We start from the raw sequence: 55,135 nt of genomic DNA on the forward strand, positions 1-55,135 counted from the left end.
GCCTCGCTCGGGAGGAAATTGACGTACGGCCCTTGTGTCGTCACAGCACTGACGTAGGTGAGGTCGTCCGTGTCAATCGCCTCGGCGATGTCGCCGGCGACGTTCGGCGGCGCAGTACCGACCTCGCCGGCCAGCCGGAAGGCAACGCTCGACGCTAACACGGCGTCGACGTCCTCCGGTGGTTCCTCGATACCGAGGTCCTCGGCCGGCAGGTCGAGGGCTGTGAGTGCGTCGGCGAGGGCGTCCTCGACCTCCGCACGGAGCTGCAGGAACATACGCCGGGCTTTCGCGGCGGGGAGTAAATGGGTAACGAAACCCCAGCCACGTTAGACCGATTCCTGTCTGTCTCAGGTCAGGAGCCGCGGGCCGAACACCATCAACAGGAGGCCGCCGATCATCGACACCGTGATCGCGATGGAGACGGCCGTCGTCACCCGCCGCCCGTCCGAGACGGGGAGCCGCGAGACGAACGACTCGGTCGATGCCCGCAGGATGTGGCCGCCGTCGAGCGGGAACGTCGGGATGAGGTTGAACTGGCCGATGACGAGATTGATCCAGCCAGTCCAGAACAGGACGTTCGCGAGCAGGAACACCGGCGTCGTTCCGAGCGCTCCGAGCGGTCCCTGGACGGTGTAGAAGTTCGTCGCGATGCCGGTGAAGCCGGCGAAGTTGTAGCCGAAGCCGCCGGCGACGCCGATAAAGGGGAGCAAGAGCGTGCTGAAAATCCGCTGGGCGAACGAGAACTCGGAGACTGACGTGGGGGTGTCAGGCGATCCGCCGAGGAATTCCAGGAACGCGGCGGCGGGATAGGCGTCGATGCCGAAGTCACTGACCTGGATGCCGCTGATACCCTGCTGGATGCTGACGCCGATGATACCGTTGTCGACCTGCTCACTCTCGGCCATCGTCACCTCGTAGGTCTCGCGTGCACCGTTGACGTAGCCAGTGATCGATACCCGGTCACCGGGTTCGCCGCCCTCAAGCGCCTGCATCAGCGCCGTCCCGCTGTGCGTTCGCTCCCCGTTGACCTCGGTGATTATCATGCCTTCGCCGCTCGGTGCCCCTTCCCCGGCGAGCGGGCCGTCCTCGGCGACCAGGACGTATGCGCCGAGCGGGGTCGTGACCGTCTCCCCGGACTCGGTTTCGACTGTTGCAACGGGATTGTTTCGAGCCGCCTGTTCGAACTCACTGCTGGTAGCCACGGCAGTCCCGTTGACCGAAACAATCGTCTCACCAGTTCCGAGCGGCGCGCTCTGGAGGGCCGCCGAGACGACGACGGACCGCTCGACGGTGACTGTTTCGGCATCCTTACGGGCCACTTCGACAGTCTGTGCGTCGCTTTCGGCGAGCACCGATTCGAGTTCCTGCTGGCTCTCGACCGACTGGCCGTCGACGGCCGTAATAACGTCGCCTGACTCGATACCCGCGTCGGCGGCGGGGGTTCCGTTGATCGGACTTCCGACCGGCACGCCGTCGACGACGGCGATAGCGCCGGCGACTGGCCCGAACAGCAACAGAAGCGTGATGATCGCGAGCGCGAAGTTGTTGGTCACGCCGGCCGTGTACATCCGGGCCTGCGCACCGCGGTCGGACCGCAGGAGTTCGTCTTCGTCGGGTTCGACGAACGCGCCGATGGGGATGATCGCCAACAAGGCCAGCCCCATCGACTCGATGTCGATGTCCTCGACGCGACAGAAGAGCCCGTGGCCGCCCTCGTGGACGACGAGGCCGAGCAACAACCCGAGCACGATCTCGGGTGCGACCGACAGCGGGAGGAAGTCGTTGACGCCGGGAATCGCCAGCGCGTTCCGCGGCTCGTTCAGTGCGGAGGGCTGTGGGTTGACGAGCGCCTGGTAGGCCCCGAGCGCAACGAGGAGGAAGGAGCCGACCATCACCACGAGTCCGAACCCGACGCCGAGGTTCCCCCAGGCCCGCCAGAACCGCTTTGGCCGTGCAAGCCAGTCGAGGACAGCTTTGCCCTTCTGCGTGTGAATCGTCGTAATCGGGCCGCTAAAACGAATATACTCGGGGACAACGCCGCGGGTCCGCAACGCCATCGCGAGGAGGGTGTAAGCGACAAGGCCCGCAAGGACCCACGTCAGCGTACTCACCATTTACCCGAAACTAGGTTTAGCCAAGCAAGAGGGTTTGGTTTGGGACACACCGCCAGCAGCCAACGGTGAAGTGACCGCGCTGCAAACGACCACACAATGTACGACCACGTTCTCATTCCCGTCGACGGGAGCGACGAATCCACGGCAGCCGCACGGCGCGGCCTCGCACTGGCCAAGGACTTCGACGCGACTGCCGAGGCGGTTCACGTCGTCGACCAGCGAGCACGCAGGCTCACGCGAACGGATCGCGAGAGCGGACGCCTCCACGAACACGGCGAGTCCGTCCTCGCTGACATCGAGTCGCTCGCCGCCGATATCGGCCAGCCCGTCACGACGGAGCTTCTGGAGGGGAAACCGAGCGTGCAGATCGACGAGTACGCCCGCGAAACCGACGCAGGACTCATCGTCCTCGGTCGACAGGGACTGACCGGTCTCGGGAAGCGACTCCTCGGTGGCGTCACCGAACAGCTCCTGCATCGAACTGCGGTGCCCGTGCTCGTCGTTTCGGGGGAGAAACAGGCGGAAAGGCGCGAATTCGACTACTCACGAGTCCTCGTCACAACTGACGGGAGCGAGAACGCAAACACGGCGACGCGACACGGCGCGGCGGTAGCAGACCGGTACGACGCGACAGTACACGTCCTCAACGTCGTCGATATCCAGGCCGCCGGCGGAGCGTTCAACGCTGGCGGACTGAACGAGGCGTTCATCGAACGACTGGAAGCGGACGGGCATGACGCCGTCGCAGCAACCGCCGACGACCTCGAAACGGCGGCTTCGGACGTGTCGGTAGAAACCGCCGTGGAACGGTCGGACTCGCTCGATGGCGTCGCCGCTGGCATCTGCGAGTACGTCTCCGATCGGGACATCGACCTCGTCGTGATGGCGTCACACGGACGCTCGAACCTGAAGCGCCAGCTGCTCGGTAGCGTCACGTCGCAACTGCTCCGAACTGTCGATGTCCCCGTGCTAGTGACGCCCCGTTCGACCTGAGCGGATGGACGAACCACCCGTTCTATGTATCGTGGGAACATATCGCAAGACGGTGCCGGACAATGCCAGAAACCTGCGGTATCTGTGGTGAGACGGTCCCCTTCGATGCTACCGTCCACGCGATGATTCACACGCACAGCGAGACGGGCGTCATCGACGCGTACGTCTGTCAGGACTGCTACGACGAGCGTCTCGGACCGATGTTCGAACGGGTCGACACGCAGGAACAGTCGCCCTGAAGTCGCCGTTTCAATAGCCTGTTACGGGTGGGTAGGACCCGCCTACCCCGGGACTACTCGTTCCGGCGGAACCGTTCCACAACGAACTCCTGGTCCAGTTTCGCGATGAACGTCCCGAGCTGTGGGCCTTCGGTGTCGTCGAACAGGAGCTGGTAGCCGGCCGAGAAGAACTCGCCGATATCGATGTCGTTTCGCTTCGCCGTCTCGTATATCTCCGACTGAATCGCTTCTCCGTCGTGGCCTTCGTCAATGAAATCGGCCAGCTCGTCCAGCGCGGCCGCCGTCTCGTCGTCGAATGACACGTCGGGCATCTCGGCGCGCTTGAGTTCGTAGTTGAATTCGTTGTTCGTCAGGCTGGCCCACTCCTGGGCGCGCTCGACGCGGGCAAGCGCCTGCTCGACGGCCCACTCCGGCGCATCGTCCGGGATGTGACCCTCCTTCCGGGCGATTTGTTCTCGAAGCGCCGGGTCGTCGGTCATCCCGAGGACGGCGGCGAACGTGTAGGGGATTCGAACCCGCTGTTCACGCGGTTCGTCCACGACCATCGGATAGGCTTGCTCCGCAAGTTCGGCGTCGTCCTCGCTGGCCTCGGCCTCTCCGAAGTACCGCCGCTCGAACCGGTCGAACTCGTCGACGAGCTGGTCGACGTTCTCCACGGAGAAATCCCGCTGCTTCCGCGGGTCCTTCACGAAGAAGTATTTAAACACCTCGGGTTCGAGGATATCCAGTACCTCGTCGACGGTGATGACGTTGCCCGAGGACGAGGAGAGCGGTTCGCCGTCGAGCGTGAACCACTCGTACACCATCGGAACCGGTGGCTGGATGTCAAGCACGTTCTCGGCGATGTCTTCGCCGGAGGGCCAGGAGCCCTCGGCGTGGTCCTTGCCGAACGGCTCGAAGTCGACGCCCAGAATCTCCCACTGGGCGGGCCACTCGAACCGCCACGGGAGTTTCCCGTCCCGGAGCGTCGCCGTTCCCTCGTGACCACAGCCCTCGATGGTCTGGTCGCCGGCTTCGACGTCCTCACAGACGTATTCGACTTCGCCGGCGTCGAGGTCGACATCGGTGACGCCCTCGGTGAGCTTGCCGCACTCCTCGCACTGGGGCAGGAACGGGACGTAGTCGTCGCCGACCTTGTTCTGGTATTCGGCGAGCACGTCGCGGGCCCGGTCGGCGCGTTCGAGCACGCGGCGGGTCACGGGTTCGAACTCGCCGTCGGCGTACAGCTCGGTGTTGGATACGAACTCTACGTCGACGCCGACCAACTCGGCGCTTTTTCGCAGGAGTGTCGTGAAGTGCGCGCCGTAGGAGTCACAGCAGCCGAAGGGGTCCGGGATGTCGGTGTACGGTTTCCCGAGGTTCCGCCCGAGCGCGCCGGCGTCGACCTCGCCGAGGCCGACGACGTTCCAGTCGAGGTCGGCGAGCTGGCGGGGCACCGCCCGAAGCCGGTCTTTGTCGTCTGCGGTGAACACCTGTCTGACTTCGTGGCCGCGGTCCCGCAGGGCCTCGGCGACGTAGTAGCCCCGCATAATCTCGTTGAAGTGGCCGATGTGGGGGACGCCCGACGGGGAGACGCCGCCCTTGATGACGATTGGGTCGTCGGGGTCGCGCGCTTCGATAGCGTCGGCGACGGAGTCGGCCCAGAACGCCCGGCCGCCGCCGCGGCCAACCTCGTAGGGGTCTTCCGCCATCTATGCCTCCGGGAGAATCTCGGACCCGTCGAACTCACCATCTTCGACCGCGCGCACGACGTGTTCGGGGTCGGTACCGTCGAGCACTATCGTCCGGATGCCGGACCGCTGGATGATTTTCGCGGCCAGCAGGTCGACGGGTGCGCTGCTGCCAGCGTCCATCTCGATGTCGGCAATCACGTCGACGAGTTCGCTCGCGCCGAGTTCGTCGAACCGCGTCGCGTCGTCGTCTTCGTTCGGGTCGGCGTCGTAGACGCCCGGGACAGACGTCGCGTACACGAGCAGGTCCGCGCCCACGTACTCCGCGAAGGCGGCCGCCACGGCGTCGGTGGTCTGTGCGGCGACGATGCCCCCGAGGACAGGGATGTCCCCGCGACGGATGGCTTCCCGGCCCTCGTCGTAGCTCTCGGCGGGTGTCGGCGCGGCGCGGTCGTCCAGGGCGGCGATCAGTAGCCGGCCGTTCAGCCGCGTGACGGCGATACCGAGCTGGTCGAGCTCGATTTCGTTTGCGCCGAGGTCGCGGGCGGTGCCGATGTAATCGCGTGCGGTCGGTCCGCCGCCGACGACGGTCCCGAGCGTGTGTCCCTGTGCATCGAGCGATTGGATGGCGTCGGCGTAGTCGGCGACCCGTTCCGCGTCGAGGTCCGGGGCCAGTACGCTTCCGCCAATGGAGACGACGACTTTCATTAGCCCGCCGTAACCGCGATGCACTCTTAAGGGTTGTCAAGGCCACTGACTGCTGTCTCTCTAGTCGGCCCTTTCTGGTACCCACTGCGATCGCTGTCGGTCGCGTCCCCGCGAGAATGTCCGTCTGACGCGTGCCCGACGTGCTGACGCGTGTCTGACGCTTCTGGAAAACTAACGGTGAAATGCGCCGCTTGTTGGCGCTACAGATGGTGATATCTCTCTTTCACAGACCGCTCAAAACACCACGAAAATTGCGTCGATTTACGGTCTAAGAAGGCTTTGTGAAATGTCTAAAAGAATCTGAACCGGTTGTAAAAAATGCGTTTTAGCTCGATTTGTCCTGAAAGTGACCGAAGTGACCTGAAGGTTCCTTCCTTTATATACTCCCGGCGGGGTTACGAAGAAGTGAGGTGACAAAGATGAGCGCTACCGCAACGCCCTCCGGCGAGGAAGAGCCCTCCAAAGAAGAGCGACTGAAGTCGTTCCTCGCAGAGAAGGCAAGTGACGGCGAGATGTATTTCAAGAGCAAGTTCATCGCTGATGAAGTCGGTCTCTCCCCGAAAGAGATCGGTGCCCTGATGGTCAAGCTCAAGGACAGCGCGTCCGAGATCAACGTCGAGAAGTGGTCGTACACGAGCGCGACCACCTGGCGTATCGAGCCAGCGTAGACGACCGGTCCCCGCGTACAGTTCTCGGACGATAGTACCTGCTATAGTAACAATTGAAACGATTTATACACTGATCGCACTGCCATCGTGCGATCAGGTGTGCATTGATTTTCAACGGCTACTATAGCTGTGTGATCGTTCGCGGAGTATTTGTGCCCGCATCGTTTACGAGCAGTTGATGAGTGGCTCCGCGGACCCGCCGTCGCCTGACCGACTGGCCGGCGTGTTCTCCGTCTCGTCAATGCGGCGGACGGATGGATCTGTCCAGTATCTCGGCGACCCGATAGTGCCACCAGCCGCCGCTGTCGAGCAACTCAGACCGCTGTTTCGACAGCGGGGCTACGACGTTCGGCTCGAAGAACTCGGCCCGGAATCCGGCGATACAGCAGCCACTACGAGCAACGGTGGCACTACTGTCGTCGGCGGTCCGGCGGTCGATGACTCGATGACCGCCACCGGTGGTGCGTTGAACGCGCGCCCGAACCAGTACGCACTGATCGCGGAGCCCGCCGACACGGACACTGGCGGTATCCCGTGGCTCAACATCGGGCTCCTGTTCGCGACTATCGCGTCGACCCTCTACGTCGGCGCGAGCGCCTGGTACTACATCCCGGTCGCGGAGGACCCGCTTCGGATTTTCGAGGCCTGGCCGTTCGTGGTCGCGATGCTCGGCGTGCTCGGTATCCACGAACTGGGCCACTACGCCGCGGCCCGATACCACGGTGTCGACGTGACGCTCCCGTATTTCATCCCGTTTCCGTCGTTTCTCGGAACGATGGGGGCGGTCATCAACATTCGCGGACGCATCCCCGACCGGACGGCGCTGTTCGATATCGGTGTCGCTGGCCCGCTCGCTGGGCTCGTCGCGACGACCATCGTCACGGTCATCGGCCTCTCGATAGACCCAATTACGGTGCCGGAACGCGTGGCAAACAGCGACACCGGCGTCATCATCACGTTCAATTATCCGCTGCTGTTCCAGGCGCTGGAGGCCCTGGTGAACACGCTGGGACTCGGGACCGAGGTCGGCCCCGGCGAATCGGTCCACCCGATCGTGTTCGCCGGCTGGGCCGGGATGTTCTTTACGTTCCTGAACCTGCTCCCGGTTGGGCAACTCGACGGCGGCCACATCGTTCGGTCAATCGTCGGGCAGCGCCAGGAGACGGTCGCCGCCGCCGTTCCCGGAGCGCTGTTCGCACTCGCCGGCTACCTGTATTTCACCCGCGACCCGCCGCCGGTCGGTTTCGGCGTCTGGGGCCTGTGGGTGTTCTGGGGCCTGTTCGCCACCGGACTCGCGTACGCCGGTCCGGCCCGCCCGACCGTGGATACGACGCTGGACCGACGGCGGGCGCTGCTCGGCCTGTTTACGTTCCTACTGGGGCTGGCCTGTTTCACGCCGGTTCCGTTCGAGATAAGTGCGATTTGACCGTTAGCTCGCGTCGCGGTCTGGCCGTTCTCAGTGTGAGTACCCGCGGTCCGGAAGCGTCTCCCCGTTGAGCGTGACGCCGCGCTCGGTGACTGACCCTATCCGATGGAGCGGGCACGACACGGCCTGTCTGGCCTCGGACACGTCGGACTCGGGCAGCGTACAGACCAGCTCGAAGTCCTCGCCGAAGAACACGCCCAGCTCCCGTCGTTCCTGTGGCGTCTCCGCGAGCGCGTCGACTTGCGCGTCTATCGGGAGCGGCTCTTCGACAGCAAAGCCACAGCCGTTGGCCTCGGCTAACTGGTGCAGCGAGCGGGCCAGCCCGTCGCTCGAATCCATCATCGCCGTCGCGTGCGGTCGGAGCGCGACACCCGCACGTACGCGGGGTTCGAACTGAAACAGCTCGTTCGCCCGGTCGGTGTCGCCCCGGTCGAACAGTTCGAGGGCGGCGGCTGACCGGCCCAGCGTGCCGGTGACACAGACCGCGTCGCCGGGCGACGCGCCCGAGCGCCGGATCGGGTCCGCGGCCGCCCCGATGGCCGTCGTCGCGACGGTGAACTCGTCGTGGCTGTCCAGGTCACCGCCGACGTACTCCGCGCCGACCGCGTGACACACGTCCTGTGCGCCGTCGACGAACGCCGCGAGTTCGTCCGCTTCGAACGACGGCGCGCCGTACGCGGCCACCGCGGCTGTCGCGTCGGCCCCCATCGCGGCCACATCCGACAGCGAGGCGGCGACGGCCCGCCAGCCCGCCGTGTAGCGGGTCGTCCCCGTCGGGAAGTCCGTCCGCTCGTGGAGCATATCCGTCGTGATGACCTGGCCGTCCACGACGGCGCAGTCGTCGCCCGCGTCGGGAAGTCGGTCGGCGAGGTCGGCGAGTGCAGCCCGCTCGTCCATACCCGGTCGTCGGTGTCCCGGGGCAAAACCCTCGGGGTATCGGTCGGCGGGACAGGGTCGGTGGGTTGAAACCGGAGACTGCCAATCCCATCCACATGGATGGGAACCGGATGGCGACGGTCGTCGGGTTCGCGGCAGCACTGGCCGTCCTTGGGGGGCTGGTGTGGTTTGTCGGCATCGACGAGACGCTGGATGCGCTCACCACGGCGGACCCGTGGGCGCTTCTCGCTGTCGCGGGCATCGCCATGCTCTGGCTCGTCTCGTGGGGGCTGGCGCTGTGGACGGTCCTCCGAGCGCTTGACGCACCGGTTGCGCCACACACAGCCGTTCTCGTGTTCGTCGCCGCCGTGTTCTCGAACAACGTCACGCCCTTCGGCCAGGCCGGCGGCGAGCCCGTGAGCGCGCTGTTGATATCGACAGCCGCCGACACCGAGTACGAGACCGGGCTGGCGGCTATTGCTACCGTCGACACGGTCCACTTCCTGCCGTCGGTCGGGTATGCCATCGTCGGCTTCACGTTCGTCGCCGCTGGAGCGGTCCAGTTGACCCGAAACCTGGCGTTTGCCGCCGGTGCTGTCGCGGTGCTCGCGGTCGGCATCCCCATCGCCGCCGTCCTGGGCTGGCGACACCGGGACCGCATTCAGGCGGCGGTCGTTCGCGGTGTCGCACCCGCCCTCGCCGCGGTGTCGAAGGTCGTTCCCCGGTGGTCCCCGCCGTCCGCCGAAAACATCGAGACACGAATCGAGGGGTTCTTTTCGGCCATCGAACGCATCGCGACGGACCGGCGGACAGTCCTCCAGACCTTCGGGCTCTCGGCCTTTGGCTGGCTCTGCCTGTCGGCGTCGCTGTGGACGTCGCTGTACGCCGTTGGGGCACCAGTCCCGGTCGAAGTCGTCCTGCTTGTCGTTCCCGTCGGGAGCATCGCCAGCGTCGTCCCGCTTCCCGGTGGGTCGGGCGCTATCGAGACGGTACTCGTGACGCTGCTGGTCTCGACGGCCCCGATTTCGGCCGCCCTCGCCACCTCTGCGGTGCTGATCCACCGCGTCGGGAGCTACCTGCTGCCGACGGTTATCGGCGGCGGCGTCGCTGCCGCCCTCAGTGTCGACCGGGCCGCGTCCGAGGAGTGACACTCACAGTTCCTGACGGGAGAGAGCATCGCTGCCCTATGGGCGAGTGAACGGTTCACGCCCGCCGACTGCGAACGACGCGTTTAAATGACGGCGACGGAAAGAAATCTGCAATGGCTACACTCTACGACGTTCCCCCCGAGGAACTCATCGAGGCACTTACGGAGACGCTCGCAGACGAAGACGACATCGAAGCGCCGGACTGGGCCGAGTACACCAAGACCGGCGTCGACCGCGAACTCCCACCCGAGCAGGAGGACTTCTGGGCGCGCCGCGCCGCCAGCCTCCTCCGGAAGGTCGCTGTCGACGGTCCCGTCGGCGTCAACGCCCTCCGCTCCGAGTACGGCACCTCGAAGCAGGGGACGACCCGCTACCGCGTCCGGCCCCACCGGAAGACCAAGGGCTCGGGCAACATCATCCGAACGGCGCTCCAGCAGCTCGAAGACGCCGGCTACGTCGAGACCAGTGAGAACGACGGCCGCCGTGTCACCGGCGAAGGCCGCAGTCTCCTCGACGACACCGCAGGCGACCTCCTGACGGAACTCGACCGTCCGGAACTCGAACGCTACGCGTAACTGACGCCTTTCTCGCTGTTTTTCAGTCGGTCCGTAGCCCCTGCTCCGAAATCGTTTTCCGACCGACTCCAGTACTTTCATACAACTATGAGTGGCGACCCCAGCGAGGAGGAACTCGAAGAACTCCGGAAAAAGAAGATGGAGCAGCTCAAGGAACAGCAGGGAGACGAGGGCGAGGCGCAGGAGGCGGCCAAGCAGCAGGCCGACGCCCAGAAGCAGGCAGTCCTCAAGCAGAACCTCACCGACGGCGCACGCAAGCGGCTCAACACGGTCAAGATGTCGAAACCGCAGGTCGGGGAGCAGATCGAACAGCAGGTCGTCGCGCTGGCCCAGAGCGGCCGCGTGCAGGGCCGGATCGACGAGGACCAGATGAAGGAGCTCCTCTCGGAGCTGACGCCCGACTCCAAGAGCTTCGACATTAAGCGCCGGTAGATGCGCTGTGCCCTGTTGTACAGCGGGGGCAAGGACTCGACGCTGGCGGCGCTCTTGCTCGACCCCTTTTACAACGTAACGCTCGTCAGCGGCTCCTTCGGCGTCCGTGACACCGACCCCGCTCGGGAGAGCGCGTCGGCTGTCGGCTTCGACCACGCGACGGTCGATCTAGACCCGGACGTGGCCCACGACGCCGTCGAGCAGATGCACGACGACGGCTACCCGCGTAACGGCATCCAGCAGGTCCACGAACACGCCGTCGAAACCGTCGCCCGGGGCGACTGGGTCGCCGAGGCTGACGACATCGACACACTCGATGCCGTCGCCGACGGCACCCGTCGCGACGACCGGGTACCGACCATCGAGCGCCCGCTCGCCCAGAGCGTCGAGGACCGCTTCGGCGTGGACTACCTCGCGCCGCTTGCGGGTATCGGCCGCGGCGCTATCGACGCGATGGCTGCAAACCGACTCGTGGTCGAGAGCGGCCCCAGCGCCGAGATTCCGAAGGCCGACTACGAGGTCGAACTCCGCGCGCTCCTGCGGGAGCGCTACGGCGAGGGTGCCGTGACCGACGTGTTCCCCGAGCACACGCAGTCCCGCGTGCAGGGCCTACGGTAGCCGTCGGCGGTTCGAGTCCTGCGCGTGCGTTCGTCAGATTAGGCGATGTCCCGGCTGGTGTCCACGTTGATCCGGTCGGTGAGGTCGAGGAATATCGGTTCTGTGAGCGCTCGGCCCCCGCGGAACTTCGGGACGAAGAGCCTGTTTTCGATGGCGTCGTCGTTTCGCTTCGTTTCGAGATCGAACACGATGTCGCTCGTGTACTCTGTCCGGTGGCGCTGTGGCGGCGTGGCGCTGTGTTTGAGCGCGTACAGGACCGCGACGCTGTCAGTCTGTGCGAGTCTGGCCTGCAGTGTTTCGAGGAAGGCCCGAAACTCCCCCGTATCGGCGCGCTCAAGCGGTTCGACCGGGCCGACGACGAGGAGCGACTCTTCGGTGAGCCCCTCGACGTGGGCGAGTACATCGCTGACCGGGGCCTCCCGATCCAGTTGGCTGACTGCGAGATCGTCGTAGGTCCCCCGCTGGGACCGCAGTGCCGACGTGACCGTCGTCGGTGCCTGTTCGCCGGAGAGATACACCGTCTCCTGCCGGGCGACGAACTCGGAGAGAAACAGCTCCGCCTGGCTTGCCGGTTCGGCGAGCAGCGTGACGAGGCTCCCAGTCGGAATGCCGCCGTCGAGCTTCCGGTCGAGTGCTCGAACCCCCGTCTCGAATCGCTGTGTCACTGTCTCACCCCGCGCGGCGTCCACCGATGCCTTGCCCATCCCATAGCGCCACCCTCGATAGACCGCGTCTTTGTTGTCCCCTCTCTAACACGGACCGTTCCCCGTGTAGCCGGCCACTACCCTTTTGACGCCAGCGCGTGCCGGCCACGCCCGTCTGTCACGGACGGACTACTGGCGAAAGCAGCAGCGAGCCCCTGTCGTAGTGAGTCTCTACTGGGCGCGATTTGGTGGTCACGGCCAGCGTGAACGAACAGGTTCAAGCGCGCCCTCGCTGTAGACGCGGACATGTACGACTCCGTCAAGGGCTTTCGTGATTTCTACCCCGAGGAGATGCAGGCTCGGCGGTGGGCCATGGACACGCTGGAAGACGTCGCACAGCGCTACGGCTTCCGGGAGATCGGCACGCCGGCCTTGGAGCCGACCGAGATGTACGTCGACAAGAGCGGCGAGGAGATCGTCGAGGAGCTGTACAGCTTCGAGGACAAGGGCGGGCGCGAGGTCGCGCTCACGCCGGAGCTGACGCCGACCGTCGCACGGATGTTCGTCGCCAAGCAACAGGAACTCTCGAAGCCAATCAAGTGGGTGTCGACGCGGCCGTTCTGGCGCTACGAGGAGCCCCAACAGGGCCGGTTCCGGGAGTTCTACCAGACTAACGTCGACATCTTCGGGTCGGCGGAGCCGACGGCCGACGCCGAGATTCTGGCCGTCGCCGTGGACATGCTCACCGACCTCGGGCTCACCGCCGAGGACTTCGAGATCCGCGTCTCCCACCGGGACATCCTCGCGGGCGTGCTGGAGTCCTTCGGGGCCGACGTGGACGTGCCCGAAGCGATTCGCGCAGTCGACAAGCGGGCGAAAGTCGACCACGACGACTACCTTGACGCGCTCGTCGAGGCGGGGCTCAACTACGGGCAGGCCGACAAATTCGACGAGATGCTGCAGATCGATGCCGAGGAAATCGAAACGCTCGCGGACCTCACCGGCTCCGAGGACGTCCGCGCGGCGACTGACAATCTTCAGGCGGTGCTCGACGCCGCCGAGGACTTCGGCGTCCGCGAGCACCTCACCGTCTCGTTGACGACCGCGCGCGGGCTGGACTACTACACCGGCGTCGTCTTCGAGTGCTTCGATTCGACGGGCGAGGTGTCCCGCTCGGTGTTTGGCGGCGGCCGCTACGACGATCTCATCGAGGGCTTCGGCGGCCAGCCGACGCCGGCCGTCGGCTTCGCGCCCGGCCACGCCACCCTTCAGTTGCTCTGCCAGCGCGCCGGCGTCTGGCCCGCCGAGGAGCTATCGACGGATTACTACGTCCTGCAGGTCGGCGACACGCGCCCGACCGCGGCCCGCATCGCTCGCGACCTGCGCGAGCGCGGCCACGTCGTCGAGAGCGACGTCGCCGACCGCTCCTTCGGCGCGCAGATGGGCTACGCAGACGGCATCAACGCCGAGACGGTCGTCATCGTCGGCGAGCAGGACCTGGAAAACGACGAGGTGACGCTCAAGGAGATGGACGACGGCGAGCAGATCAGCGTCCCGCTCTCGGCGTTCCCGGGCGACCACGACCGGCCGACGTTCGAGGACTTCGCGGAGTAACGCGACCGAGCCATCGGTCCGCGACAGTAGCTTTTTGCGACCACCGTGTCGAGTAGTCGACATGCAGCTCCCCTCCATCGCCCTCCCGAGGTGGAAGCTCGTCGCGACCATCGCGATACTCTCGCTGGGTATCGCCATGCTTGCAGGCGTGGCCGGCTTCGGCGGGCCGATTGCATCGATGTCGATCATCCTCGGCTGGTTCATTCTGGCTCCGCTCGTCGCCCTTCTGGGATCGAAACTACCGATGATTGAATCGCCGGCGGCCGAGCCGGACTCGGATGAAACCGAGATGACCACGACTTCGGAACCGACGGTAGATCCGGTCGACCAGCTCCGGGAGCGGTACGCCCGCGGTGAACTGACAGACAGCGAGTTCGAGCGGCGACTGGACCGATTGCTGGAAACCGAAGCCCTCTCAGCGAACAGCGAGGCAGAGAATACAGCCGGTGAGACCGACAGAGAAGTCAGCCTCGAAACCGAGTGAGTCGCCGGCCATCGTATTCGAGCCGTGCCACAGGCGGATGTGCAGTCAAGGCACTCGCGGCCTCATTCCTTCGCGCTGACGACCTCGATACCGCTGTCAGTTAGGCGAACGTACAGAAGTACATCGTCCGGTCCCGGGTCGACCACGTCGGCGAGTTCGGGCGCACAGCCCGTTTCCGATGTCGTTGAAGCCATAGGCGCCACAGATCACCGCGTCGACCAGCCGGTGATAAGTGCCGTCCCGCTCGGTCGCCAGCAGGTAGCCCACGCCCTCGATTGCCGTGTCACACGCCGTGCAGGTCAGCGTCTCTGGATGCGAGGGGGGTCCATAACTCCGCCTTCGCGTAGCCGCTACTTATCGCTGTGTGCGGCTGTTCGTGAATTTCCCGGTCAGAGCGCCCGTTCCATCTCCATTTCCACGCGCTCTTTGGCGATCGTCTCGAAGCCGACCGACTCGTACAGCGCTCGTGCGACGTGGTTGGTGTTCGAGACGGAGAGCCAGACCCGTTCGAGGCCGTTCTCCTGGCCGTAGCCAAGCAGCACGCGGATGAGTTGTGAGCCGATCCCGGCGTGCTGGTAGTCCGGATGGACGAAAATCGCCAGTTCCGAGGTGTCCTGATAGGGGACGAGGACGGCGTGGCCGACGGATTGCTCCTCGTGCCAAGCGACGACGTTCAGGCCGTCTTCGACGAGATTCGGCAGCCAGTCGCGGATGTCCGCTTCCGTCCGGGGTGGGACGCCCTGTGACCGGGAGTCGGGCCCGAAGTCAACATACATCTCCACCAGCGGGTCGATGGCGCCGTCATAGGCCTCGATTGTCACCGTCCGCCCGTCGTTGTCGGTGAACGTTTCGGGCGGGCGGGGGAAGTCGTGATCCGCCGCGGCGGCGTTGGACATACTCCCACCTTTGTTCTCAGCATGCCTAAGTTCGTCTATCCTTCCCAGCGACTGAGATTCGGGTGAGACAAGTGGCTCGCAGTCGACAAATCGGTATGCGCGCCTATCGCGTGGCCTACGACGGCCGACCGTATCACGGGTTCCAGCGCCAGCCCGACGTCGACACTGTCGAGGGGCGACTGCGCTCGGCGCTCGTCCGCCTCGGCGTCTGCGAGCGCGGCGACGGCTTGCCCGAGTGCTACGCGGCCGCTGGTCGGACTGACGCCGGTGTGTCCGCGCGGGCACAGACAGTCGCCTTCGACGCGCCGGCGTGGCTCTCACCGGCGGCATTCAACGGCGAACTTCCGGACGACATCCGTGTGTGGGCCAGTGTCGATGTCTCCGAGGGCTTCCATGCGACCCACGACGCCACCGAACGCACCTACACCTACTACCTGTACGCGCCGACGGACGCAGACCGACTCGGACGCGAACCGGTCAACGACGAGCGGTGGGGCGAGGCCGTCGACGCACTCGCCGGGAGCCACGACTTCCACAATCTCACGTCCGACGACACCGGCACCGAGCGAACCGTCGACATCGACTGGGCGCGGGAGGGCCGGTTCCTCGTCGTTCGGCTCACGGCCGGCGGGTTCTGCCGCCAGCTGGTTCGTCGGCTCGTCTCGCTCGCGGCGACTGTCGCGGACGGCTCCGCCCAGCTGTCGAAGGTTGACCGTATCCTCTCGCCGGAGTCCGTCAGTGGCCCCGACGGCGTCCCGCCGGCCCCGCCCGAACCGCTGGTGCTGACCGACGTTCGTTACCCGGACGTTGCCTTCAGTCGGGACGAGGACGCCGCTGCGGACGCACGGACGGTCTTCGAGCACCGACGCGCGAACGCCCACACGACAGCGCGGGTTGCCGACCACATAACCGACGGGCTGTAGTTCCCCGTCGCTGAAACGAAGGCTTACTTCGGCCCCGTCCCAAGAGCGGGCTATGAGTTCGGTACCCGCACGGAGCGACATCGACGAGGCGTACAAGTGGGACCTCGATTCTCTCTACGCCAGCGACGAGGACTGGGAAGCCGCCTACGAGGAGGCGGAGGAACTGATCGAGGACCTGTCCGCCTACGAGGGGCGCGCCACCGAGGACGCTGCGACGCTGTTAGAAACTCTGGAGACCTACGAGGAACTGATGCGGACGGTGTCGAACGTCGCCGCCTACGCCCGGATGCGCCGGGACGAGGACACGACCGACGACACGTACCAGGCGCTGACAGCCCGCTCGCAGTCTCTCTCGTCGGAGGCCAGTTCGGCCGCCTCGTTCCTCGACCCGGAACTGCAGGATTTGGAATACGACGACATCGAGGCGATGATCGACGCGGAGCCGGGGCTGGAGCCCTACGAGCACTACTTCGACGACGTGCTCCGGATGAAAGACCACACCCGCTCGGCCGAGGTCGAGAATCTCCTTGCGGAACTCGGTGAGGTCACCGGTGCGCCCGGCGAGGTGTACAACATGCTGGCCAACGCCGACATGGCGTTCCCGACCGTCGAGGACCCCGACGGCGACCAGCAGCCCATCACGCTCAACAACTTCACGACGCTGCAGAAACACCCCGACCGAGAGTTCCGCCAGCGCGTCTACGAGGCGTTCTACGACGAGTGGGACACCGTCCGCAACGCCGTCGGCACGGCCTACAAGAACGCCGTCAAGACGGACGTGAAGATGGCGAACGCACGGGACTACGACACCGCCCGCGAGGCCGCGCTGGACGGTCCGAACGTCCCCGTCGAGGTGTACGACACGCTCGTCGACACCGTCCACGACAACCTCGACACGCTCCACCGCCACGCCGACCTCAAGCGCCAGTCAATCGGGGCCGACGAACTCCGGATGTGGGACCTCTACGTCCCGCTTGTGCAGGAGGAATCGCCCGAAATCGAGTACGAACAGGCCTGCGAATACGTCACCGAAGCCGTCGCACCGCTGGGCGATGACTACCAGTCCCGGCTCGCCGACGGGCTGGACTCGCGGTGGGTCGACGTCTACGAGACCGAGCACAAGCAGTCCGGCGCGTACTCCGGCGGGACCTACGACTCCCAGCCGTTCATCCTGATGAACTACCAGGACGACGTGGAGTCGATGTACACGCTGGCCCACGAACTCGGCCACTCGATGCACTCGGAGTACACCAGCGAGGAGCAGCCCTTCGTCTACTCCGGCTACGAGATATTCGTCGCCGAGGTCGCGAGCACCGTCAACGAGACGCTGCTGACCCACCACCTGCTGGACACCGTCGAGGACGAGCGCCTGCGCCGACACATCCTCAACGAGTACCTCGAACGGTTCCGGTCGACGCTGTATCGGCAGACGATGTTCGCCGAGTTCGAGCACCGCACCCACGAGATGTCCGAGGCCGGCGAGCCGCTGACCCCCGACCGTCTGGACGACCTCTATCGGGACCTCAAGGGCGACTACTACGAGCCGGCGGTACTCGACGACCGCATCGCCCGCGAGTGGATGCGCATCCCGCACTTCTACCGGGCGTTCTACGTCTACCAGTACGCGACCGGCATTTCGGCGGCCGTCGCGCTCGTCGACGGCATCCTCGACGAAGGCGAGCCAGCCGCACAGCGGTACATCGACTTCCTCCGGAGCGGGTCGCGGCAGTACCCGCTGGAGCTGCTTCGCGACGCCGGCGTCGACATGGCCAGTCCGGACCCCGTCGAGTCCGCCCTCTCGACGTACAGCGAGTACCTCGACGAGTTCGCCGAGCTGCTGTAGGGCGGCCAGTAGCTATCCGGTGCCTGTCTGGCTGTTCGAGCCACCGGTCTAACCGAACGCTACAGCCCCGTCTCGACACGGATAACTGTTTCATCCCCTGTGACCCGAAGGCACTTTGTGTCTCAACCGTATAGTACCGACCATCCAAATGTCGCGCAGTCCCTCGCTTCCGGAACGACCACGGTTGGAACTTGATCCCGATATGACGCCTGACGAGCGTCTGGAGGCACTCCGGGAACATTTCAAAGAGATAGTACAGGTCAACGAACAGCTGACTGAGCAACTGGACGCCGCCCGTGACCGGCAGCACGATCTCACGGACGAGGTCGACCAGCTTGAACGGGAAAACGAGACGCTCAAGACGTCCTCGCTGTACATCGCGACCGCCGAGGAGCTGACCGATGACGGCGTGGTCGTCAAACAGCATGGCAACAATCAGGAAGTCCTGACCGAAGTATCGCCGTCCATCCGCGACGGGCTGGAGGCCGGCGACCGCGTCGCCATCAACGACTCCTTCGGCGTCAAGCAGATCCTCGACCCCGAGACCGACGCCCGCGCACAGGCGATGCAGGTCGACGGTTCGCCGGACGTCTCCTACTCGGATATCGGCGGCCTCGAAGAACAGATCCGCGAGGTCCGGGAAGCCGTCGAGGAGCCGCTTGTCAACGCCGAACAGTTCCGCGAGGTCGGTATCGAACCGCCGAGCGGCGTCCTGCTGCACGGCCCGCCCGGCACCGGGAAGACGATGCTGGCGAAGGCCGTCGCCAACGAGACCGACGCGACGTTCATCAAGATGGCCGGCTCCGAACTGGTCCGGAAGTTCATCGGCGAGGGGGCGCGACTGGTCCGTGACCTGTTCGAGCTTGCCGCCGAGCGCGAACCGGCTATCATCTTCATCGACGAGATCGACGCCATCGCGGCCAAGCGAACGGAGTCGAAGACCTCCGGCGACGCCGAGGTCCAGCGGACGATGATGCAACTGCTTTCGGAGATGGACGGCTTCGACGAGCGCGGCGAGATCCGCATCATCGCCGCGACGAACCGCTTCGACATGCTCGACCGGGCCATCCTCCGCCCCGGCCGCTTCGACCGCCTCATCGAAGTCCCGAACCCCGACGTCGAGGGCCGCGAGCGCATCCTCGAGATCCACACCCAGGAAATGAACCTCGATGACGACGTGGACCTTGGCGCGTTTGCCACCGAGACCGACGGCCTCTCCGGCGCGGAACTGGCATCGCTGGCGACCGAGGCCGGGATGTTCGCCATCCGTGACGGCCGGACGACGGTCCAGCAGTCCGACCTCCACGACGCCCTAGAGAAGATCGAAGCCGACGACGACGCCAGCAGTGTCCCCGTCGCGTTCGCCTAACCACCCACCTTTTTTAGCGTCGCCTTTCCTCGCGCGCTCGTAGAGCGCGCTGTGGAAGGCTCCTTGAAAAACGTGGGGAAAAAGCCGGCCGCTCACGCTGCTCGCGGCCGGGGAAACCGCGGCCATTCGGCCGCGGTATGCTAACCGCACCGATTCTCATTGTCTATTCTGCGATAACTGTGTTCGGTCGTTTCCGTTCTTATCGTGACTGCCTCCCGTCCCCACGCGATTTAAGCCACCCCGCCCGGTATCAGCGCCCGTGACAGAGCGCGGACGGACGCGGCGGGCGTTTTTGCGGACGCTCGCGGCAACGACGGTCGGGTCGGTCGCGGGGTGTCAGTCACAGTTCAATCCGCTCGCGTCGACGGCGCTTGACGAACACGCTGCCACGCAGTTCCGGCAGGGGCTCCTGAACCAGGGGTATCAGGACGTATCGGTTCCGGACGCTGTCGAGCGGGCCTGGGAACTCCCGGCCAACCGCGGGGACCACACCGCGGCAAAGGGGAGTCCCGCGCTGGCACCGACTGGCGACCTGATTCTGGCCGACGATACCGGCCGCGTGCGGGCCATCGCACCTGATGGCGAGGTCCAGTGGGCGACGACCATCACGCAGGCGACGCGCGGGAGCCACGGCACGCCGGCCATCGCCAACGACACCGTCTACATCGGGGCCTACGACGGCGCGCTGTCGGCGCTGGACCTCGAAACCGGAAAGCGGCGCTGGCGGACGGAACTCGGTGATGCCATCGGCGCAAGTCCGACCTACTACAACGGGTCGCTGTACGTCGCCGTCGAACACGCCGCACCGAGCGGGAGCGTCGTCGCGGTGAACGCCGCGACCGGCGACGTGCAGTGGCGGGACAGTCGGCCGACCGACCATCCGCACTCGACGGTGGCGCTGGACCGCGAACACGGTCGTCTGCTGTTTGGCTCGAACGACGGCTACTGCTACGCGTGGTCGTTCCCGGGCCTGGAACAGGTGTGGCGGTACGACACCGGCGGCGACGTGAAAGCCCCTCTCGCCGTCGCTGACGGGACAGCCATCGTGCCGTCGTGGGCCGAGACGGTCACCGCCGTCGACGTGACCGACGGCTCGGAGCAGTGGACCTTCGAGGCCGACGCCGACGTGATGTGTGCGCCGGCGGTCCACGACGGCACCGTCTACGTCGGCAGCCACGACGACCGGGTGTACGCGCTCGACCTCGAAAGCGGCGAGGAGCAGTGGCGCTACGACACTGGCGGGTGGATTATCGGGAGCGTTGTCGCCACCCGAGACCACGTCCTCGTCGGGTCCTACGACGGGCGACTGTACGCGCTGGAGCGGGACACCGGTGCAGTGGCCTGGACCACCGACAACCGCGGCCATGTGACGAGTGCTCCGCTGGTGACCGCCGACGCCATCTACTACGCGGAGCGTGCGGCCGAGGGCGACCCGAACCGACCGGGAATGTGCTACAGACTCGTTCCGGCATAACGAAGCGAAACCCCTTACCCCGCGGACCGTCGAGAATCGCCTATGAGTACCATCCGGGTCGTGTGGGGGACTGCGACCGGCCCGACCGCACTGGCCGCGTACGACGCGGCACTCGCCGAGGCGGGCGTCCACAACTACAACCTCATCTCGCTCTCGTCGGTCATTCCTACCGAGCCGGCTATCGAGGTGACAGGGACGGCACCGGATCTGGGGCCGCCCGGCGAAGCGCTAGAGGTCGTCCAGTCCTCGGCGACAGCCGAGCCTGGTGAGAGCGTGGCCGCTGGTATCGGCTGGGCCCGCAGCGAGGACGGGCCGGGCATCTTCTACGAGGTCGACGGGGGCAGCGAGGACGCGGTCCGGATGGAAATCCGCGAAGGACTGGCCGCCGGCCGGGACCTCCGGGACTGGGAGTTCGTCGAGGAGAACGTGTACGTCGAGTCGGCGACTGACGATGCCCAATACGCCAGCGCCGTCGTGCTCGCCACCTACGGCGAGAGCCACCCCGTCGTGTAAGCGGCGTTGCACCGACGGTTCCGGTCAGAACTGTGTTCGACCCTGGGTTTTTAGTCTTCCCCCCCATAGAGACAGAGAACGTTCATGTACGGTAATACGTCGTTTGGTGGGGAGACGGAAGAAGTGACGCTGACCGCGGAACAGCGCGAGGAGCTCCGCCGGGACCTCTCGAGCGTCGCCGCACGGACCCGCGAACTCCTGCCCGGCGAGTTCGTCGTCGGCTCGGAGATCAGCAACAGCACGACTGGACCGCGGGCCACAATCGCGGTCCAGCCGCCCGTCGGATCGGTCGTCAGCGCCGACTACACGCCCGAGGACCCGGAGAGTGCGAGCATCTCCGACGCCGAACGCGACGACCTCGCTCAGGGCATCGCCGCCTCTGCGGCCCTGCAGGTCAAGCAAGTGATGGGCGACGACACCTCGCCGACGGCGCAGTAACAGTCGCTGCTCTCAGTTTTCTGCAGCACAGTCGTGGTGACGCGTAGTCGCTGATATCAAGCCCGACCGCCGCTGGTGACCGGCGGGTCATAAAACAGCGCGTAGCCGATGGAGCCGGTCGCTGGGAGGCTGCCGGCACTCAGCGCCGTGACGAAACTAAGCGAGGTGACGACGGCACCGAGCGACGCCAGTAGCATCGAGAGGGCGATGCTGGCAAGCACGAGGTCAGGCATCGACAGGGACCCAGGCATTCGTGTCTGTATGGAGACACGCCTCCTAATTAAATATTATTACTCGCGCAAACAGCGCACCGAGTACCGCCTATTTGCCCCAGAAGGGGTCGCGATTCCGGTGTTTCTCCAGATACATCGACAGCGCCTCGCGCTCGTCGACGGAGATGTCTTCCTTGAGTTCCTGTTCGAGAATCTTTGCGTGCTTTTCGGGGATTTCGACCCAGAGGTCGTCGCCTTCCTCGACCTGGCGGCCGACGGTCGGCCCCTGAATGGAGACGGCCATGCGCTCGCCGGCGCGGGCCGAGTCGACGTCTTCGCCCTCGTCCTGAATCGTTTTGAGGGTCCCGACGCGGTTTGCCTCGCCGTTCTCCCATCTGACGACGTTGACGTTCCGGCGGAGTTCACCGGAGAGGATTTCGACGCCGACGACGGCGGGGTCTGACTGGCGGAACGTGTGGTCCTGCAGAATCCGGAACTTCGCCGGGCGGGTGATGTTCTCCAGAATCTGCTCCTGCTGGGCCTCCTCGATGGCGGTGACGTGGTCGTCGTAGGACTCGACGAGCTGGTAGATGACGTCGTCCTCGAACAGCTCCACGTCCTCCTGTTCGGCGAGGTCCCGAGCGTCGTCGAGCACTTCGACGCTGAAGGCCAGAATCGCCTGATTGGTCGGCTCGCCGGCCGTTTCGGCGACTCGCACGTCCCGCGGTGCGACCGCGCCGACCTCGGCGCGCATGACGGGGATCTCTTCCTCTTCGAGGGTGCTTGAAAGCGCCTCCAGCGAGCCCAGCGTGTCGGCCTTGATGACGACCCCTTCTTCTTGGGTCGTCACCTCGATCTCGGCGAGTTCCTCCTCCACCTCGGCGATGACCTCGCTGCGGTCGCGGTCGCGGATGACGCGGATCGGCGCACCGGCCATCGCGTCGCCGAGGTCCGGCGCGGCGATCTTGACGCCGTCGGCGGCGGCGACCTGCTCGACCTGTTCGAACTCCTGTTCGGTCCGGATCTCTTCGAGCGGGCGTGGCCGGAGCAGCGCGCGGACGTCAGTGACAATTGGCCCTTGAAGGCCGCCGACCACGATGGTGTCGTCGTTGCGGATGGTCCCGTCGTAGATGATGGCGTCGAGCGTCGTCCCGAAGCCCTGGGTGTCTTTCACTTCGAGGACGGTCCCGACACCGGGACCGCTGGTGTCGATCTCCATCTCCTCTTTCATGTACCGCTGGGACAGCCCCATCATCACCGTCAGCAGGTCGGGGATGCCCTCGCTGGTTTCGGCCGAGACCGGCACGACGCCGATGTTAGCCTGGAAGTTCTGGACCCGCCAGTACATATCCGCGGAGAAGCCGTTGTCCGAGAGTTCGCCGATGATCTCGTACAGCTTCTCGTTGAGGTCGGACTGGACGCGGTCGGACTGGGCGTCCATCGTCTGCTGGACCGGCTGTCCCTCGTTGGGGTTCCAGCCGGGGACGGTGTCAATCTTGTTCGCGGCGACGATAAACGGCGTCTGGGTTCGCTTGAGGATGTCGATGGCCTCCAGCGTCTGTGGCTGGAAGCCGTCGTTGACGTCGACGACGAGGATGGCAATGTCGGCGAGCGCGCCGCCCGGGAGCGAAGCGTCGAGAAGGAGTGGTGGCCCGGTGTGTCGATGAACAGCAGGCCGGGCAGGTCGAAGTCAGTCGGGTCGACCAGGTCACCGGCGATTTCGGAAATCACGTCCAGTGGGACGGCTGTCGCGCCGATGTGCTGCGTAATCGCGCCCGATTCGCCGGCGGTGACGGCCGAACCGCGGATCTTGTCGAGCAGGCTCGTCTTCCCGTGGTCGACGTGGCCCAAAACGGCGACGATGGGCGTCCGCAGGGTGTCGTCGGTGGCTGTGGTGGGGTCCGTGTCAGACATAGATGGCTCCAGAAGTTGTCAGAACCGAGTCGTCGGTGGCAGTTAAGTTCGTCGTCATCAGACGCGCGCGACCGAACGTAGGGCTAAGCGGGCGTCACTCGGTTACAGTGAACGACCCCGTCATGCCGACGCTCTGGTGGGGGACGCAGTGGTACTCGTACTCGCCGGGGACCTCGAACCGATAGGCGTACTCGTAGCCCGAACTGTACGTCGTCCCATCGTCGCCGGGCGTCCCCGACCAGTCGCTGTCTTCCGGCGTCGCGGTCGGTTTGACGTTGTGGCCGCCGGCCTTCCAGACCCACAGAACGGTGCTACCGGCCGGGACCTCGAAGGTTTCCGGATCGAAACTGAAGCTTCCCGGCGCGACGGCGACTTCCTGGTCGGCGTCCACCGGCGTTCCGGTCGGCGTGGGCGTCGCTGTCTCGGTCGGGGCGGCCGTAGCAGTCGGTGTCGGCGACTCAGTCGGAGTCGGTGTCGCCGTTTCAGTTGCCGTCGCAGTTCGAGTCGGCACTTCTGTGGCGGTGGCTGTCGGTGACGGTGTTCCGTCGCCACTACAGCCTGCCACGGTACCGATGACGGCGGCCGCGAGGCCCCCGAGAAACTGCCGCCTGTTACTGTCCATACGTCCCCATCGGCCGCCTCTCGCATAGGGTTGTGGCTCGCTGTAGATGTTCCGGGGCGTGGGACGGTCGAGGACGGCACCATGGCCGCCGATACTGGTATCCATCCGTCCCCATCGCCGCTCACCTGTCGGACATCCCCGTGGCGTTTATGTAACCTCGTTCGGAACAAGGGGGTATGGCTGCAATACTCGCAGAAAACCTGTCGGGGAAAGACGTGATGGGGACTGACGGCGCGGAGATCGGCAGTCTCTACAACATCACGATGGACTTTTCGTCGGGCGCGCTGCACAACCTCGTTATCGACCCTGCGGAGTCGCTCCGCAACACGAACTTCGAGTACAGTGACCAGGGCCGCCTGCTTGTCCCGGTTGAGCGGGTCAAGGCGGTGAAAGACCACATGATCGTCAAACGCTAGATGTACGTTCTTGACTCCTCGGCATTTATCAACGAGTATCACACCGACGAGCAGATCGCAACGATTCCGCTCGTCAGAGAGGAACTGGAAGACGAGGCCGCCTATCGCTTCGACGCCCTCGAAGGCTCGGGCATGCACCTCCACATTCCCGAGGACAACACCGTCGAGCGCATCGAGCGCGCTGCCAGCGAAACCGGTGACCTCGCGGAACTCTCGGAAACCGACATCCGGCTGATCGCGGCCGCGTTCGAACTCGACAGTCGACTCGTCACAGACGACTACGCGATGCAGAACGTCGCGGAGAAACTCGACGTGAGCGTCGAGGTAATCGCCCGCGACGGTATCACCGAACAGCGGGACTGGCTGTTCCAGTGTGCCGGCTGCGGCCGTGAGTTCGACGAGAACCGCGACCGCTGTCCCATCTGTGGCAGCTCACTATCGCGGAAGAACCCGGCTTAGACGGTCTGTTCGTCCCGGGCTTCGAGTCCGAGCTCGACCAACTGTGAAAGCACTTCCTCCTCTGTGATGCCGTAGCGCCGCGCAAGCGTTTCGATGATCCGCGCTTGGTCGTCATCACAGACGATGGTGAACCGCCGAGCCATGCCATCGCCTACAACGGTAGTTCGCATAAATACCCGTCAGACAGCAGTCAGACGGCTCAAACTGCCGGATTTCCTGTAATCTCGATGTACAATGTGAGAAACTGGATGGCGTTGAACGCCCCGTGGATGAAGATCGGGACGAGCAGGTTCTCGGTCTTGAGATAGCTGAGGCCCAGCAGCGTCGACAGGACGAACACCAGTAACAGCGAGAGGGCGGTCTGTGTCGGCGTGCCAGCGGCGTACTGTCCGAAGTGGACGACGCCGAAGACGGCGCTCGTGAGTATAATCGCCTGCAGATCACTGAAATCGTCGTAGAGGTACTTCTGGATGATGTTTCGGTAGATGAACTCCTCGCTCGGCGCGATAGTGAGAAACGCCAGCGGCACCATCACAAGCAGGAACGACGGGTCTCTGTTGGCTAGCTCTTCGACGCTGCTCCGAGCCGCTTCGAGTCCGAGCGCCTGAATGAGGTAACTGAAGCCAAACAGCGCGACCATGAGGACGACGACGCCGCCGACGCCGTAGCCAACGTCGCGGAGACTGGGTCGCCGCAAATCGAGATCAGCCCAGGTCCGGTCTAGCCGGTTGGCGACGGCCGCCCCGAAACCAACGAAACCGACGCCGATACCGATAGTGAGTGTGATGTACACTGGGCCGGTGACGGTTCCGCCGTCGAGCGCCGCGGCGCTGACAAGCCCTGCGGCCGCGGCTCCGAGCACGACGAACTGGGCGAACAGCGTGCCCACGAGGAAGCCGGCCAGCCCGATTCCTGTCGCGACCGAGAGCGCTCTGGCGACCGTGTACAGCCGGTCGTTCGGCACGTCGGACGCCAGCGCCCAACCCAGCGCAATCGTCACGCAGCCGGCCAGCACCGTGAGATACACGGCGATTCCGACGGTCGCTTCGACGCCGGTACGGAACTCCGGTCCGAAGAAGGCGACGAGCGTCGCGAGCGTTGCGACGACGCTTGCGCCCGTCGCGCCCAGGCCCGCCTGTCGGCGGTCGAGTGCGCCGTGACGGACGAGTGAGAAGGCGAGCGCCGCGACGACGAAGCCGGCGACGGCTATCTGTCGGGCGGTGACCGGGCCGACCGTCGTCGCCGGTGTCATCCAGCTAACGACGCCGGTTTCCGTGGCGACGAGTACGACGAGACCGAGGCCAGCGGCGAGAACACCCCAGTTCGCGGCAGTGTCGTCCATTATCGGCAGTCCGTTGCGCCGGCCTAAAGGGACTCCGTTTCGCCGATCCGCAGCCGCTCGCGCTCGTCGATAACCGCCGTCTCGTCCGTCGTTTCGCCGCGGATGAGCGCCCGCGTGGCGTTTTTGCCCCACTCGACGGCCGGCTGGGTGAATGTCTCCACGTCCGCGAGTTCGCCGACGAGGACGCAGGCCGCCTCCATCGCGTACAGCAGTTCGCCGACGCTCTCTGCGTCGAGTCGGTCGATCTCTACTTCCAGCGCCGGCCGGTCAGCCGCCGGCAGGCTCGCCACCGTCGCTTCGTACTCGGCGTCGATGAGGCCGCCGAGGTCGGTTCCGGCGAGATACGAGAGGTCATCGTGGTCCGGGTCGGGAATCGCCACGTCGGCGCGCTCGCGCGGTCGGACGAACGTGACGACCTTGTCGCGGTGGCCGGCGCGGTACAGCTGGAGCTGGGAGTGCTGGTCGGTCGCGCCCAGCGCCCGCGCCGGCGTCTGGCCCCGCCCGTCCTTGCCCAGGCTCTCGGCCCAGAGCTGTGCGAACCACTCGCCGAAGGACTCCAGCCGCTCGGCGTAGGGCATGAATGCGTTGACTTTCGCGCCCTCCTCTTCGAGTGCGTAGGCCATCGCGCCGTAGGCGTAGGCCGGCGAGTCATACAGCGACGGCGCGAGGTCGTCAGCCGCCTGCTGACCGCCGGCAAGCAGCCCCTCGATGTCGATGCCGAGGATGGCTGGCGGGACGAGCCCGACCGCCGAGAGCGCGCTGAAGCGGCCGGGGACGCCCTCGGGGACCGGCAGCGTCGGCAGGTCGTGCTGGTCAGCGAGCGCCCGGAGCGGGCCGGACTCGCCCGTGGTCACGACGATGCGCTCGGTCCAGTCGACGCCCCGGTCCTCGTAGGCCTCGCGGACGACGAGGAAGTTCGCCAGCGTCTCCGCCGTCGTCCCAGAACGCGAGACGACGTTGATGGCTGTGTCGGCGAGGGAGAGGCCGTCGAGCGTCCGCCGGACGTGCTCCGGGTCGACGTTGTCCAGCACGACGTGACTGCCCGGGTCCTCTGCCAGTGCCTCCGTGATGGTTTTCGCCCCCAGCGCGGAGCCACCGATACCGACGGTGATGACTGACTCGGCGTCGGCGACTGGCGCGACGGCGTCGCGGATGGTCTCGGCGTCGGTTGCTTCGGGGAGGTTCAGCGACGCGTAGCCGAACTCGCCCTCCTCCCGTCCCTGCTCGATTCGCTCGTGGGCCGCGGCCACCCGCTCGTCCAGGTCGTCAAGTGTCGCCCGCTCGACGCCCGGGTCGGCGGCACTGGCAAGCGCGGCTCCGATATCGACGTGCATACTCGGGGTGTCGACGGGCGGGTACAAACAACTCCCGAAGGAGGCGGTGGGTAGCGGACGCGGGTCCGCTCTCACCGCCGGTCGGACAACACCGCGCTTAACCACGCGCTCGCCTAACCCATCGGCATGACAGACGCGACGGCAGAGCAGTCCGTCACAGCCGACGCCGACGACGACCGGCCCGAACCGTACAACGGCCTGCCGGGTGCGTTCCCATACGCGTTCCGGGCCAGCGACTCGCTGCTGTTCAAAGCCTACGTCCCGGTTGCGCTGTTGCTGTCTGTGGCGATTACGCTCGTGTTCTCGTTCGGACTGATAACGCAACTCGCCGAAACCGGGAGCGTCCGCGGCGGCACGTTCACCTTTTCGCGGAGCTTCTTCCTGTTCATCGGACTGTTGCTGGTCGCGCCGCTGCTGGCCCCAGTGCTCTCCGTCGCGCGCCGCCACCGACGGACCGCGTCCTCGGTCGCCTACGACCGCGCCCTCGCGCTCTCGGCGTTCCTGTTCATCGGGTCGATATACCTCGCGCTGTTGACCTCAGCGCCGGCGGAACTTCGCGAGCCGACACAGAGCGCCGTCGTCGGGTTCTTCTACTCGCTGCCCCCGCTTGCGGGCCTGGCCCCGCCGCTGCTCGCGACGCTGGTGATCTATCTGACCCACCGGCTGCTGAAGTAGCGCTGCCGGCCCACTGCCACGGGGCGACACTGCAGTCCGTCCCCGGGTCGAAACGGGCAAGAACGCCCGTGCCGAACGTATCTCTATGACAGCCACTGAAGGGACATTTCTGGTCACGAATGCTGATGACGCGTCGGCGACGCTTCGGAACGTCGCGGACTCGCAAGTGCTGACACTGTCGGACAACCCCGGCGTCGAGGCCGGCGAGGTCGTGGAGGGGACAGTCGAGCCGGAGCCGCCGATGGAGGTCACGTACACCGTCACTGAAGTCGCCGAGCGGCGACGCATTCCCGTCGAGACGGTCGACCTCGCGCCGACGGCGCAGACGACCGAAATCGCGGCCGAACAGGCCCCCGGCGAGCTAACGACGGTCGAACGCGCCGGCGAGGGCGAGGTTCACGTCCTGACGGTTCCGGACGACGAGACGGACGAGGCGGCGGCGGATGTCGTCGACGACGAGGCCACCCTCTCGCGGGCGGCCAGGCTCGGCGTCGACCGCGTCGAGGTTCGGACGGCAGAGGGCGTCGTCAGCGTGCGTTACCTGCCGGACTGACGCGTTCTCTCGTCCGCTCCAGTTTCCTATTCGGTCGGTCCGGCGGCGCTCTGGACCTGCCAGCCGCCGGCGATTCCGCAGGCCTCGCGCTCGGTGTAGACGAACGCGGTGTCTTCGATCACCGCGGAGCCGCCGTCGACGGATTCGACCTGGAGCGGGAAGTCCAGCGTGTCGCCACAGCAGCCAACGCCGACAAACTCTGTCCACACGTCGCCCGGTGTGGCGGTGTCGTGTGTCTTCCGGAGGTACGCGCGGAACGGCGAGCCGTCGATTTTGTCGCGACCCCAGCCGCTGAGGTCCGCCGGATAGGAAAGTTCGACCCTGGTTGCGCTCTCGGGCATAGTCGGATATACGTGATAAACTGCCATAGATGTACGGCACGGCGGATGTCAGCGGCAGTGATTGAGAAGGCTTATTCGCCCCCGTCTCACACCGTTCCGTCATGTTCGAGTTCGAGGTCCCGGAAGTCGATTACACCCAGTATTCGAACCGCCAGCTGGTGGCGGTTCCGCTGGTGGTGCTTGCGCTCTCGCTCGCGGTCATCGGTGGCTGGTGGGCTGTCACCGGGGCACCAGTCGACCGGGGCATCGACTTTACTGGCGGGACGGAATTAACGATAGGGACAAACGCGACGCTCACAAACGAAGACATCAAAGCCACATTCGATGAGCCGGTTGTTTCGGTGCAGGGTATCACGACGACTTCGGAATCCACCTACGAGAATCAATATGTCGTCACGTTCGATAATTCGGCCAACGTGTCTTCGGTTCGGTCCGCTGCCCAGTCGGCAGAGGAACTGACGCTGTTGGGGAGCGGAACGACATCGCCGCTGTTTGGCGGGCAAAACCAGCGTCTCGCAGTCATCGGTGTCGGAGTTGCGTTCCTCGGGATGAGCCTGCTCGCCTTCGCCTTCTTCCGTACATTCGTCCCGAGTATCGCCATTGTTATTTCGGCGTTTTCCGACATCATGATTCCGCTCGCGATAATGAACCTCCTTGGAATCAAGCTTTCACTGGGAATCGTCGCAGCGTTCCTCATGCTGATCGGGTACTCTGTCGACTCGGATATTCTGTTGAATAACCATGTTCTCAGACGTTCAGGCGGGTTTTACGAATCGACGTACCGTGCGATGCGAACCGGTGTGACGATGACATTAACGTCTATTGCAGCGATGACCGTGATGGCGGTCACAGCGACACTATTCGGGATTGGCCTGATGGCCGATATCGGTCTGATACTGGTTCTCGGACTGACGGCAGACCTAATGAATACGTATTTACTCAACGTTACGCTGCTTCGCTGGTACAAATATGAGGGGGTAAACCGATGAGTACTCTTCGAGAAAATTGGCGAGTCGCTCTACTGGTCGTGCTTCTCCTGACCAGTGCTATCGCGCTATTCGTTCCCGGTGTCCCGCCGGGAACGAGTGCCGATGGACCGACCGACGAATCTGCCCCAGAAGCGGGCGAAGCCGAACAGTTGACAAACCTCAACTACGGTATTCAGCTCAGTGGCGGAACCCGACTTCGCGCCCCTATCGTCGGCATCACTGCCGAGAACGTCAACGTGACACAGGCGGATTCGACACAGCTTGAGCAAACAGTGGCCGACGAACTTGACCTCGACACGGTAGACGTCCGAGTCCGACCTATCACCTCCGAGCGAAGCACGGGGGCTGTGGAGGTCGTTACAAAGAACGTCACGCATCAAGAACTCCGAACGGCACTCGAGAACAACGGGTATCAGCCGACTACCGTACGTGACGGCGTGACCCCGGAGACGCGTCAACAGATGGTCGAAGCTGTTGACGAGAAACTCCGGACCTCAGCGCTCAGCGGTGCGTCAGTCCAGATCGTCAACGTTCCCGGTGGCCAACACTTCGTCAGTATTACTGCCCCAGACCGGGACCGAGAAGAGCTCGTCGACCTGCTGAACGAGCGCGGGACCGTCAAAATATACGCCGTGTATCCCGGCGGTGAAAACGGGACCTTCGTCCGCGAAGAAGTGCTCAAGCGGTCTCAGATGAGTGATATCTCGGCTGCGGACAGGGAAGGCGTCGGTTGGGCTGTGTACATCACAGTCAGCCCGGATGCCGCCGACGAGTTCTCACAACGAATGGTCGATGCCGGGTTCGGCGACGGGGCTCCGTGTGGAAACTACAACCATTCGGATATTCAGCAAACGACTGCCGGTGGGTCGGCAGACCCAGCACTCGCAAACGACGAACCTGGCTGTCTGGTCCATACGTTAAACGGTGAGGTTGTCACAGCCCGGGGTGTGACGCCGGGCCTCGGCGAGAGCTTCGCCAGTGGCGAGTTCGCCAACGACCCTGTGTACGTGATGCAAACTGGAAGCTCGGAAAACCCCGCTGAGACGGCCAATAAAATCGAGCTGAACCTTCGTGCTGGACAGCTTCCGGCGCCGCTCGACCTCTCTGAAGACTCCGGCTCGTCGCTCGACCCGGCGCTTGCAGAGCGGTTCAAGCAGAATTCGCTGTTGACCGGATTGCTGGCTGTCCTCGCAGTCAGTCTCGTGGTCTACGTGCGATACAAACGGGTTGAGGTCGTCGTCCCGATGGTCGTCACGGCGCTGTCGGAGGTGTTCATCCTCCTCGGGTTCGTCGCCTTCGTCCAGTATCCGCTGAACCTCTCGCATCTGGCCGGGTTCATTGCGGTTATCGGCACGGGGGTGGACGACCTCATTATCATCGCTGACGAGATTCTCCAGCAGGGAGAGGTCGAGACGGGACGCGTGTTCCAGAGCCGCTTCCGCAAGGCGTTCTGGGTCATCGGCGCGGCCGCGGCGACGACCATCATGGCGATGAGTCCGCTGATGGTCCTACCACTCGGGGACCTTTCCGGGTTCGCCATTATCACCATCGTGGGCGTCCTCATCGGCGTACTCGTGACGCGCCCGGCCTACGGTGATATCCTGCGAAACCTCGTGCTGGACGAGGACTGAGCGGCTCTTGCTTTCTGACTGACACACCCCACGTTCGCTGTCGAACTGTACCCGTTCAAAAGTCGCCCAGCGACGCCTGTTCTGCCGCCGCCAGCACGTCGTCACACGTCGACCACGAGCGGCGAGCACACGCCGGTAGCTCGCCGTGGCGGTCGACGTAGTCCGCCAGGAACGCCCGCGTCGTCGGGTCGCTGGGGTAGCCCGACCCCACATCGCCGTACTCCTCGGCTAGGTCCGCGACGTGTGCGTCGCGGGTGACCTTCGCGACAATCGAGGCGGCACCGACCAGTGGGTCCGTCTCGTCTGCGCCGTGTTCCGCGGTCACCGCCACGTCAGTATCGACCGCGTCCGCGACCCGGCGACCGAACCGCGCCGCGTCGGTGTCGCCGGCGTCGACTGTGCCCGATAGACCGTCTCGGGCTACTGCCGATAGCGCCTCTGCCTGCCCGTCGACGGTCAGCGTGTTCATGTCCGTCCCGTCCGCGTCGATGCGTTCGACCGGAATCTCGGCGATACCGACAGCGTCGGCCGACTCGCGGATGTCGCCGGCCAGTCGCTCGCGGCGCTCCGGCCTGATGTCCTTCGAGTCGCCGACACCATCGGGTAGAGCCGCCGGGTCGGCCCGGACAGCGGCGGCGAACATCGACCCCAGAACCGGCCCTTTCCCGGCCTCATCGACGCCAAATCGCATGACTATCCTCTGGACGGCGCTGCAAAAACAGCTTCCGATTGGACGGCGGCCCAGCGCGTTACTCTCTGAGGAACTCGTCTTTCGCGAACGGTTCGTCCTCGCCCTGCACGTCGATTACGTCGAGCGCCGTCACCACGGCGTTGGTCTCAAGCAGGCCGGCCAGGCTCGGCTCCGTGCGCCCCTCGTCGCTGGAGACGAGTTCCTTCACGTACAGGCCGCCCTCGCCGTGGATGCGGAGTTCGGCGTGGCGGTCGTCGGTCAGTTCGCCCTCGGCGTCGTACACCGTCCGCGTCCGGGTGATGTCGGCCCGGCGGTGGGTGACCCGCTGGGGCGTCTCCTGCTGGATGGTCGCACCGTCCAGTTCCACCAGTGCGTCCTGTAGGGCCTCGGCGTCGACCGCATCGCCGAACTCCACGTCCATCCGGTAGGTCTTCGAGGCGTCCAGTTCCTTGACGCGCTCGACCATCTCGTGGGTCGCCGGGTGGAGGTCCGTCACCTCGACCTTCCCATCGGCGAAGGCGTTGATGTCGGCTTCGAGTTCGTCGGCGTCCACGTCGCGCTTGCGGGGTTCCATCACCTCGATGACGAACGGGCGGCCCGAATCGAGCATCCGGGCGTCGACGTCCTCGCGGCCGGCGCCGTGGAACACGGCCTCCTCGCCGTCCATCGCCTCGCGGACGACGGGCGCGGACAGTTGCTCGACGCTCTCGTCGTAGCGGTAGCCGCTGCCGCCACAGCCGTCGCAGGGCTCGCCCTGCCACAGTCCGGTCCCGTTGCAGTCGTTGCAGGGCCACTTCGTCTGGGGAATATCGCGTTCGAGCTTGCGGTAGCGGCCGTAGACGAACGCGGAGTTGACGTGGGTCTCCACCTCATCTGTCGCGAGGTCGAGCGTAAGCTGGACCGCCGGACGGCCGAACTCGACCTCCGCACCGGTCAGGTCGCCGATCCGTTTTCCGACCTCGCGGTTGAGTTCGGTCTTCAGCGCTTCGCCGGCGTCGGGGTCTAGCCCGATGTCTTCCCGGAGCAGTTCGTCGTTCTCTTCGAGTAGTGGCGGCACCTTCGTCCCGACCTGGTAGGTGTCGAACTCGTAGCCGCGGACGGCGCTCGCGGCCTGTTCGGCCCACCAGTCGAAGCGGTCGCATTCGTTTTCACAGACCCAGCAGTCCTCGCCCGCCTCGAAGGGGTCGTCGTCTGCGAGCGCAACCGTCACCCGCAGGGCGTGGCCCCGTTCGGCGTTGGCCAGCCCGAAACTCCGGTCGGCGAAGAGTCGGCCGAGACAGGAATCACACAGCGGCCCGGTGGCAAGCGCCGCACGGGCGTCCTCAAGTATGCTCATTGCCTGAGCCGACGCGTCGCCACCGTAACTGCGTTTCGACCTCTCGGTCACCCGAGTCGGTCAGCCCTGCGACCTTGCCTGCGCTCACTTGCCAGCCATGCCGCCGTCGTCTGTGGCTTTGCCTTCCGACTGTGCTTGGTCGAACAGTTCGCCCGGAACCTCCTCGGCCGAGATGGAGATGGACCGCTGGGGGAACGGAATTCCGATGTCCTCAGCCTGGAACCGCTTGTAGATCGCGCTGTTGAGCTCGTGGGTCGCACGGGCTGTCAGGGCCGGGTTGCTGACCCAGCACAGGAGCTCGAAGTTCAGCGCGGAGTCGCCGAACTCCCGGAATCGGACCCGCGGATTCGGCCGTTCCTGCACGAGGTCTTCGGCCTCGGCTAGTTCCAGGAGAATCTCCTCGACGTGGTCGATATCCGTCCCGTAGGCGACGCCGACAGGCACGCGAATCCGGCGCTTGCGTCTCGGCGTCGACTCGTTGATGATGGCGGCATTGTTGAGCTTCGAGTTCGGCACAGTAACGAGGATGTCGTCGCGAGTACGGATGACTGTCGAGCGGACAGAGATGTCCTCGACGCGACCGCGCTCGCCGGTCTCCAGAACGACGAAATCGCCGACCGCGTACGTCCCGTCGAGATACAGCGACAGCGAGCCGAAGAAGTTCGCCAGCGTGTCTCGGGCCGCCAGCCCGACAATGATGCCCATAATCCCCGCCGAGGCAAGCAGTGGCGTCACGTCGATGTCCCAGAGGACCAGTAGGAGGAGGACGCCGCCGCCGGAGATGAGCGCGCTCCAGACGTTCTGGAGGATAGGGACCATCTGGCGGTCGATGTACGCCGAATCCGTCGCGATGGTTGATGCCTGGCGGCCGATACGCAGCAGAATCACCATCCAGACGATGACGACCAGCGAGAGCGTCCCGGCTTCCAGCGAGACGGCGACCGCCGGCCGGATGTCATAAATCTGTGCGCCAGCGTACGCGCCGCCGAGGCCGACTGTGACGTACACGGCGGTGTGGATTCCACGGAAGACGATGTCGTCGACGTCGCCCTCGATATGGGGTGTGACCCGTCTGAGCAGTCGGTCGCCGAGGACGCGGATAACCAGCGCGAGCGCGACTCCGCTGCCGACGAGCACGAGAAACCCCTGCCAGGCCGGTAGTCCCGACAGCAGGTCTACCACCCCGCTTCCCAGTTGCATACCCCCGTTTGGACACCAGCGCTATATATACTGCCACGTCGACGGCCCGAACCGAACGGCCTTTGTCCCGCGGCGTCCGCTCCGTGGGTATGAACCCGATTCTCGTCGCTATTCTGCTGGGCCTGCTGCAAGGGATACTGGAGTGGATTCCGGTCTCCAGCGAGGGCGGCGTCGCCCTCGCGTCGACGGTGGCCACTGGCGTCTCCCCGGCCGCCGCGACCCGTCTCGCGCTCTTTCTCCACGCCGGGACAGCGGTCGCGGCGACGGCCTACTACCGCACCGAAGTTCGAACCATCCTGCGTTCGATCCGAGAACTCTCCCGTCGCCCGTTCGCCGACGAGACGGCGGACCTCTCGTTTATCGTCATCGCGACGGCGGCGACCGCCGTCACCGGTCTTCCCGCGTATCTGGTGCTCGACGCGGCTGTCTCAAATCTTGAGGGCGGGCTCTTTCTGGCGCTGGTCGGCGGCCTGCTCGTCGTCACCGGTCTGCTCCAGCGGTTCGCCGCGGCGCTATCGCTTGGTGAGCGCGAGATTCCGGACGGGGTCGACGCCGTGCTGGTGGGCGTCCTGCAGGGCCTGGCTATCCTTCCCGGTGTCTCCCGGTCCGGGACGACGGTGAGTGCCCTGCTGCTCCGAGGCCACGAAGGCGAGTCGTCGCTTCGGCTCTCGTTTCTGCTGTCGATTCCGGCCGCGCTCGCCGCGAACGTACTGGTCCTCGTTGACGACGGCGTGCCGGCAATCGACCCGCTGCCGGCCGTTGTCGCCCTCGCTGTGAGTGCCGTGGTCGGCTACCTCACCGTCGATGCGCTGGTCCGCCTGGTGCGACAGGTCCCGTTCTGGGCGGTCTGTACGGTGTTTGGCGGGCTGGGCGTCGTCGGCGGGCTGCTCGTCGCGCTGTAGCGACCAGAGGGCGGCCTACTCCTCGTACTCGACTTCGGTGCCGCTGGCGACCGGCTGAAGGATGTACTCGCCTGTCTGGCCACGCTTGACCGGGGTGAAGTCGGCCGTGAACACGGTGCGGGTATCCGCGCGGATTTCGTACTCCTGCGTGAACTGTAGCGGCGCGTCGCCGGGCGTATCGACCGTCGCGTCACCGCCCTCTGCGAGCGTCCCGTCGACGCCTGTCACGTCGAGCTGGAGGAACTCGTAGGTGTCAACCTCGAGTTCGGTCTCGTCGACGAGCGAGGTGTTGCCGTCCTGCAACTGGACCAGGTCGGCTTCCTGGGCCTCGTCGAACTCGTGGTACTCGCGGGCGTCGCTCGTGTCCGCTGTCGTCGATTCTTCGGTCGCTGTGTCCTCCTCTGAGACTGGCTTTACCCAGATACCGGCCATCGTGATGACACACGATTCGAAATCAGCGATGTCGCCCGGCTGGTCGGTCACCTGTGTCGCGAGCGTGCCTGTTTCGGTACCGCTCCCGGAACAGCCGGCGAGGCCGACCGTGCTCGCTGCCGCGAGGCCGCCGGCGGCTTTCAGATAGTCGCGTCGAGACGTCGTTCCTGACTGCTGTGGATCGTGCATACACTGTTCTACAGCCGTCCCAGGGTAAAGGAGCCGGCAGATAGTCAGGCCGATTTCAGCCGAGTTTCGCCCGATTTGCCGGCAGTGAACGGTTTCTGGGTGACACAGACCGGGTGGTATCGACCAGTGCCGTGCTGGCGACGATGGAAGTTATTTATCCCTTGGCATCAAATCTGTAGTACCAGCGGCCATGAGTGGTGACGAACGCAAACTAGTCGACACATCGGGGGACTTCCAGTACGTCGTCCGCGATGGCGACACGGTGACCGACCCGAAGTGGCGTTCCTGTCGACTCATCGTCACCAACAAGCGACTCATTCTGGCGACGAACGGCTCGAAACAGCCTATTCCACACTCCAACATCACCCTCCCGTCGAACCCCGACGATCTGGTCCCCGACGGCGGGACCGGCGGTGCAACCGCGCTGGAGGTCGGCAACAACGTTCTGCTCGTCGACACGCCGAACCTGGACGACTTCGAGACGGAGTACGTCCGCGCCACGCTACAGGGCGAGGTCATCCTCGCGCGACAGCAGGCGGTCGTCGGCGGCGTCGTTCAGGAGGACGCCGAGTGGAGCAAGGCACGGTTTCAACTGGACGATGACATCATCCGCCTCCAGTTCCCCGGTGGCAAGAGTATGTCCTTCGAAATAGAGGACGTCGGAACTATCGAAACCGGGACCAGTACCGTGATGGGCCAGGAGCGGGAGGTCATCGAGGTCGAACACACTGACGACCAGGACCGCAGCGTCGAGACCCACATCTCGGGGATGGACCACCACACGCGGGCGCTGAAGACGCTGTTCACCCGCGTTATCGAGGACCGTGAGGACGATTACGAACTCTCGGAGATGGAGAGCCAGGTGTTGATGGCGCTGTACTCCGGTGTCTCTCCCTTCGAGATGTCTGATTTCGTCGGAACGACGCCCGACGAGGTCGAGGAAATCTATCAGAAACTGCTTGATATTGGGGCGGTTGACGAGGTCCGGGTTCGGACCGAGGTCGCGTTGAACGCGCAGGGGCGGAATATGGCGAGTGAGGCGATGAGTGAGAAATAGCGAGGGGCCGACCGGAGGGAAGGTCCTCGGATAGCGAACGAGGAACGCAGTGACTCGTGAGCGGCGTGGCGCTACGCGCCTCTGAACGATTTTCCCTGACGCCGAGCCAACAAAAGTCGGGCGAGGACCGATTCTGATCCGGGGCAGTGGAGCGGTACCGCCACTGCGACGCGTGGCTTGCCTCTAGCGGTGGTCGGGTTCCGATGTAGCCCAGTCAGTACAGCCGGACTCGTGCCCTGCTTCCGTCTCGCCGTTTTCACTCACGCAGGTACTCGACGTCCTCAGCTTCCGTCACCGACACCCCGTCCGGGAGGTCCGACTCCGGGACCGGCGTCAGGGTGAGGACTTCACCCGCCTCGGTCTGTACCCACTCCTGTCCTGTCGCTTGACTCCAATCGTGTGGTTCCCAGAACCCCGACTCAAAGCGCATCCAGATGTCGAGACCACTGTAGTACTCTCCCGTCGAACTTTCGTATATCATTGCTGAACTCCACAGCGTCTGCTGCCGTCGAAAGAGTCAATGCACCTACATGGTCTTATTAGTACCGGCGAGACCGAAATTCTACGGCCTTGAGAATAGAGGGGTGCTTGGATGGCCCGGGTACGGCGGTGATTCAGCCACTATCCGTGTATGTTTCACAAACCCCTCGTGAACTGGCTGTGAATCCGTCGCCACCGTGACAAACGGAGCCCGACCTACTGCTGTTCCATCGCCAGCTCAAGCGACCAGAAGAAACCGTAGTACGCGACGACGCCGCCGGCGAGCGTCAGGTAGTAGACCCACTGCGGAGCCGACAGCAGGTCGAAGATGACGCTCACGGCGGTTACCCAGGCGATAGCGAACACGAGGTCGACGAACATCCCTCGCTTGTGGTCGCGGACGTGGTCGCGGAGGGTGTCGACGACGCTCATCGGCGGCCTCGCGAGGTCCGCAGCGATTGGTGTCGATTCAGTGCCATGGTACTGTCAGTCTTCAACGTCCGTCTCGCCGTGGACGTCGACGACGAGCACCGGCAGTCGCGTCCGGCGGAGCACTTTCTCCGTGACGCTGCCGAGGATGACGCGCTTCAGTCCCGAGCGGCCGTGGGACCCCATCACGACGAGGTCGATGTCGTTGTCCTCGACGAACTTCCGGATGGCGCGGGCCGGTTCGCCGGCGGTGATGTGCTCTTCGACTTCGAGGCCGTGTTCGGCGGCGCGGTCGCGGACGTAGCCGGTGGCGTCGTCGGCGTCTTGCTTTATGTCGGTCATCTCCTCTAAGTTCCCCTGGCGGATGCGGTCGACCTGCTCTGTCCCCAGCGAGTAGCTGGTGGCGTCGACATCCACGACGTACAGCGCGTGGACCGTTGCGCCGTACTTCGAGGCGATGTCGACTGCCTGGTCGACCGCGTTTTCGGCGGTTTCGCTGCCGTCGGTCGGAACGAGAATGTTGTCGTACATGGGTTTAGTCGTCTGCGGGGGTGCCGCCGCTGGTGCTGTCACCGACGACGTCTGCGGCGGTTTCCTGTTGCCCCATCGGCTCGGGGCTGTGACACTGTCGAACCATCTTCTTCGTCTCCAGGGGCGGCTCGGGCGTCGCCAGCGAGACGGCGATGGTGACGATGAACACGACCGGCGTCCCGATCAGCGCAGCGCCGATGGGCGGGACGTACTGGGCGTATATCGGAACGAGTGCACCTCCCTCGCCAGCGGCTGCGCCGAGCGCACCGATGTAGTTCGGCAGGACGCTGTTGATAATCGAGGTGATCCAGATGAGCAGGCCGAGCACCATCCCGGCCAGCGCGCCCTGACGGTTCGTGTTCTCCCACCAGAGGCCGAGGAAGAACATCGGGAACAGGACGACGCCGGCCAGCGAGAACGCGTAGGCGACCAGTTCGCCGATGAGCGCCGGTGGGTTGAACGCGGTCACCGTTACCAGCGCGCCCATGCCAATGATCGTCCCGCGACCGATGAGCACCTGCTGTCGCTGGGTCGCGTCGGGGTTGATCAGTTCGGTGTAGATGTCGTGTGCGACCGCGGAGGAGGCCGTGATGAACAGCCCGGCAGTCGTCGCGATAGCCGCGGCCATCGCACCGGCCGCGACGAGGCCGACGAACCACGTCGGGAGGTTCGCGAACTGCGCGGCAAGCACGACGATCACGTCACCCTCAGCGCCGGACATGCCGCCTTCGGCGGCGTAGGCGCTCGCACCGGTCGTCGTCTGGAAGAGATCGACGCCGAAGGCCGCCATCGCGGGCGAAGCCCAGTAGAGCAGGAGGATGAAGAACAGCCCCCACACGCAGGACCAGCGAGCGACGCGCTCGCTTCTGACCGTGTAGAACCGGACGAGGACGTGCGGGAGGCCGCAGGTCCCGACGATGAGCGAGAACGCCGTCGCGATCCAGAGGTAGAACGGCTGGTTCACGAACGGTGCGGAGAACTCGCGACCGAGGTCGGCGATCAGCGCGCCGTACTCGATCTGTGGAAGTATGGTCGAGTAGCCCTGCGAGAAGCCGACCACGTACACGCCCGCGAGGAACGCGACGATGAGGATGGTGTACTGGACGGCCATATTTTTCGTCGCCCCCAGCATCCCCGAGAGCGCGAGATAGCCGACGGTGATGGTCATCATCACGACGATCATCGGGATGATGTCGAGGCCGAAGACGTACTGACCGACCAGCCCCATGCCGCGGGCCTGGCCGACGGAGTAGACGTACGCGATGAGTAGCGTGGTGAACGCGGCCAGCGCGCGGGCAGTTGGCGAGTTGAACCGGTCGCCGACGAAGTCCGGCGCGGTGTACTTCCCGAACCGGCGCATCTGCGCGGCCAGGAAGATGAGCAGGATGAAGTAGCCGGTCGTCCAGCCGACGATGAACGCTAGGCCGTAGAAGCCCGAGAGCGCGACCAGCCCGGCCAGCCCGAGGTACGAGGCGGCGGACATCCAGTTCGCGCCGATGGCCATCCCGTTCTCGATGTTCCCGATGCCGCGGCCGGCCACCCACATCCCCTCGGTGTCGGCCACCTTGAAGACGTAGCCGATGACGAGGAACGAGGCCATCATCAAGAAGACGATGATCGCCGGAACGAGTTTGAACGAGATGTCCAGCGCTTCCGCCTGTAACGGGACCGTCACTGCTCGACACCCCCGTCAGCGGCCGTCGCCTCGCCGGTCTCGGGAGCCGTGCTCTCGACGGAATCGGGGTCGATACCGTACTTCTGGTCGAGTCGGTCCCTGTAGCGGGTGTAGACGACTGCCAGGATGAGCGCACCCGTTGGCGCGCCGAGCGAGACGAGGAAGTAGTGCAGCGGGAAGCCGAATATGGGCGTCTGCACGGTCATCATCTCCGGCGCAAGCGCGGTCAGCGTCACCGGCCCGAACACGACCAGCGCCCAGAGCACGAAACTGCTCCAGATGATCTTCAGGTGGTCGCGCATGAACGGCGTGCTCGGCCGTAACAGGTTCACCTCCCTGTCGAGGTAGTCGATGTCTTCGTGGGCGGCCTCCGTGCCGCCATCTGAGTGGATAGTTGACTCTTCTCGATCCGCAGGCGTGTCTCTTGACATGGGTTGATAGGTTGAAAATTCGTGGTGCTGTTCGCCGCTACGGCTCAGTCACCCTGGACTTTGGTCTCGATATCACTGACGACGTCAGGGTTTCGCAGCGTGCTCGTATCGCCCAGTTCCTCGCCGTTGGCGATGTCTTCCAGCAGGCGGCGCATGATCTTCCCGGAGCGGGTCTTCGGCAGTTCGGGCGTGAAGATGACGGCTTCCGGCCGCGCGATTGGCCCGATAGCGTCCTCGACGCCGTCGATAATCGCACTACGGAGGTCTTCGTCTTCCTCGTAGCCGTCCTCGGTGATGACGTACGCGTACACCGCTTCGCCCTTGATATCGTGGTCGCCACCGACGACAGCGGCTTCGGCGACGCCTTCCACGCCGACGATAGCGCTCTCGATCTCCATCGTCCCGAGGCGGTGGCCGGAGACGTTGATCACGTCGTCGACCCGCCCCAGCACGGTGATGTAGCCGTCGTCGTCGATCTTCGCTCCGTCCTCGGGGAAGTACACCCAGTCGTCGGAGTCGTCGCTATCGGTGTCCGAGTACTCGGCCCAGTATTCGTCGATGAACCGTTCGTCGTTCTTGTACAGCGTCCGGAGCATGCCGGGCCACGGCTTGTCGACGGTCAGGTAGCCGGCGCGGCCGGGTTCGACTTCCTTACCCTCGGTGTCGACGATGCGGACGTCGTTGCCCGGTAGCGGCGGCCCGGCCGACCCGGGTTTCATGTCCTTGACGCCGGGCAGCGTCGTTATCATCATGCCGCCGGTCTCGGTCTGCCACCAGGTGTCGACGACGGGGCACTCCTCGCCCCCGATATGTTTGTAGTACCATTTCCAGGCGCGAGGGTTGATCGGCTCACCGACCGTCCCCAGCAGGCGCAGGCTGGAGAGGTCGTGCTGTTCGGGGTACTGCTTGCCCCACTTCATGAACGCGCGGATGGCCGTCGGCGCGGTGTACAGCTGGTCGGCCTCGTACTCCTCGACGATGTCCCAGAGGCGGTCCTTGTCGGGGTAGTCCGGTGTCCCCTCGTACATCATCGTCGTCGTCCCGAGCGCGAGCGGGCCGTAGACGATGTAGGAGTGGCCGGTAATCCAGCCGATGTCGGCCGAGCAGAAGTACGTGTCCTCGGGTTTGATATCGAGCACTGCCTGAGAGGTCCAGGCTGCCCACGCGAGGTAGCCACCCGTGGAGTGTTTGACGCCTTTCGGCTTCCCGGTGGTCCCGGAGGTGTACATGAGAAACAGCATATCCTCGGCGTCGCGGTCGACCGGTTCGACCGTCTCGCCCTCGTTGTCGGCGATGACATCGTCGAAGGCGACCTGATTGCCCGCGTAGTCGTGGTCGAAGCCGTCGCCGTCCATCAGGCGCTCGGCGACGATGGCGCGTTCGACCTCGTGGTCGACGCCGCTCAGCCCCTCGTTGGCTTTGTCGAGGTGGTCGAGCGGGTCCCCTCGTCGGTAGTAGCCGTCGCAGGTGACAAGATACTCAGAATCGGCGGAGTTCATCCGCGTCGCGAGCGCGTCCGCGGAGAAGCCGGCGAACACGACGGAGTGTGGCGCGCCGATGCGGGCACAGGCCAGCATGGCTATCGGCAGCTGCGGGATCATCGGCATGTACATCGTCACGACGTCGTCCTCGCCGACGCCCATCTCCCGCAGGCCGGCCGCGAACTCGTTGACCTTCTGGTGAAGTTCCTCGTAGGTGTAGGTGATGTTGTCTTCCTCGACCGGCTCACCCACCCACTCGATAGCGGCTTCGTCGCCGCGCTCCTCCAAATGGCGGTCCAGACAGTTCGCCGAGGCGTTTAGTTTCCCGTCCGTGAACCACTCGTAGAACGGCGGGTTCGAGTCGTCGAGTACCTGATCGTAACCCTCCTCCCAGTCGAGCAGGTCGGCGGCCCCCTCCCAGCACTCCGGCCAGTTCTCGGTAAACTCCTCGTAGATACCCTCGTCCGTGACGTTCGCCTGCTCGACGAACGACTCCGGGGGCTCGAAAACCTCCTGTTCTTCGAGCCGTGCTTCGAGTTGGACATCTTCATCTGACATGGTCTATCATCGATATTTCACAGTGGCCATATAAACGGGGGGTCTAACTACGATAACATGAAACAGGGTTTCAGTTGTCGGTCGGCTGTCGCGGTTCGGTCGGCCGGTCGTCGAAAAACGCGGTCAGGACCTTCTGCTGGGCTTTCCTGAGGTGATTGTGTAACGTCGGCGACGAGACGTCTAGCGATTCCGCTAGCTCCTCGGCGGTCGACCCGCGGGGCCACTCGAAGTAGCCGCTGTGGTAGGCCGCCTGGAGGACGGTCTCCTGCCGGTCGGAGAGCGTGTCGGTCAGTCGGTCGCGGAACCCTGTCTCTGTTTCGGCCGGCCGTTCCGTCTCTCGCTTCGCCGCTAACGACGTCTCCGGGTAGGCGTCGGTGACGGCGTTGACTGTCGGTCTGATGTCGGCCTCGCTGGGGAGCTCGACGGCGATAGTCGCCACGCCGTCGGTGGCCGTCACAGAGCGAACGCGGCCACCGCTCTCGACCAACTGGAGCGCTGGCGTGTCGGTGACTACGACCTCCAGTAGCACGCCGTCGCTGTGCTCTTCGAGGAGTCTGGCGTCGGTCACGCCGTCGTCGGTGTCCGCGTACGACAGTATCGCGTCGGCCGAGGCACCTTCGACCATCAGGTAGTACAGCAGCGACTGGCCCGCAACGGGAACGACGCCGGACAGTTCGACCGTACACTGCAACGCCCCGGACACCCCGGCGGTGAAGGTTCGCCCGTCCGCACAGTGGAACTCCAACTCGGTCACCGTGTCGGCAAGCAGGAGTCGCTTGCGTTCGGCGGCGACCTGTGCGTGGCCGACCTGAACCCCGAGTGCGGACAGTACGGCGCGTTCCGCGTCGGTAAGCTCCTCCCTGGAACCGACCCCGATGACACCGGAGACGGCGTTTTCTCTGACGAGCGGGACCAGAGCGACCGGTCCGGCGCTGTCGTCGACGACACGAACCTCGCCCACGTCTAGCGGCGCGGTGACCGACTCGATATGCTCGTGAATCTGGCGCTCGACGGCCGACTCCGAGATCTCTGTCGTCGTGCGCAGTGTCAGCCCGTCGCCGGTACGCTCGGCGAGCCAGGCGAACTCGAAGCCCGCCGTCTCGGTCAGGTGGTCACAGACTGCCGTCGCAATTGCTTCGCCGGTCGCGGCGGCCGCAAGCGCCTCGCTGACCGTCATAATCCAGTCGACGGGTCGCTGGGACTCGCTTGAGGCTGCCCGCTTGACGGACCCGTCAACGGCCGCGACGATGGTTTCCCGGTCCGGTTCGTCAAGCAGGGGGTCCAGTCGGTCGAGGCGGTCCCAGCCGCCGAGCGCGCAGACCACGTCCGGCGGGACGCCGTCGTCCAGCAGACTCGCAGCGAACCGCCATCGGAGGTCGCGCGAGGAAACCCCTCGCAGGTGCGGCGCCGTCTCGGCGGCCCGGTCGGCCACCTCGCTGACGAGCATCTGGAGCCGCCGCGGGGAAACGGAAACCAGCGGCTCGTCATCGGCTTTCCCGGACGCGTTTGCGTACTTCCGCATGTCGTGTTCGACCGAGTCCGGGAGGTACGTTTCGCGTACAATCTCGTTGCCGTTCCGAACAGCAAGCAGGTGATGGCCCTCGAACTCGGTGATATCGGTCAGCCGTACGGCCGTCATCTCCGCCGGCCGGAGTCCGACCTCCGCACCGAACCGGAGCACGAGGTCGGCCCGGTGTGTCTCGGCCGCGCGACGGAGCTCTTCGTACCCTCGCTTACCGATTTGATCGGCTGCTCCGTCCATGTGTTTCGGAAATTTACAGAATACCGAAATAAGTATTGCGGTCAGACCGTGCGTATAGACGAGAGAGCCACGATAAAACAGTCGCTAAGAACACTGTTGCCACGAAAATATTTCGGAGATATATAGAAAGACGAAACGTCTTACTCTCTCCTCGTCGTCGACTGGATTTCGCCGAGGATTTCGGGGTTCCGTAGCGCGCTGGTGTCGCCCAGTTCCTCGTCGTTCGCCACTGCGGTCAGCAGGCGGCGCATAACTTTGCCCGAGCGCGTCTTCGGAAGGTCGGGCGTGAACACGATCTCCTTGGGGCGGGCGATACCGCCGATAGCGTTGACGACGGCATCTTCGATGGCCGTCCGGAGTTCGCTCTCGGCGTAGCCGTCCTCCGGAGAGGCGAACGCGTACACCGCTGTTCCGGTCGTCTCGTCGTCGGCCCCGACGACGGCGGCTTCGGCGACGCCGGTGACGCCGGCGACCGTCGACTCAAGTTCCTTGGTGCTGAACCGCCGGCCGGCGACGTTAATCGCGTCGTCGATCCGACCGAGAAAGGTGATGTAACCGTCGTCGTCGACCGAGACGCTGTCTTCGGGGTAGTACCGCCAGTCCCCGGCGCTGTCCGGGACGCTGCCCCAGTCCGCTCCGTCGAGTAACGCGCGCGGCATCCCCGGCCAGGGGCGCGTCACGACGAGTTCGCCGGCCGTGTCCGACTCGACCGCCGCACCTTCGCGGTCGACGACGGACGCCTCGATTCCTGGCAGCGGCGTTCCCGCGGCCCCGGGTTTCATCTCGTCGACGCCGGGCAACGTCGATACGAGCACCGCTCCGGTTTCGGTCTGCCACCATGTGTCGACAATGGGGCACTCGCCGCCGCCGATGTGCTCGCGATACCACTCCCATGCGCGAGCATCCATCGGTTCGCCGACCGTACCCAGCAGGCGTAGACTGGAGAGGTCGTGTCGGTCGGGGTACTCCTCGCCCCACTTCATGAACGCCCGAACGGCTGTCGGCGCGGTGTAGAACACGTCGACGGCGTACTTCTCGATGAGTTCCCACAGCTGGTCTTTTTTCGGGTGGTCCGCCGTACCGTTGTACAGTACTGTTGTCGTGCCGAGCGCGAGCGGGCCGTAGACGATGTAGGAGTGGCCGGTAATCCAGCCGATGTCGGCCGAACACCAGTAGGTGTCCTCGGGCTTGATATCCAGGACCGACCGGGCGGTCCAGGCGACGTGTGCGAGATACCCGCCGGTCGTGTGGGTGACGGCCTTCGGCTGGCCGGTCGTCCCCGATGTGTAGATGCGAAAGAGCGGGTCGTCCGCCGCCCGCGAAACCGGCTCGACTTCCTCGCCCTCGTGGGCCGCCAGCAGGTCGTGATAGTCGTCGTAGTCGTCGCCTAAGTGCACATCACGGCCCAGCCGGTCGAGCACCACGACCGACACGTCGTGGTCGACGGCGATGCGCGCGTTATCCGCCTTGTTCTTTTGTGCGACGGCGCTACCGCGGCGGTAGTAGCCATCGCAGGTGATGAGGTACTCCGAGTCGGCTCGCTCCATTCGCGTCGCCAGTGCGTCCGCGGAGAACCCGGCGAAGACGACGTTGTGTGGCACACCCAGGCGCGCACAGGCCAGCATCGCGACCGGGAGTTCGGGCACCATCGGCAGGTACAGCGTCACCACGTCGTCCGGGCCGACGCCGCGCTCGCGCAACGCCGCGGCGAAGGCGTTGACTTCCCGGTACAGTTCGAGGTAGGTGTAGGTGCGGGACTCGCCGAGGTGCCCCTCCCAGACCAGTGCGAGCTGGTTCTTCCGCTCGGGGAGGTGTCGGTCGAGACAGTTGTATGCGGCGTTTAATCGGCCACCGGGGAACCATTCGAACGGTGGCCCGTCTGTTCCACGGAGCACCGTCTCGAACGGGACCTCCCAGTCAAGCAACGCGGCGGCCTCGCGCCAGCAATCGGGCCACTCCCGTTCGAAGCGGTTGTAGACGGCCGGGTCCGTCACGTTCGCCTGTTCGACGAACCAGTCCGGTGGTTCGACTGTCTCTCGCCCCGTCTGGGACTGGCCCCGATCCGGTTCGTCACCCCGTGTCATCAGTTGACAGTACACCGCCGTACTCAAAAAATATCCTATCTAATTGTGCACGATTCCGCTGTGAGTGGCTCACCAGTGCAGTCGGCCGTTCTCACTTTCGACACTGGCGACGGAACTTATATTGAGTCCTGCGGTCAACGAGTGTACGAGAGGCCGGTACGGGGTATGAGCGACACCGAAAAGAAGATCGCCGATACGAAGGGGCAGTTCCTTCAGGCGGTCTCACAGGGCCAGCGCCTCACCGACGCCGAGTGGCGAAACTGTCGCATTATCCTTACCACCGAGCGGGTCGCCCTGCTGGGTGACGACAAGCGACAGATTTCACTGACCGACATCGACCGTATCGCCGACCGGTTCGACGTGAACCAGCAGAGCGCCGGCGTCTCCGACTACGTCGCGCTCTACGTCGGCGAGGACGTTATCCTCGTGTCGGCATCGGACCACGGGACGTTCGAGACCGACTTCTACCGGGCGAGTCTCGACGGCGCAATCGTGCTGGTTCAACACCCTGCACTGAAAGGCGGCGTCGTCCAGTCCGCCGAGTGGACGAAGGGTCGCCTCAAAGTGACCGACGAGGCGCTGAAACTCGCGATGGCTGACGGGCAAGCCGTTGTCATCGACCGCGCCGACATCGGTGACCTCGCTGTCGAAGAGAAGCAGGTCAGCGGCGAGGAACGGACGGTCATTCAGGTCGAGCACAGCGAGGACGACATCAGCGTCGAAACACATCTCGCGGGCGAGGAGTTCCACGCAACCGTCCTCCGGACGATGCTCGAAGAGAGCGCCGAACAGAACCAGGCCGATCTGGACCTGAGCTCGACTGAGAAGCGGGTAATCATGGCGCTGCACTCCGGCGTGTCGCCGTTCGACATTCCCAACTTCGTCGGCATTGACGTTGAGAAAACCGAGGAAATCTTCGACCGACTGATCGAACTCGACGTGATAAGCGTGCTCCGGGAGCGGACGGAAGTGAATCTGACGACGAAGGGCCGTCGGGTCGCCGGCGAGCGGATGGGCGAGCAGTAGTCCGTACCCGGAACCAGTGAAGCATCGCGAGGACCGACTGTCTCGGACGCTCCCTCCCGTTCGGTTTCGACGCCACAAACTGGACATGCGTGGCGAGTAGACGCCGACCAATCTCGGTAAGGCCGCCATATTGAAGCCCCTCCTCCGTCTGCAACAGGTATGCACATCGATACGGCTGTGGTCCTCGCTGCGGGTGAAGGGACTCGCCTCCGGCCGTTGACGCGAAACCGGCCAAAACCAATGCTTCCGGCCGCGAACCGTCCGATCCTCGAACACGTCTTCGACGCACTAGTCGAGGCAGGCATCGAGAAGCTGGTCGCCGTCGTCGGCTACAAGCGCGACCGCGTTCAGGACCACTTCGGGCCGACGTACCGTGGCACTCCTATTTCCTACGTGAGCCAGACGAAACAGCTCGGTAGCGGGCACGCGCTCCTCCAGGCGCGGAGCGTCGTCGACGGCCCGGTTCTGGTGATGAACGGTGATCGTCTCGTCGACGCGGCCACTATCGAGTCGGTAGATACCTCCTACGCGGAGACTGGGCACACAAGCATCGCTGTCATCGAACGACAGGACACCAGTCGGTACGGTGCCGTCGAGGTACAGGACGGCGATATTGTCGACATCGTCGAAAAGCCCCAACACGACGAGTTCAGGCTCATCAACGGCGGCGTGTACGCCTTCGACGGCGACATCTTCGAGGCTATCGACGAAACGACGCGGCACGCCGGCGAGCTGGCATTGACCGACACTATCGAACTCCTGCTCGAATCTGACCGCATTCAGGCAGTCGAGGTCGACGGCATGTGGGTCGACGCGACATACCCGTGGGACCTGTTGACCGTCGCGCGCGAGGTACTGGCGCGGGGTCGGGTCGTCGAATCGGCCCGCGACGAGCAGGTATGGGTCGACAACTCCGCACGCGTCCACGACGAGGCGACCCTCCAGTCGCCGGTCGTCATTGGCCCGGATTGCGAGGTCGGACCGGACGCTGTCATCGGTCCGAACGTCGCGCTTGGCCGTAACACCACTATCGGGGCCAACAGTGTCATCCAGCACACCGTCCTCGACGCCGATACGCGTGTCGACCCGAGTTCGACCCTCATCGATACTGTCACCGGTCAGGACGTGAACCTGGGCGTCAATACGGTCGTCCCCGGCGGCCCGGCCGATGTCCAGGTCGGCACGGAAGTGTTCGAAGACCAGCGGCTCGGTGCCGTTATTGCCGACCGTGCTGTTGCGCTCGGGGACGTGAGCTTCGTCTCCGGATCGCTCGTGGGCCCCAACGCTCGGCTCGCCACTGGCGTGACAGTCGATGGAACCGTCCGCGAGGGCGCGGAGGTGGTCCGCTGATGTGTGGTATCATCGGCTGTGTCGGCCGCGGCGACGAGACGCTCGATACGCTCGTCCACGGCCTTTCGAAACTGGAGTACCGCGGGTACGACTCCGCTGGCGTCGCACTGGCGAACAGCCACATCGACCTGTGCAAACACTCCGGCAAAATCGCCGACTTGCGCGACGCGCTGTCGGAACGGACGCTCTCGGGCTCGGTCGGCATTGGCCACACTCGCTGGAGCACGCACGGCCCGCCGACCGACGAGAACGCCCACCCCCATCAGGATTGCACCGGTGAGGTCGCAGTCGTCCACAACGGTATCATCGAGAACTACCAGTCCCTGAGAGACGAACTCGTGAGCGCCGGCCACACCTTCACATCTGACACCGATACGGAGGTCGTCCCCCATCTCATCGAGGACGCGCTGGACGCCGGAGCCGACCCCGAAGACGCTGTCAGAGAGACGGTCAGCCGACTTGAAGGCAGCTACGCCGTCGCCGTCGTCATCGCCGGCTGTGACTCGGTGTTCGCCGCGCGGAACGACTCGCCGCTCGTGTTAGGCATTGACGACGATGCGACGTATCTGGCCAGTGACGTACCCGCCTTCCGGGACTTCACCGACAAGGTCGTCTATCTCGCTGACGGCGAGTTCGCCCGACTCAACGGTGATGGGTGGACTGTGACTGACATCGACGGCAATGTCGTCGAGAAAGACATCGACACTATCCAGTGGGACCCCGAGGAGACCGGCAAGAGCGGCTACGACCACTTCATGCTCAAGGAGATTCACGAACAGCCGCGCGCGCTCCGGCAGTGTCTCCGCGGCCGCGTCGACGAACTCGCCGGGACGGTCGACATCGGCGACCTCGGAGATCTCTCCCCGACCGGCGTCCAGTTCGTCGCCTGCGGGACCTCCTACCACGCCGCCCTGCACGGCGCGCAACTGTTCCGCGAAGCCGGTATCCCCGCCCAGGCGTTCCTCGCAAGCGAGTACGCCACTGCCACGCCACCCATCGGTGACGCGCTCGTCGTCGGCGTCACACAGAGCGGCGAGACCGCGGACACGCTATCGGCACTTCGGGCGGCCCGCCGCCGTGGCGCGCGCACGCTGGCCGTGACCAACGTCGTCGGCTCTACCGCGGCCCGCGAGTGCGATCACGCGCTGTACATCCGTGCTGGGCCGGAGATCGGCGTCGCCGCGACCAAGACTTTCGCCTCACAATTGGCCGCGCTGAACCTGCTCGCGCTCGGAACGTCCACAACCGGCGACGCCCGGCAGGTCATCAGCGCGCTCCGCGACCTCCCCGGCCACGTTCAGGAGGTTCTCGACGAATCTGCCGCTCAGGAGGTCGCTGAGTTGTATCAAGACGCCAACGCCTACTTCTTCATCGGCCGCGGGTATCAGAATCCCGTGGCGCTCGAAGGCGCGCTGAAAATGAAGGAGATTACGTACAAGCACGCCGAGGGCTTCGCTGCGGGTGAGCTGAAACACGGCCCGTTGGCGCTGGTGACCGAGAACACGCCCGTGTTCGCTATCGTGACTGGTGACGACGAGCGCACCCGCAAGACGATCGGGAACGTCAAAGAGGTCGAAGCAAGGGACGCGCCGGTGGTCGCGATTACGGACGGACAGAGCGACGTTGAACGGTACGCCGACCATGTGCTCCAGATTCCGGAGACCCATCCGCGAGCCGCTGCAGTGCTGGCGAACACGCATCTGCAACTGGTGTCGTATCACACGGCTGCGTTGCTGGGGCGGAACATTGACAAGCCGCGGAATCTGGCGAAAAGCGTGACAGTCGAGTGAGCAGCGCGTAGCTGGCTATTTGCGGCTCTCTGAGAGCTCTACCGGATCGGGGTTGCCACTAATTTAGCTGTTGTTGAACCGGAGCGGCTCGCTTTTCCAGAGCAGGCTACAGAGGTGGGGGCAGAATTTCTCTAGGGTCGCGCAACTTAAGATGTGACAGCACCGTGCATAGAGTGTATAACTCGTATGCTTCCCAGGGTTTGTGCCGCGATACCCTCTGCTGGAGCGTTTTTCGGAGATACGTGAGTTCACTACGAACGGTGTACTCCGGCCGATACTGGAGCAAGTGGGTCGTACAATGGCCTGCCAGTTCTCACCGATTTCTGTATGCCATCACGAGGTCAATAAGAACGCTCCAGACCTGCCTTGAAACAAGCTTCATATCATAGCTAAACGACTGGTCACGCACGTATTCGAGGTCGTATCGTAGCTTTTCGCTCGGCTCTTTTCCAGTCACATGATTAACCTGGGCAGGCCCGGTCAGGCCTGGCTTGACGAACCATCGTTTCTGCCAGTCAACGACACCGCTCTGGATATCCGAGTCCAGTTCCGGCCGTTCTGGCCGTGGGCCGACGACGCTCATATCTCCCCGTAGTATCGACCAGAGCTGTGGGATCTCATCCAAGTGCGTCTGTCGCAGCACTCGGCCAACCGATGTCACGCGTGGATCGATCCCACCCGCATCCTCGTCACTGATTTTCACGCCGGTCTCGTCTTCGGCGTTCTCGATCATCGACCGGAACTTGTAGATGGAGAAGGTTTCTCCGAAAACTGCTGTTCGGTCTTGCTGGTACAGTATTGAGCCACCGTCTTCTGCTTTTATCGCAAGTATAATGCCAATAATCACGGGCGATAGCGCGACCAGCCCAGCCGATGCAAACGCGATATCGAACGCGCGCTTGAGAATATAGTCCTGTATGTCCCATGGCTCGATCTCCACGTCGATCAGGGTTCCGACGCCACCGCTGGCGGTCAGCACAGAGTCTGTATGGTCGCGATGGACTTTCGCGTTGACACCGTACTCGTAACAGGCGTCGAGAGCGCCGAAGAACTCTGCCCGGTCGGCATGTTCAAACGCTAGCACAACAGTGTCGATATCATACTCGACGAGTACGTCCTCGATTCGCGAGAGGCCACCTAGCCGTTCCAACCCACTGGTGTTAGTTCCGCCGTCAGCGATGGCTTCGGTCCGTTCGACTGTCGTAATGACACTCGTTGGACAGAGATAGCCCAGAAGCGTCCCGTCGACTTCACTTGCCACTTCTTCTATCACCTTGAGGTCGTCCCCAACGACGATGGTTCGTTCGCCGTTTGACGACGGCCGCTTGCGAATCCACACGAACCATGCGGGCAGTGCGACCAGTAATAAGGGAGTTACTAACACGACCGTCAAGCGCGGCAATCGGTACGTGTAGTCGAAGTAGCCGATTGTCGCCAGAACAAGAACTGCTACGAGCACCCGCTTCTGGGCCAGTGCTATAGCGTCGAGAATTCTTCGCGGGCGGGGTTTGTACAGTGGGAGGAACACACTAACGACGACTGCGATTGTGACCAACAGTTCAAACGTGAACTCCGACCCAGTTGGGGGGTCAGTCGGTAGCCGATTGAACACCGGGATGGTTGTCGCTATCGACTGGATGGTAGCGTTGTTAACAAGTGCGACGGCGGCCGCTGTCAGCACGACGACGCCGGCTACACTTGCGACCCGGTACCGCCAGCCACTATCCATTATCAGTGTGATTGCCGAGTTCCGGGATAAGTCCTGCGTCCCGGGACTCAAATACTGAAGCTACTGTAGTCAAACCGCCCTGAATAGACGGTGTGCTACTGAGAGACAGTATTGCACGAGAGCTGTTTGCGTACTGACGCACCCACGACGAACGTACCAGCGCAGTCGTATCGGCTATCACAGCGTCGATCCAACTACGTGACTGTGTGGTCCTCACTGGTTACTGACCAGGCTATCCTGTGTGGCCCTCACTCGCTTGCAGCGATGTTCTCGGCAGCCATTTCCGGGTCAATCTCGCCCTGCAGCCGTTTCTCGGCCTGGTCGCGGTCCGCTGGATAGCCGATATCGTTCCGCCAGCCGTCCATGCGGATCGCGTCGATCGTCCGCCCGGAGTGCAACAGGAGGTCAATCGCGTCACTGATCTCGTACTCGCCGCGGTTGGAGGGCTGTACCAGATGGCAGGCGTGGAAGATGGCCGGCGTGAACGTATAGAACCCGGTCATCACTAGGTTCGACGGCGGGTCCTCCGGTTTCTCGACGACTTCGGTGATCTCGCCGTACTTGTTGGTGTCACAGACACCGTACCGCCCGGCCTCATCCCATGGGACTTCCTCAACGAGGAAAGCGGCGTCGGCACGTTCCTCCGCCTGCCGGTTGACGACATCTCGGAGGTTCGCTTCGAAGATGTTGTCGCCGAGCATCAGCATGAAGTCGTCGTCGACGTGCTCCTCGACGGTCAGAAGCGCGTGTGCGAGGCCGTTCTGTTCGCGCTGGTGGGTGTAGGTGATCGGGACGCCTTCGAACTCGTCCTCGTAGTGATTAATGATGGCCTGCTTCTTGTAGCCGACAACTACCAGCAGTTCGTCAGCGCCTAGTTCGATCAACTGCTCGAAGCAGTGGGTCAGAATCGGTTTCCCCGCGACCTCTACCATTCCCTTCGGCTTGTCTTCGGTCAGCGGGCGGAGACGGGTCCCCTCACCAGCGGCGAGTACGACAGCTTTCATATATCTCAATTCGTTGGCCGTCCGATAAAACTCTTGTCGAATTATAAGATCCGAATTATAATATCCGCCCCTCGACTACTGCCGCCCGATGAACGTCAGTATTGTCGGGAGCGGATACGTCGGGACGACGGTCGCGGCGTGTCTTGCGGATCTCGGACACGAAGTGGTAACGATAGACATCGACGAGGACATCGTCGACACGGTCAACGACGGCCGGTCGCCGATACACGAACCTGGCCTCGACGAACTCGTCGCCGAACACGGCGGCGGTCGACTTCGGGCAAGTACCGACTACGACGAGATCCTCGATACTGAACTGACGATGCTGGCGCTCCCGACGCCCTCGAACGACGACGGGAGCATCGACCTCCAGTTCATGGAAGCCGGTGCGGCATCCGTCGGCGAGGCGCTGGCCGGTGCCGAGAACGCGGCAACGGATCCACACCTCGTCGTCACGAAGTCGACTGTCGTCCCAAACACGACCGAGGACCGGCTCGCCCCCCGTATCGCCGACGCCGGTCTCGAACGCGGGACGGACTTCCTCGTCGCGTCCAATCCCGAGTTCCAGCGCGAGGGGACGGCCGTGGCGGATTTCCTGAACCCCGACAAACTCGTCTTCGGGACGGACGACGACCGTGCGACGGCGCTTCTCAACGAACTGTACGAACCGCTTCGCGAGGCCGCTGACGATGATGTGCCGGTCGTCGAAACCGGTATCGCCGAGGCCGAGATGATAAAGTACGCCAACAACACGTTTCTGGCGACGAAAGTCAGCCTCATCAACGACATCGGGAACATCTGCAAGGAGTTCGGCGTCGACGCCTACGAGGTGGCCGATGCCATCG

56 protein-coding genes and 1 pseudogene (2 of these 57 running past the window's edge) are annotated in these 55,135 nt (G+C 64.4%); 28 read left to right on the forward strand and 29 right to left on the reverse strand.

Features of this window, described 5'->3' with window-relative positions; all coding sequences use genetic code 11:
- Positions 1-275, reverse strand: the 5' portion of a protein-coding gene (gene argS, locus SG26_RS10030; RefSeq protein WP_014039416.1) for an arginine--tRNA ligase. Its footprint begins 1,465 nt before the window's first position; 275 of the gene's 1,740 nt are visible here — the first part of the coding sequence; it begins with the start codon at positions 273-275; its stop codon lies off the left edge, out of view.
- Between the two features lie 72 nt (positions 276-347).
- Positions 348-2,114, reverse strand: a complete 1,767-nt coding sequence (locus tag SG26_RS10035) for a site-2 protease family protein (RefSeq protein WP_050037496.1) — start codon at positions 2,112-2,114, stop codon at positions 348-350.
- Between the two features lie 96 nt (positions 2,115-2,210).
- Between SG26_RS10035 and SG26_RS10040 the strand changes: the two genes are divergently transcribed.
- Positions 2,211-3,107 carry a universal stress protein gene (locus SG26_RS10040; protein WP_050037497.1) on the forward strand — a complete coding sequence of 299 codons (897 nt, stop codon included), beginning with the start codon at positions 2,211-2,213 and terminating at the stop codon, positions 3,105-3,107.
- Between the two features lie 62 nt (positions 3,108-3,169).
- Complete coding sequence (locus tag SG26_RS21610) at positions 3,170-3,346, forward strand: hypothetical protein (RefSeq protein WP_008311078.1); 177 nt, start codon at positions 3,170-3,172, stop codon at positions 3,344-3,346.
- A gap of 53 nt (positions 3,347-3,399) precedes the next feature.
- Here the strand turns inward: SG26_RS21610 and lysS are convergent, their stop codons facing one another.
- Together lysS and pyrH are read right to left on the reverse strand one after the other, a co-directional pair.
- A complete protein-coding gene (gene lysS / locus SG26_RS10045) occupies positions 3,400-5,037 on the reverse strand; it encodes a lysine--tRNA ligase (protein WP_050037498.1) in 1,638 nt (545 codons plus the stop codon).
- Positions 5,038-5,724, reverse strand: coding sequence for a UMP kinase (gene pyrH, locus SG26_RS10050; RefSeq protein ID WP_050037499.1), 687 nt, complete (start codon positions 5,722-5,724; stop codon positions 5,038-5,040). It abuts the gene before it with no gap.
- Between the two features lie 419 nt (positions 5,725-6,143).
- Here pyrH and SG26_RS10055 point away from each other — a divergent pair, with 419 nt between their 5' ends.
- Together SG26_RS10055 and SG26_RS10060 are read left to right on the forward strand one after the other, a co-directional pair.
- Positions 6,144-6,392 (forward strand): hypothetical protein, encoded by a 249-nt coding sequence (locus SG26_RS10055; protein ID WP_004518404.1) that lies wholly within the window; start codon positions 6,144-6,146, stop codon positions 6,390-6,392.
- A gap of 178 nt (positions 6,393-6,570) precedes the next feature.
- Positions 6,571-7,818 (forward strand): site-2 protease family protein, encoded by a 1,248-nt coding sequence (locus tag SG26_RS10060; RefSeq protein ID WP_050037500.1) that lies wholly within the window; start codon positions 6,571-6,573, stop codon positions 7,816-7,818.
- Between the two features lie 30 nt (positions 7,819-7,848).
- On the opposite strand, the gene thiL is transcribed toward SG26_RS10060, so the two are convergent.
- Positions 7,849-8,715, reverse strand: a complete 867-nt coding sequence (thiL, locus tag SG26_RS10065; protein WP_014039424.1) for a thiamine-phosphate kinase — start codon at positions 8,713-8,715, stop codon at positions 7,849-7,851.
- 95 nt (positions 8,716-8,810) lie between these two features.
- Between thiL and SG26_RS10070 the strand changes: the two genes are divergently transcribed.
- The 4 genes from SG26_RS10070 to SG26_RS10085 all read left to right on the forward strand — a co-directional run bounded on the left by SG26_RS10070 (position 8,811) and on the right by SG26_RS10085 (position 11,467).
- On the forward strand, positions 8,811-9,842 hold the full coding sequence (locus SG26_RS10070) for a lysylphosphatidylglycerol synthase transmembrane domain-containing protein (protein ID WP_014039425.1): 1,032 nt from the start codon (positions 8,811-8,813) through the stop codon (positions 9,840-9,842).
- 113 nt (positions 9,843-9,955) lie between these two features.
- On the forward strand, positions 9,956-10,417 hold the full coding sequence (locus SG26_RS10075) for a 30S ribosomal protein S19e (RefSeq protein ID WP_050007718.1): 462 nt from the start codon (positions 9,956-9,958) through the stop codon (positions 10,415-10,417).
- A gap of 87 nt (positions 10,418-10,504) precedes the next feature.
- Positions 10,505-10,849 (forward strand): DNA-binding protein, encoded by a 345-nt coding sequence (locus tag SG26_RS10080; protein WP_050037501.1) that lies wholly within the window; start codon positions 10,505-10,507, stop codon positions 10,847-10,849.
- Positions 10,850-11,467, forward strand: a complete 618-nt coding sequence (locus SG26_RS10085; protein WP_050037502.1) for a tRNA (5-methylaminomethyl-2-thiouridylate)-methyltransferase — start codon at positions 10,850-10,852, stop codon at positions 11,465-11,467.
- A 38-nt stretch (positions 11,468-11,505) separates the two neighbouring features.
- Here the strand turns inward: SG26_RS10085 and SG26_RS10090 are convergent, their stop codons facing one another.
- Positions 11,506-12,171, reverse strand: a complete 666-nt coding sequence (locus tag SG26_RS10090) for a transcriptional regulator (protein WP_050037503.1) — start codon at positions 12,169-12,171, stop codon at positions 11,506-11,508.
- 246 nt (positions 12,172-12,417) lie between these two features.
- Here SG26_RS10090 and hisS point away from each other — a divergent pair, with 246 nt between their 5' ends.
- Together hisS and SG26_RS10100 are read left to right on the forward strand one after the other, a co-directional pair.
- Entirely contained in the window at positions 12,418-13,725 is a 1,308-nt protein-coding gene (gene hisS / locus SG26_RS10095) for a histidine--tRNA ligase (RefSeq protein ID WP_014039429.1), read from the forward strand.
- Positions 13,726-13,786: 61 nt separating this feature from the next.
- Positions 13,787-14,209 (forward strand): SHOCT domain-containing protein, encoded by a 423-nt coding sequence (locus tag SG26_RS10100; RefSeq protein WP_050037504.1) that lies wholly within the window; start codon positions 13,787-13,789, stop codon positions 14,207-14,209.
- A 62-nt stretch (positions 14,210-14,271) separates the two neighbouring features.
- Here the strand turns inward: SG26_RS10100 and SG26_RS21950 are convergent, their stop codons facing one another.
- The gene (locus SG26_RS21950; RefSeq protein WP_255355510.1) at positions 14,272-14,403 is read right to left on the reverse strand and encodes a hypothetical protein; all 132 of its coding nucleotides are present in this window, start codon (positions 14,401-14,403) and stop codon (positions 14,272-14,274) included.
- Positions 14,404-14,598: 195 nt separating this feature from the next.
- On the reverse strand, positions 14,599-15,105 hold the full coding sequence (locus SG26_RS10110; RefSeq protein WP_014039432.1) for a GNAT family N-acetyltransferase: 507 nt from the start codon (positions 15,103-15,105) through the stop codon (positions 14,599-14,601).
- 95 nt (positions 15,106-15,200) lie between these two features.
- On the opposite strand from SG26_RS10110, the gene truA reads away from it, so the two are divergent.
- From truA to SG26_RS10140, 6 genes are all read left to right on the forward strand, one after another.
- The gene (gene truA / locus SG26_RS10115; RefSeq protein WP_050037505.1) at positions 15,201-16,028 is read left to right on the forward strand and encodes a tRNA pseudouridine(38-40) synthase TruA; all 828 of its coding nucleotides are present in this window, start codon (positions 15,201-15,203) and stop codon (positions 16,026-16,028) included.
- 52 nt (positions 16,029-16,080) lie between these two features.
- Positions 16,081-17,871 (forward strand): oligoendopeptidase F, encoded by a 1,791-nt coding sequence (gene pepF, locus SG26_RS10120; RefSeq protein WP_050037506.1) that lies wholly within the window; start codon positions 16,081-16,083, stop codon positions 17,869-17,871.
- A gap of 148 nt (positions 17,872-18,019) precedes the next feature.
- Positions 18,020-19,240, forward strand: coding sequence for a proteasome-activating nucleotidase (locus SG26_RS10125; RefSeq protein ID WP_050037507.1), 1,221 nt, complete (start codon positions 18,020-18,022; stop codon positions 19,238-19,240).
- 259 nt (positions 19,241-19,499) lie between these two features.
- The gene (locus SG26_RS10130; protein ID WP_050037508.1) at positions 19,500-20,714 is read left to right on the forward strand and encodes a PQQ-binding-like beta-propeller repeat protein; all 1,215 of its coding nucleotides are present in this window, start codon (positions 19,500-19,502) and stop codon (positions 20,712-20,714) included.
- A gap of 42 nt (positions 20,715-20,756) precedes the next feature.
- Positions 20,757-21,227 (forward strand): pyruvoyl-dependent arginine decarboxylase, encoded by a 471-nt coding sequence (locus tag SG26_RS10135; protein WP_050037509.1) that lies wholly within the window; start codon positions 20,757-20,759, stop codon positions 21,225-21,227.
- Positions 21,228-21,311: 84 nt separating this feature from the next.
- The gene (locus SG26_RS10140) at positions 21,312-21,665 is read left to right on the forward strand and encodes a DUF5811 family protein (protein ID WP_004518427.1); all 354 of its coding nucleotides are present in this window, start codon (positions 21,312-21,314) and stop codon (positions 21,663-21,665) included.
- Positions 21,666-21,721: 56 nt separating this feature from the next.
- On the opposite strand, the gene SG26_RS10145 is transcribed toward SG26_RS10140, so the two are convergent.
- The 3 genes and pseudogenes from SG26_RS10145 to SG26_RS10155 all read right to left on the reverse strand — a co-directional run bounded on the left by SG26_RS10145 (position 21,722) and on the right by SG26_RS10155 (position 24,413).
- Positions 21,722-21,916 carry a hypothetical protein gene (locus tag SG26_RS10145; protein WP_050037510.1) on the reverse strand — a complete coding sequence of 65 codons (195 nt, stop codon included), beginning with the start codon at positions 21,914-21,916 and terminating at the stop codon, positions 21,722-21,724.
- 70 nt (positions 21,917-21,986) lie between these two features.
- A pseudogene (gene infB / locus SG26_RS10150) lies at positions 21,987-23,791 on the reverse strand (translation initiation factor IF-2).
- A gap of 94 nt (positions 23,792-23,885) precedes the next feature.
- Positions 23,886-24,413 (reverse strand): plastocyanin/azurin family copper-binding protein, encoded by a 528-nt coding sequence (locus SG26_RS10155; RefSeq protein WP_050037511.1) that lies wholly within the window; start codon positions 24,411-24,413, stop codon positions 23,886-23,888.
- Between the two features lie 176 nt (positions 24,414-24,589).
- Between SG26_RS10155 and SG26_RS10160 the strand changes: the two genes are divergently transcribed.
- Positions 24,590-24,829: a PRC-barrel domain-containing protein gene (locus tag SG26_RS10160; protein WP_004518435.1), complete on the forward strand. Its 240-nt coding sequence runs from the start codon at positions 24,590-24,592 to the stop codon at positions 24,827-24,829.
- Positions 24,830-25,288 (forward strand): NOB1 family endonuclease, encoded by a 459-nt coding sequence (locus tag SG26_RS10165; protein ID WP_014039441.1) that lies wholly within the window; start codon positions 24,830-24,832, stop codon positions 25,286-25,288. It begins immediately after the preceding gene.
- Here SG26_RS10165 and SG26_RS10170 read toward each other — a convergent pair.
- The 3 genes from SG26_RS10170 to SG26_RS10180 are packed head-to-tail and all read right to left on the reverse strand — an operon-like array spanning position 25,285 to position 27,964.
- Positions 25,285-25,431, reverse strand: a complete 147-nt coding sequence (locus tag SG26_RS10170; RefSeq protein WP_050007795.1) for a CopG family transcriptional regulator — start codon at positions 25,429-25,431, stop codon at positions 25,285-25,287. The two genes, SG26_RS10165 and SG26_RS10170, sit on opposite strands and share 4 nt — an antisense overlap.
- Before the next feature lie 56 nt (positions 25,432-25,487).
- Positions 25,488-26,630, reverse strand: a complete 1,143-nt coding sequence (locus tag SG26_RS10175) for a CPBP family intramembrane glutamic endopeptidase (RefSeq protein WP_050037512.1) — start codon at positions 26,628-26,630, stop codon at positions 25,488-25,490.
- A gap of 23 nt (positions 26,631-26,653) precedes the next feature.
- The gene (locus tag SG26_RS10180) at positions 26,654-27,964 is read right to left on the reverse strand and encodes a hypothetical protein (protein WP_050037513.1); all 1,311 of its coding nucleotides are present in this window, start codon (positions 27,962-27,964) and stop codon (positions 26,654-26,656) included.
- A gap of 126 nt (positions 27,965-28,090) precedes the next feature.
- Here SG26_RS10180 and SG26_RS10185 point away from each other — a divergent pair, with 126 nt between their 5' ends.
- Together SG26_RS10185 and SG26_RS10190 are read left to right on the forward strand one after the other, a co-directional pair.
- Complete coding sequence (locus SG26_RS10185) at positions 28,091-28,639, forward strand: hypothetical protein (RefSeq protein ID WP_014039445.1); 549 nt, start codon at positions 28,091-28,093, stop codon at positions 28,637-28,639.
- 85 nt (positions 28,640-28,724) lie between these two features.
- The gene (locus SG26_RS10190) at positions 28,725-29,192 is read left to right on the forward strand and encodes a DUF5812 family protein (protein ID WP_014039446.1); all 468 of its coding nucleotides are present in this window, start codon (positions 28,725-28,727) and stop codon (positions 29,190-29,192) included.
- Between the two features lie 26 nt (positions 29,193-29,218).
- Here the strand turns inward: SG26_RS10190 and SG26_RS10195 are convergent, their stop codons facing one another.
- A complete protein-coding gene (locus SG26_RS10195; RefSeq protein ID WP_050037514.1) occupies positions 29,219-29,533 on the reverse strand; it encodes a hypothetical protein in 315 nt (104 codons plus the stop codon).
- A gap of 101 nt (positions 29,534-29,634) precedes the next feature.
- Between SG26_RS10195 and secF the strand changes: the two genes are divergently transcribed.
- Positions 29,635-30,522, forward strand: coding sequence for a protein translocase subunit SecF (gene secF, locus SG26_RS10200; protein WP_014039448.1), 888 nt, complete (start codon positions 29,635-29,637; stop codon positions 30,520-30,522).
- Entirely contained in the window at positions 30,519-32,153 is a 1,635-nt protein-coding gene (locus SG26_RS10205) for a preprotein translocase subunit SecD (RefSeq protein ID WP_014039449.1), read from the forward strand. The genes secF and SG26_RS10205 overlap by 4 nt, the downstream gene beginning before the upstream one ends.
- A 55-nt stretch (positions 32,154-32,208) precedes the next feature.
- On the opposite strand, the gene rnhB is transcribed toward SG26_RS10205, so the two are convergent.
- The 3 genes from rnhB to SG26_RS10220 all read right to left on the reverse strand — a co-directional run bounded on the left by rnhB (position 32,209) and on the right by SG26_RS10220 (position 35,380).
- Positions 32,209-32,844, reverse strand: a complete 636-nt coding sequence (rnhB, locus tag SG26_RS10210; protein WP_050037515.1) for a ribonuclease HII — start codon at positions 32,842-32,844, stop codon at positions 32,209-32,211.
- Positions 32,845-32,902: 58 nt separating this feature from the next.
- Positions 32,903-34,180 carry a tRNA pseudouridine(54/55) synthase Pus10 gene (locus tag SG26_RS10215; protein WP_050037516.1) on the reverse strand — a complete coding sequence of 426 codons (1,278 nt, stop codon included), beginning with the start codon at positions 34,178-34,180 and terminating at the stop codon, positions 32,903-32,905.
- An 84-nt stretch (positions 34,181-34,264) separates the two neighbouring features.
- The gene (locus tag SG26_RS10220) at positions 34,265-35,380 is read right to left on the reverse strand and encodes a mechanosensitive ion channel family protein (RefSeq protein ID WP_050037517.1); all 1,116 of its coding nucleotides are present in this window, start codon (positions 35,378-35,380) and stop codon (positions 34,265-34,267) included.
- An 89-nt stretch (positions 35,381-35,469) separates the two neighbouring features.
- Between SG26_RS10220 and SG26_RS10225 the strand changes: the two genes are divergently transcribed.
- A complete protein-coding gene (locus SG26_RS10225) occupies positions 35,470-36,282 on the forward strand; it encodes an undecaprenyl-diphosphate phosphatase (protein ID WP_050037518.1) in 813 nt (270 codons plus the stop codon).
- Between the two features lie 15 nt (positions 36,283-36,297).
- On the opposite strand, the gene SG26_RS10230 is transcribed toward SG26_RS10225, so the two are convergent.
- Positions 36,298-36,903: a DUF4382 domain-containing protein gene (locus SG26_RS10230; protein ID WP_014039454.1), complete on the reverse strand. Its 606-nt coding sequence runs from the start codon at positions 36,901-36,903 to the stop codon at positions 36,298-36,300.
- Positions 36,904-37,093: 190 nt separating this feature from the next.
- Here SG26_RS10230 and SG26_RS10235 point away from each other — a divergent pair, with 190 nt between their 5' ends.
- On the forward strand, positions 37,094-37,960 hold the full coding sequence (locus SG26_RS10235; RefSeq protein ID WP_008311015.1) for a CheF family chemotaxis protein: 867 nt from the start codon (positions 37,094-37,096) through the stop codon (positions 37,958-37,960).
- Positions 37,961-38,216: 256 nt separating this feature from the next.
- On the opposite strand, the gene SG26_RS10240 is transcribed toward SG26_RS10235, so the two are convergent.
- The 8 genes from SG26_RS10240 to acs (SG26_RS10275) all read right to left on the reverse strand — a co-directional run bounded on the left by SG26_RS10240 (position 38,217) and on the right by acs (SG26_RS10275) (position 47,391).
- Positions 38,217-38,441: a hypothetical protein gene (locus SG26_RS10240; protein ID WP_014039455.1), complete on the reverse strand. Its 225-nt coding sequence runs from the start codon at positions 38,439-38,441 to the stop codon at positions 38,217-38,219.
- Between the two features lie 215 nt (positions 38,442-38,656).
- Complete coding sequence (locus tag SG26_RS10245; RefSeq protein ID WP_014039456.1) at positions 38,657-38,872, reverse strand: hypothetical protein; 216 nt, start codon at positions 38,870-38,872, stop codon at positions 38,657-38,659.
- Between the two features lie 54 nt (positions 38,873-38,926).
- Positions 38,927-39,400 carry a universal stress protein gene (locus SG26_RS10250; RefSeq protein WP_014039457.1) on the reverse strand — a complete coding sequence of 158 codons (474 nt, stop codon included), beginning with the start codon at positions 39,398-39,400 and terminating at the stop codon, positions 38,927-38,929.
- A gap of 4 nt (positions 39,401-39,404) precedes the next feature.
- A complete protein-coding gene (locus tag SG26_RS10255; RefSeq protein ID WP_050037519.1) occupies positions 39,405-41,075 on the reverse strand; it encodes a cation acetate symporter in 1,671 nt (556 codons plus the stop codon).
- Entirely contained in the window at positions 41,072-41,506 is a 435-nt protein-coding gene (locus SG26_RS10260; RefSeq protein ID WP_014039459.1) for a DUF4212 domain-containing protein, read from the reverse strand. The genes SG26_RS10255 and SG26_RS10260 overlap by 4 nt, the downstream gene beginning before the upstream one ends.
- Before the next feature lie 44 nt (positions 41,507-41,550).
- The gene (gene acs, locus SG26_RS10265) at positions 41,551-43,545 is read right to left on the reverse strand and encodes an acetate--CoA ligase (protein ID WP_050037520.1); all 1,995 of its coding nucleotides are present in this window, start codon (positions 43,543-43,545) and stop codon (positions 41,551-41,553) included.
- A gap of 70 nt (positions 43,546-43,615) precedes the next feature.
- On the reverse strand, positions 43,616-45,307 hold the full coding sequence (locus SG26_RS10270; protein ID WP_050037521.1) for a bacterio-opsin activator domain-containing protein: 1,692 nt from the start codon (positions 45,305-45,307) through the stop codon (positions 43,616-43,618).
- Positions 45,308-45,447: 140 nt separating this feature from the next.
- Complete coding sequence (gene acs / locus SG26_RS10275; protein WP_050037522.1) at positions 45,448-47,391, reverse strand: acetate--CoA ligase; 1,944 nt, start codon at positions 47,389-47,391, stop codon at positions 45,448-45,450.
- A 165-nt stretch (positions 47,392-47,556) separates the two neighbouring features.
- On the opposite strand from acs (SG26_RS10275), the gene SG26_RS10280 reads away from it, so the two are divergent.
- The 3 genes from SG26_RS10280 to glmS all read left to right on the forward strand — a co-directional run bounded on the left by SG26_RS10280 (position 47,557) and on the right by glmS (position 51,557).
- On the forward strand, positions 47,557-48,417 hold the full coding sequence (locus SG26_RS10280) for a CheF family chemotaxis protein (RefSeq protein WP_014039463.1): 861 nt from the start codon (positions 47,557-47,559) through the stop codon (positions 48,415-48,417).
- A 159-nt stretch (positions 48,418-48,576) separates the two neighbouring features.
- Positions 48,577-49,767 carry a bifunctional sugar-1-phosphate nucleotidylyltransferase/acetyltransferase gene (glmU, locus tag SG26_RS10285; RefSeq protein WP_050037523.1) on the forward strand — a complete coding sequence of 397 codons (1,191 nt, stop codon included), beginning with the start codon at positions 48,577-48,579 and terminating at the stop codon, positions 49,765-49,767.
- A complete protein-coding gene (gene glmS, locus SG26_RS10290) occupies positions 49,767-51,557 on the forward strand; it encodes a glutamine--fructose-6-phosphate transaminase (isomerizing) (protein WP_014039465.1) in 1,791 nt (596 codons plus the stop codon). Before glmU ends, glmS begins: the two co-directional genes overlap by 1 nt.
- 313 nt (positions 51,558-51,870) lie before the next feature.
- Here glmS and SG26_RS10295 read toward each other — a convergent pair whose 3' ends face one another.
- Together SG26_RS10295 and aglF are read right to left on the reverse strand one after the other, a co-directional pair.
- Complete coding sequence (locus SG26_RS10295) at positions 51,871-53,286, reverse strand: sugar transferase (RefSeq protein ID WP_014039466.1); 1,416 nt, start codon at positions 53,284-53,286, stop codon at positions 51,871-51,873.
- 248 nt (positions 53,287-53,534) lie between these two features.
- Complete coding sequence (gene aglF, locus SG26_RS10300) at positions 53,535-54,290, reverse strand: UTP--glucose-1-phosphate uridylyltransferase AglF (RefSeq protein WP_014039467.1); 756 nt, start codon at positions 54,288-54,290, stop codon at positions 53,535-53,537.
- Positions 54,291-54,378: 88 nt separating this feature from the next.
- Between aglF and aglM the strand changes: the two genes are divergently transcribed.
- On the forward strand, positions 54,379-55,135 hold the 5' portion of the coding sequence (gene aglM, locus SG26_RS10305; RefSeq protein ID WP_014039468.1) for a UDP-glucose 6-dehydrogenase AglM. Its footprint extends 551 nt past the window's final position; the window shows 757 of its 1,308 coding nt (coding positions 1-757); it begins with the start codon at positions 54,379-54,381; its stop codon lies beyond the right edge, outside the window.

Origin of the sequence: Haloarcula sp. CBA1115, assembly GCF_000827835.1 — an archaeon.
Taxonomy (GTDB): domain Archaea; phylum Halobacteriota; class Halobacteria; order Halobacteriales; family Haloarculaceae; genus Haloarcula; species Haloarcula hispanica.

Excerpts from the sequence above, each read along its gene's own strand:
- SG26_RS10155 (WP_050037511.1), bottom strand. The coding sequence starts at position 24,413 with ATGGACAGTAACAGGCGGCAGTTTCTCGGGGGCCTCGCGGCCGCCGTC.
- SG26_RS10220 (WP_050037517.1), bottom strand. The coding sequence starts at position 35,380 with ATGCAACTGGGAAGCGGGGTGGTAGACCTGCTGTCGGGACTACCGGCC.
- rnhB (WP_050037515.1), bottom strand. The coding sequence starts at position 32,844 with ATGCGATTTGGCGTCGATGAGGCCGGGAAAGGGCCGGTTCTGGGGTCG.
- SG26_RS10085 (WP_050037502.1), top strand. The coding sequence starts at position 10,850 with ATGCGCTGTGCCCTGTTGTACAGCGGGGGCAAGGACTCGACGCTGGCG.
- SG26_RS21950 (WP_255355510.1), bottom strand. The coding sequence starts at position 14,403 with ATGGCTTCAACGACATCGGAAACGGGCTGTGCGCCCGAACTCGCCGAC.
- SG26_RS10035 (WP_050037496.1), bottom strand. The coding sequence starts at position 2,114 with ATGGTGAGTACGCTGACGTGGGTCCTTGCGGGCCTTGTCGCTTACACC.
- SG26_RS10295 (WP_014039466.1), bottom strand. The coding sequence starts at position 53,286 with ATGGATAGTGGCTGGCGGTACCGGGTCGCAAGTGTAGCCGGCGTCGTC.
- SG26_RS10195 (WP_050037514.1), bottom strand. The coding sequence starts at position 29,533 with ATGCCCGAGAGCGCAACCAGGGTCGAACTTTCCTATCCGGCGGACCTC.
- acs (WP_050037520.1), bottom strand. The coding sequence starts at position 43,545 with ATGTCAGATGAAGATGTCCAACTCGAAGCACGGCTCGAAGAACAGGAG.
- pyrH (WP_050037499.1), bottom strand. The coding sequence starts at position 5,724 with ATGAAAGTCGTCGTCTCCATTGGCGGAAGCGTACTGGCCCCGGACCTC.
- SG26_RS10110 (WP_014039432.1), bottom strand. The coding sequence starts at position 15,105 with ATGTCCAACGCCGCCGCGGCGGATCACGACTTCCCCCGCCCGCCCGAA.
- aglF (WP_014039467.1), bottom strand. The coding sequence starts at position 54,290 with ATGAAAGCTGTCGTACTCGCCGCTGGTGAGGGGACCCGTCTCCGCCCG.
- SG26_RS10225 (WP_050037518.1), top strand. The coding sequence starts at position 35,470 with ATGAACCCGATTCTCGTCGCTATTCTGCTGGGCCTGCTGCAAGGGATA.
- SG26_RS10180 (WP_050037513.1), bottom strand. The coding sequence starts at position 27,964 with ATGCACGTCGATATCGGAGCCGCGCTTGCCAGTGCCGCCGACCCGGGC.
- SG26_RS10055 (WP_004518404.1), top strand. The coding sequence starts at position 6,144 with ATGAGCGCTACCGCAACGCCCTCCGGCGAGGAAGAGCCCTCCAAAGAA.
- SG26_RS10185 (WP_014039445.1), top strand. The coding sequence starts at position 28,091 with ATGACAGACGCGACGGCAGAGCAGTCCGTCACAGCCGACGCCGACGAC.
- glmS (WP_014039465.1), top strand. The coding sequence starts at position 49,767 with ATGTGTGGTATCATCGGCTGTGTCGGCCGCGGCGACGAGACGCTCGAT.
- SG26_RS21610 (WP_008311078.1), top strand. The coding sequence starts at position 3,170 with ATGCCAGAAACCTGCGGTATCTGTGGTGAGACGGTCCCCTTCGATGCT.
- SG26_RS10270 (WP_050037521.1), bottom strand. The coding sequence starts at position 45,307 with ATGGACGGAGCAGCCGATCAAATCGGTAAGCGAGGGTACGAAGAGCTC.
- SG26_RS10170 (WP_050007795.1), bottom strand. The coding sequence starts at position 25,431 with ATGGCTCGGCGGTTCACCATCGTCTGTGATGACGACCAAGCGCGGATC.
- SG26_RS10260 (WP_014039459.1), bottom strand. The coding sequence starts at position 41,506 with ATGTCAAGAGACACGCCTGCGGATCGAGAAGAGTCAACTATCCACTCA.
- SG26_RS10250 (WP_014039457.1), bottom strand. The coding sequence starts at position 39,400 with ATGTACGACAACATTCTCGTTCCGACCGACGGCAGCGAAACCGCCGAA.
- secF (WP_014039448.1), top strand. The coding sequence starts at position 29,635 with ATGTTCGAGTTCGAGGTCCCGGAAGTCGATTACACCCAGTATTCGAAC.
- SG26_RS10145 (WP_050037510.1), bottom strand. The coding sequence starts at position 21,916 with ATGCCTGGGTCCCTGTCGATGCCTGACCTCGTGCTTGCCAGCATCGCC.
- SG26_RS10245 (WP_014039456.1), bottom strand. The coding sequence starts at position 38,872 with ATGAGCGTCGTCGACACCCTCCGCGACCACGTCCGCGACCACAAGCGA.
- glmU (WP_050037523.1), top strand. The coding sequence starts at position 48,577 with ATGCACATCGATACGGCTGTGGTCCTCGCTGCGGGTGAAGGGACTCGC.
- SG26_RS10205 (WP_014039449.1), top strand. The coding sequence starts at position 30,519 with ATGAGTACTCTTCGAGAAAATTGGCGAGTCGCTCTACTGGTCGTGCTT.
- SG26_RS10215 (WP_050037516.1), bottom strand. The coding sequence starts at position 34,180 with ATGAGCATACTTGAGGACGCCCGTGCGGCGCTTGCCACCGGGCCGCTG.
- SG26_RS10060 (WP_050037500.1), top strand. The coding sequence starts at position 6,571 with ATGAGTGGCTCCGCGGACCCGCCGTCGCCTGACCGACTGGCCGGCGTG.
- SG26_RS10240 (WP_014039455.1), bottom strand. The coding sequence starts at position 38,441 with ATGATATACGAAAGTTCGACGGGAGAGTACTACAGTGGTCTCGACATC.
- pepF (WP_050037506.1), top strand. The coding sequence starts at position 16,081 with ATGAGTTCGGTACCCGCACGGAGCGACATCGACGAGGCGTACAAGTGG.
- thiL (WP_014039424.1), bottom strand. The coding sequence starts at position 8,715 with ATGGACGAGCGGGCTGCACTCGCCGACCTCGCCGACCGACTTCCCGAC.
- SG26_RS10075 (WP_050007718.1), top strand. The coding sequence starts at position 9,956 with ATGGCTACACTCTACGACGTTCCCCCCGAGGAACTCATCGAGGCACTT.
- SG26_RS10235 (WP_008311015.1), top strand. The coding sequence starts at position 37,094 with ATGAGTGGTGACGAACGCAAACTAGTCGACACATCGGGGGACTTCCAG.
- SG26_RS10135 (WP_050037509.1), top strand. The coding sequence starts at position 20,757 with ATGAGTACCATCCGGGTCGTGTGGGGGACTGCGACCGGCCCGACCGCA.
- SG26_RS10165 (WP_014039441.1), top strand. The coding sequence starts at position 24,830 with ATGTACGTTCTTGACTCCTCGGCATTTATCAACGAGTATCACACCGAC.
- SG26_RS10280 (WP_014039463.1), top strand. The coding sequence starts at position 47,557 with ATGAGCGACACCGAAAAGAAGATCGCCGATACGAAGGGGCAGTTCCTT.
- SG26_RS10100 (WP_050037504.1), top strand. The coding sequence starts at position 13,787 with ATGCAGCTCCCCTCCATCGCCCTCCCGAGGTGGAAGCTCGTCGCGACC.
- SG26_RS10190 (WP_014039446.1), top strand. The coding sequence starts at position 28,725 with ATGACAGCCACTGAAGGGACATTTCTGGTCACGAATGCTGATGACGCG.
- SG26_RS10175 (WP_050037512.1), bottom strand. The coding sequence starts at position 26,630 with ATGGACGACACTGCCGCGAACTGGGGTGTTCTCGCCGCTGGCCTCGGT.
- SG26_RS10080 (WP_050037501.1), top strand. The coding sequence starts at position 10,505 with ATGAGTGGCGACCCCAGCGAGGAGGAACTCGAAGAACTCCGGAAAAAG.
- SG26_RS10160 (WP_004518435.1), top strand. The coding sequence starts at position 24,590 with ATGGCTGCAATACTCGCAGAAAACCTGTCGGGGAAAGACGTGATGGGG.
- SG26_RS10090 (WP_050037503.1), bottom strand. The coding sequence starts at position 12,171 with ATGGGCAAGGCATCGGTGGACGCCGCGCGGGGTGAGACAGTGACACAG.
- lysS (WP_050037498.1), bottom strand. The coding sequence starts at position 5,037 with ATGGCGGAAGACCCCTACGAGGTTGGCCGCGGCGGCGGCCGGGCGTTC.
- SG26_RS10230 (WP_014039454.1), bottom strand. The coding sequence starts at position 36,903 with ATGCACGATCCACAGCAGTCAGGAACGACGTCTCGACGCGACTATCTG.
- SG26_RS10125 (WP_050037507.1), top strand. The coding sequence starts at position 18,020 with ATGTCGCGCAGTCCCTCGCTTCCGGAACGACCACGGTTGGAACTTGAT.
- hisS (WP_014039429.1), top strand. The coding sequence starts at position 12,418 with ATGTACGACTCCGTCAAGGGCTTTCGTGATTTCTACCCCGAGGAGATG.
- SG26_RS10040 (WP_050037497.1), top strand. The coding sequence starts at position 2,211 with ATGTACGACCACGTTCTCATTCCCGTCGACGGGAGCGACGAATCCACG.
- truA (WP_050037505.1), top strand. The coding sequence starts at position 15,201 with ATGCGCGCCTATCGCGTGGCCTACGACGGCCGACCGTATCACGGGTTC.
- SG26_RS10070 (WP_014039425.1), top strand. The coding sequence starts at position 8,811 with ATGGATGGGAACCGGATGGCGACGGTCGTCGGGTTCGCGGCAGCACTG.
- SG26_RS10140 (WP_004518427.1), top strand. The coding sequence starts at position 21,312 with ATGTACGGTAATACGTCGTTTGGTGGGGAGACGGAAGAAGTGACGCTG.
- acs (WP_050037522.1), bottom strand. The coding sequence starts at position 47,391 with ATGACACGGGGTGACGAACCGGATCGGGGCCAGTCCCAGACGGGGCGA.